We start from the raw sequence: 54,864 nt of genomic DNA, 5'->3' as shown, positions 1-54,864 counted from the left end.
AGACGCCCATGCATCTCGACGCGATACTCGTCGACGAGCCGCTGACCGGCGGCCTCGAGCCGCGACTCGGGAGCGCGCATCTGCGCACCCTCACCATCATGGGCTTTCCCTCGGCGACCTATCCCGGCGTCCTCGACGAAATCAATCGGCTCGCCTTTCCCTATCGCTGGTCCACGCGGGCGCTCACCCTCGACAAAACGGACGCCACGAAAGTCCTGACCCGCATCCGCCGGCAATGGTTCGCCAAGCGCAAATCGGTCTTCGCGATTCTCAAGGAGGTGATGACCAACGAAGCCTCGGTGCTTGTCGACACCGACGCGCATAATAAGGCGCTCGACGCCGACGCGGCGCTGCAGGATCTGGGCTCGGATCTCATCGGCGAAGCCTATGTGACGGCGACGCTGACCGTCTGGGATGACGACCCACGCCTTGCCGACGAAAAGCTCCGTTTCGCCGAGAAGGTCATACAGGGCCGCGACTTCACCTGCATGGTCGAGACCGTCAACGCCATCGAGGCCTGGCTTGGGTCGCTTCCCGGACATGTCTACGCCAATGTCCGTCAGCCGCCGGTCTCGACTATCAATCTCGCCCATATGATCCCGCTCTCGGCGGTCTGGGCGGGACAGCTCGCAGACGCGCATCTTGACGCGCCACCGCTGTTCTTCGGCAAGACAGAAGGATCGACCCCGTTTCGCTTCTCGCTCCACGTCGGCGATGTCGGCCATACGCTCATTGTCGGCCCGACCGGCGCGGGAAAGAGCGTCTTACTGGCGCTGATGGCGTTGCAGTTTCGCCGCTATGAACGCTCCCGCATCTTCATCTTCGACTTCGGCGGCTCGGCGCGCGCCGCGACGCTCTCCATGAGCGGAAGCTGGCGCGATCTCGGCGGCGCGCTGTCCGAAGACGCATTTGAGCCTGTCTCACTTCAGCCGCTTGCCAATACCGTTGATGCGGCGGAACGCAGCTGGGCGGCGGAATGGATCGCTTCGATTCTCGCCCGCGAAAATGTAAGCGTCACCCCAGAAGTGAAAGAGCATATCTGGTCGGCGCTCTCCTCTCTCGCCTCGGCGCCGGTTCAAGAGAGAACGCTGACCGGACTCTCCGTCCTTCTGCAATCGAATTCACTAAAACGTGCGCTCAAACCCTACTGTCTCGGCGGACCGCATGGGCGTCTCCTTGACGCCGAAACGGAAGATCTAAGCGACGCCGAGGTCCAATGTTTCGAGACGGAAGGGCTTATCGGCTCCGCCGCGGCGCCGACCGTTCTCTCCTATTTCTTCCACCGCATCGAAGCGGCGCTCGACGGCTCTCCCGCTTTGCTCATCATCGACGAAGGCTGGCTGGCGCTTGACGATCCGGGCTTTGCCGCGCAGCTGCGCGAGTGGCTGAAAACGCTGCGTAAGAAAAACGCCTCCGTCGTCTTCGCCACGCAGTCGCTTGCCGATATCGAAACGAGCCCCATCGCGCCGGCGATCATCGAGAGCTGTCCAACGCGGATCTTTCTTCCCAATGAACGGGCGATCGAACCGCAGATCCTCGCGATCTATCGCCGCTTCGGCCTCAACGATCGGCAGATTGAGATCATCGCGCGGGCGACGCCGAAGCGCGACTATTACTGCCAGTCGCGTCGCGGCAACCGCCTTTTCGAACTCGGCCTTGGTCCCCTAGCACTCGCGCTCTGCGCGGCATCCTCGAAGAGCGACCAGCGGGCGATTTCTCAACTCGTCGCCAAACACGGTCGCGAGGGGTTTGCGCGCGCTTGGCTGACACATCGCGGCCTTTGCTGGGCGACCGAACTTCTCCCCAATCCTGACTCTCTGGAGGCCTCGCCATGAACAGAAAGCGCTCCCTCGCGGCGTCAACGGCTGTCGTCATCCTTCTCTCTCTCAACAGTCCCTCATCGGCGCAATTGGCGGTGTTCGATCCCACCAATTATGCGCAAAACGTCATGACGGCGGCAAATACACTGCGGCAGATCAACAATCAGATCACGAGCCTCCAGAACGAGGCTCAGATGCTGATCAATGAGGGCAAAAATCTCACAAATCTCCCCTACTCCTCGCTGCAAAGCCTCCAACAATCGATCGGTGAGACCCAGCGACTGCTGATTGACGCGCAGCGCATCGCCTATGACGTGCGCCAGATCGATCAGGCTTTCTCGACCCATTATGGGCCGGCAAATGTCTCGACAAGCTCCGCTTCGCTGATCGATGGCGCAAGGCAGCGCTGGCAGAATTCTCTGGCGGCGCTCCAGGACGCGATGCGCGTTCAGGCCGGCATCGTGCAATCGATCGGCACCGCCAAATCCGAAGCCGGGACGCTGCTCTCATCGAGCCAGTCGGCCGTCGGCGCGCTGCAGGCCTCGCAAGCCGGCAATCAGCTGCTCGCCCTGCAAAGCAAGCAACTCGCCGATGTGACGGCATTGCTCGCCTCGCAGGGACGCGCGCAGTCGTTCGAACTCGCCCGTCAGGCTGAGGCGCAGGAACAGGCGCGCGAACAGATGCGCCGCTTCATCGCTCCTGGCCGAGCCTATCAGCCCGGCAATGTCGCCATGTTCCATTGATGGGGCCGACATGAAGATCGAACACTGGCTCATCCCCGAAAATTTAGGACTCATCGCCGTCGGCGTTGTCATTGGCGCCGTCTCACTGATTGGCGTTGAAGCCGCCTGCGACGCCGATGTCGCGGCAAGATTGCGGGCGTCCAAAAACTTCCAATTGATCGCGCCCTCGAAGGCTTCGCCGATCGACAGCGAAACGCTGCGCTGCGCGACGCTTCCCATTGAACAGGCCGACGATCCCAAATGCCAAGCGCTCTGGGCGGCGCAGCGGCGAAAGTTTTTGGCGCCGAAGAAGAAGGACGACGATTCGGGCGCTGCGCCGAAGATGTTTCCCTCAGTCCCGCGCGCGCTCGAAAAGCCGGCAGAGAAATCCGCGCCCGCCCAAAGCGAGTAAGCCGATGGGCGGAACTGGCGTCATCGATCGCTTCCTTGAGGTCTTCACCCGCTATATCGATAGCGGCTTCGGCCTCCTTGGCGGCGAAGCCTCTTTCCTGGCGTCGACCCTTGTCGTCATCGATGTGACGCTCGCCGCGCTCTTCTGGAGCTGGGGCCCTGACGAAGACGTCATCGCTCGCCTCGTCAAGAAAACCCTCTTCGTCGGCGTCTTCGCCTTTCTCATCGGCAATTGGAACAATCTCGCGAGGATCGTCTTCGAGAGCTTTTCTGGCCTTGGCCTCAAAGCCGCCGGCAGCAGCCTGTCGTCAGCGGATTTCCTGCGTCCAGGGCGCATCGCTCAGGTCGGGATAGATGCTGGCCGCCCGATCCTGGAATCGATCTCATCACTCCTTGGCTATGTCTCCTTCTTCGAAAATTTCGTTCAGATCGTCGTGCTGATGTTCGCCTGGACGGTCGTGCTACTCAGCTTCTTCATTCTGGCGATTCAGCTCTTCGTGACGCTGATCGAATTCAAGCTCACGACGCTTGCCGGCTTCATCCTCATTCCCTTCGGTCTCTTCGGCAAGACCGCCTTTCTCGCTGAACGCGTTCTCGGCAATGTCGTTTCGTCCGGCGTCAAGATCCTCGTTCTCGCCGTTATCGTCGGCGTCGGCTCGACGCTTTTCGCGCAATTTACGCAGAGCGCGACTGGCGCTCAACCGACCGTCGACGACGCGATGGCGCTCGTCCTCGCGGCGCTGTCGCTTCTGGGTCTCGGCATATTCGGCCCAGGCGTCGCCAATGGCATCGTCTCTGGAGGACCGCAGCTCGGCGCCGGCGCAGTGGTCGGAACCGGTCTCACTGTGGGCGGCGCAGTTCTCGCCGGGGCCGGCGCGGCGCGAATGGCGGGCGGCTTGCTGACGGGACCAGCCGGAAAGAGCGAGACGCAGGCGGCGGCGATGCTGCCGCCATCGCGCGGTCCCGATGCGCCCGGCGGTGGTTCTCTTAGCGGAACGTCGCCGCGCCCAGGCGGAGCGCCGAGCGGAGGTTCATCAGCCGCTGTTGAACCGTCCGTGGCGCAATCTTCTGGCCCTTCGCCGATCGACGGAGCGGCGGCCGCAACTTCCGCCGCTTCTCCTGCAGGCGAACCCGCCTGGGCTAAACGCCTCAAACGCAGCCAGTCCGTCGCCCATGGCGTCTCGCTCGCCGCCCATTCCATTCGCGCCGGCGACGCGCATGGCGCCGGAGCATCCATCAATCTTTCTGAAGGCCGTTAAATGTTCAAACGCTCTTCCGTTCGCTACGGGCGCACGCCAGAACCGGTCACCCCCTATCAGAAAGCCGCGCAAGTCTGGGACGAGCGCATCGGCTCGGCGCGCGTGCAGGCCAAGAACTGGCGTCTCATCGCGCTCTGCAATCTCATTCTCGCCGGGGGGCTCGCCATCGGCCTCGTCTGGCAAAGCGCGCGCGGTTCCGTCGTCCCCTGGGTTGTGCAGATCGATAAATTGGGAGAAGCGCAAGCGGTCGGCCCGGGGATCGCCGACTATCAGCCAACCGATGCGCAGATCGCCTGGCATCTCGCGCGCTTTATCGAGAACGTCCGCGCCATTCCAGCCGACCCCGTCATCGTCCGCCAGAACTGGCTTAGATCTTACGACTTTGTCACCGATAAGGGCGCTCGCGCACTCAGCGAGTACGCACGGGCCAATGATCCCTTCGCCAAGGTCGGTCAAATCCAGATCGCCGTCGATGTCGCAAGCGTCATTCGCGCTTCGACCGATTCCTTTCGCATCGCCTGGACCGAGCGCCGTTACGAGAACGCCAGCCTCGCGTCGACGGAACGCTGGACCGCCATCCTCACCATCGTCGTTCAGCCGCCGCGCGACGCTGAGCGCCTGCGCAAAAACCCGCTCGGACTTTTCATTAACGCCATCAGCTGGTCGAAGGAGCTCGGATAATGACGCCGATCCGATCCAACAAATTCATCGCCGCGGTGCTCGCTTCGACCTCGCTTTCCGCCTGCATGAGCTTCAAGCCGCCCGAGATCGCTTATGACGATATTCCCGTCCCTGCAGTAATCGAGAGCGAGCCGGAGAGCCCGGTCAAGATCGTCGAGATTCCGAAAATCCTGCCGCTGCCGGGACAGCTCAAACCCTTGTCGAAGTTCAAGGAGACGCCGGAAGCGCCCGATCCAAAAGTCAGGGTGGCGCAGGCGAACGCCGCCGCGCGGGTGCAGCCCCGCCGCGCCGGCTATATCAATGCAGTCCAGATCTATCCCTTCACCGAAGGCGCGCTCTATCAGGTCTATGCGTCGCCGGGAGAGATCACCGATATCGCACTCCAGGAGGGCGAGCAGCTTGTCGGCTCTGGTCCTGTCGCCGCCGGCGACACGGTGCGTTGGATCATCGGCGATACGGAAAGCGGCGTGGGCGCATCGAGGAAGACCCACATCATGGTCAAACCGACGCGGCCTGACCTTATGACCAATCTCGTGATCAACACGGATCGACGCACTTATCATCTGGAGCTCAGATCAACGGAAAAGACCTATATGGCTTCCGTCTCCTGGCAATATCCGCAGGACGAGCTCATTGCGCTTCGACGGCGCAACACTGCGGCCGAAGAAGCTATGCCGGTCGATACGGGCGTCGATCTCGGGAGCCTCAATTTCCGCTACGCGATCGAGGGAGACGCAGCGCCGTGGCGCCCGCTCCGCGCTTTCGATGACGGCCGCAAGGTCTATATCGAATTCCCGCGCGGCATCGCCCAGGGCGAAATGCCGCCCCTCTTCGTCATCGGCGCCTCAGGTAATAGTCAGCTCGTCAATTATCGCGTGCGCGGCCATCACATGGTGATCGATCGGCTCTTCGCCGCCGCGGAGCTGCGCTTTGGATCGGACGACCAAAGGGTGGTCCGGATCGTGCGCAGCGACGGAAGACCAGCCATATGAACCCGCCGGAGCACGAAAAGAAGCTCGCTGAACAATTGCGGCTGCGGCCCGAAAGCCCGACGGTGACGCGGCTTTCGCGCAAGGTGCTCATCACGCTCGCTGGCGTCTCGTCATCGCTCGTTCTCGGCCTGACTCTCTGGGCGCTACATGAGCGTTCCGGCGCGAAGCCGCCGCCCGAACTCTACAACACTGACGCCAAAACCACTGCAGATGGGCTCGCGGCGCTGCCCCGCGACTATACGGCGTTGCCCAAAAACGTCCCGAAGCTCGGGCCGCCTTTGCCAGGAGATCTCGGCCGGCCGATCCTTGCCGCACAGGGTCAATTGCCGCAATCGACAATCGATCCGGAAGAGCAGCGCATGGGTCAGGAGCGCGAGGCGGCGCGCACCGCAAAGCTCTTCGCGCCGACAAATACCCATGGGCGCGTCGCGACAGCGTCAGAGTCGACTCAGTCACTCGAGCACGAGTCCTTGTCTCAGCACTCGCCCTTCTCGGAAGCGGCGCCCATCGATCCTGGCGCGATCCAGAATATGCAGGATCGCAAACTCGCCTTCGTCAATGCGCCGGCTGATCGTCGCACGGCGAGCCCCGATCGGCTCGAACATCCAGCTTCCCGTTACGTCCTGCAAGCAGGCGCTGTGATTCCGGCGGCGCTCTTCACCGGCATTCGCTCTGATCTGCCGGGTCAGATCACCGCGCAGGTAACCGAAAGCATCTATGACAGCCCGACGGGGAAATTTCTGCTGATTCCGCAAGGCTCAAAACTGATCGGTCTCTATGACTCGCAGATCGCCTTTGGTCAGTCGCGCGTGCTCCTCGTCTGGAGCCGGCTCATTCTTCCTAATGGCCGCTCGATCGTTCTCGAGCGCCAGCCGGGAGCGGACGCATCCGGCTATTCCGGGCTTGAAGACGAAGTCGATCACCATTGGCTCCGTCTCACTGGCGCCGCTGCGCTCTCGACCATTCTCGGCGTCGGCACGCAACTCGGCACGACGGGCGACGAGAACGCGCTCCTGCAAGCGCTGCGTCGTGGCGGCGCGCAAAGCCTCAACCAAACCGGCCAACAAATCGTCGGCCGCAATCTCAATATCCAGCCGACGCTCACGATCCGTCCGGGGTTTCCCGTGCGGGTGATCGTCACACGCGACCTGGTGCTCGCGCCTTATCAAGAGCGCGCAACAATCGCCTCAAAGCGAGTTGATCCATGACTAAGTTGAAACTCGCCGCAATCGATGACGACAAACCCGTTAAGCTCACCGTCACGCTGCCGGCCGCGCTTCACCGAAATTTGATCGCCTATGCGGAGGTTCTCGCCAAGGAAACGGGAAAGTCGGTCGAGCCGGCAAAACTCATTGCGCCGATGTTGGAGAAATTCATCGCAAGCGATCGAGGATTTACCAAATCCCGCAACGCCGCGAAGAAGGCTAAGGCGTCAACGTCGCCTTCGTCCAAACCTTCATTCGACTTTCCTTTGCCATCGTCTGGGCAAGGCTGAGGCGGCGTTGCATTTGATGCAGTTTGCCGGCGAACGGCGCCGATGAGGCGCGCTTCGATTAGATCGACTTTCGCTTCCCAAACATTCATCAGTTTGAGCTTTGTAATCTGACTTTCGACCTGGTCCGTTCGATGCTGTCACGCATGACAACAAATTCCAAATGTTCCCGGGTCGAATTAATGTCACATCAGCCGGCTGATATCGCGGCGCTCTTCTTAGGAGACTTGCCGCCGTCCGGTGATGGTAGGCAAGCGCGCCCTTCTTTCGACGCACCCGGCTCAAGGCCGTCGAGGGTCCAGTCTCCAATGGTCCAACGAACTAGGCGCAGGGTCGGATGGCCGATGGCGGCCGTCATTCGCCTAACCTGGCGGTTGCGTCCCTCGCGGATCGTAAGCCGTAACCAGCAGTCGGCGACGCTCTTTCGGAACCGCACGGGGGCCCTATTTCGCCAGGTTCGATTTCCGCCGCGCCGGGGCGGCCGAAAGCCGCGCGCATTACGTCGGCGTGCACGATTTCCGAGACGAGCAAGGCGGAAAGCATTTGGTCTACGACTGGCGCGCGCCGGTTTCCTCTCTGTTCTATGATTATGAAATGGGTCCGGCGCGCTACGAAGCGCCTGCGGGAAGAATCGAGGGGGAGATCACCGGCAAGCGGCAGTTTCGCATCAAGAACGGCTCCTTGGAGCTGGTGATCGAATCCTCGCTCAACATCGTGGACGACGTGCTGCAGAACGAACTCGCCCGGAGTTCCGACCAGGGCATGAAGACCATTGTCGCGACCATTCAGCGCGACCAGAACGCGATCATCCGCGACGCCGATGCGCACACGCTCGTCATCCAGGGCGTTGCGGGTTCCGGCAAGACCTCGATCGCGCTCCACAGGATCGCCTTCCTGCTCTATCGGTTCAAGGATACGCTCTCGTCAGACGACATACTGATCATCTCGCCCAATCGGGTGTTTGCCGACTATATCGGCAATGTCCTGCCTGAACTCGGCGAGGAAACCGTGCCGGAAATCGGCATGGAACGGCTCGCGGCGCAATTGCTGGGCAGCGACATCCAGTTCCAGACCTTCTTCGAGCAGACCGCGCTGCTGCTCGAAAAGGGAGACGAGGCGATGATTGCGCGCCTTCGAGCGAAAGCTGCGGCCGAACTCCTCAAGCAGATCGAGGATTACGCCTGGCATCTCGAAGAGACCGCCTTCCATCCGGCGGAATGCGTGATCCGACGCCGCCCGGTTCCCGGATTTGTGTTCGAACGGGAATGGAAGAGGTGGAAGCACCTCCCGCCCAACGAGCGCCGGTCAGAAGCCGCAAAGTCCGTGATCGAGGAGGTCGAAAAGGAATACCGTATCGAACTGCGCAAGGAGGAACGCGCCGAACTCAGAAAGGCGCTTGCGGGCATGGTTCGCCGTCCCACCCTGCGCCAGGCTTACAAGAATTTCTATAATTGGATCGAGCGGCCCGAATTGCTCCGTCCAGTCGGCGGTAAGCTGGAATACGCCGATGTCTTCCCGCTGATCTATCTCAAGATGCTCACCGAAGGCGTCTCCAATCCCTGGGCCGACGTTCAGCACCTTCTGGTCGACGAGATGCAGGACTATACGCCGGTGCAATATGCCGTGCTGGCCAGACTGTTTCCTTGCGCCAAGACGATCCTTGGCGACGTCAGCCAGTCGGTCAATCCTTACAGCGCCTCGCGCTCCGAGACGATCAGGCAGGTCCTGAAGGGCGCCACCCTGGTGACGCTCAACAAGAGCTATCGCTCGACCTACGCGATCATGCAGTTCGCGCTACGGATCGCGCCGAACCCGGATATGGTCGCCATGCGGCGCCATGGTGAAGAACCCCGAGTGGTACAGTGCCGCAGTGCTAAGGACGCCGTTTCCGCGATAGCCGCCGAGGTGCAGGACTTCGCGGCCTCATCTCATTGCAGCCTGGCGATCCTGGCGAAGACTCAGCCCGAGGCGAAGAAGCTGCACCAGCAACTCGAACAGGTAGGCCTCTCCGCCCGGCTGCTCGATGCGGAAAGTACGGGCTATCCTGCTGGCGTTATCATCTGCACCCCACATCTCGCCAAAGGCCTGGAATTCGATCAAGTTATCATTGCCGATGCAAGCGCCAAGAGTTATGCCACTGAAATGGACCGCAACCTGCTCTACGTCGGCTGCACGAGGGCCATGCACCGGCTGACTCTGATTTCAGCCGGGGAGGTATCAGCGTTCGTACAGGCGACCGACGAGAGTTGAGCGGTGATCTCGCCCCGGATCTCGTTCGATAGACGATCTAAAAATCCGGACCGGAGCCGTTGGCGAGCCGCTGCCCATCGACCCCGGCGCGACCCAGTGCCTATACTGTCCGCTCAGCAACAGAGCTTACGTGGGCTCGCGAAGAGCGCGGGCGCCCGATGAAGGGCATTAGGTCACGCAAATCCACGAAGTGGTCACTTTGGCGTCGAAGCTCGGTTGAGATCATCGGAGGGTTGGATGTTAATAGCGACACCGTTGTCACGCGTACGCCTTTTCGCTGTACGGCCTTGATCAGCGCCGCAAGATTGCTGTCTCCGGAAAACAAAATCAGATGCTCCATTGTTGTCGCCATCTCAAGAGCATCGACGGTCATTTCGAGCGATACGCGGCCTTTCAGAGCGTGACGCCCATTTGCGTCTACGAACGCGCGGCCAGGCTTTTCACGAACGACATATCCGTTGTATGCCAGCCAATCCAAAAACGGACGCATACTGGAATATTCTCCGTCCGTCGTCAGCGCATAGACGAGCGCGCAGACCAACGGCATATCGCCAAAGAACAATGCGCGAAGCTTTCGATAGTCGATATCGGCGTTCAAATAGTGAAGACTCGCGTAGGTGGAACGCGCATCGACCATGAGCACGGAACGGCCGGGAAAAAAGAAATCCTGCCCGCTTCGGGAGGGATGCGAAAGGATTGGTTGAAGGTCGCGGACCATGGTTGCACCTCAAGAACGAATAACACCTTGCGAACGGAATCGTGCTCGCAAAACAAACTTCCCGGCGATTGGTGGGAAAAGGCGCCTGTTCCGAGTTTCTACGGTGGCGTGCTGGTATATTGCAGTCTCAAAATCATAATCGTTTACTCTTTGCGCGAGGCGCAGCTAACGCAGAGATGGGCAGTCGGATCGGCCCGCAAGCGACCTTCAGGAATTTCATCGCCGCACTCGACGCAGTAGCCGAACTCTCCTTCATCCATCTGGCGCAAGGCTCGCTGGATGCGGCTGATCTGCATCTTTCGTTGCCGATCGGCGGCGAGCGCCATCTGTTGCGCTTGCATTGCATCCATCCGCGATAGGCGGCCGACGCTCTGCTGGTCGAGCTGGACCGCTTCTCGGCTTTGCGCGCTCGACTCACGCAAAGAAAGAAGCTCTTCGAGCATCCGTTCGAGCGCGGGACGAAATGTCTTGATGCGCCGCTTGTCCTCGTCGGTCATCATGACTGTGTTTCTCCATATCGTTCCCTTACTTTGAGGAACTCGATATCTGGCCACTCTTCGATCGCACGATCCAACGCCCAGGCGTTCCTGGCGAGGAACACCAAGGCGGAGTCTTTATCCTCGGCGATACTGAAACGGTTTGCTTCGCAAAACAGTCGCAGACGTTCGGGCTTGTCGCTTGAAAGCCATCTCGCAGTTTCGTAAGGCGCAGGCTCCAATTTCACCGGCACGCCATATTCTTCGCTCAGCCGGGAAACCAATACGTCGAGCTGAAGCGATCCAACCGCTCCCAAAATTGGCCATGACTCGAAAATGGGACGAAAGACTTGGGCGACGCCCTCTTCAGCCATATCGTCAAGCGCCCGATTAAGCTGCTTGGCCCGCATAGCGTCCTTAAGACTGACACGCCTTAGAATTTCTGGAGCAAAGTTCGGTAGTCCCTGGAACTTGAGATTTTCGCCTTCCGTAAGCGAGTCTCCGACTCGCAACGCGCCATGACTGGGGATGCCGATGATGTCGCCAGGAAACGCCTCGTCGATCGTTTCGCGCTGCTGAGCGAAGAAAAAGATCGGCGCGCTGACCGTCATCCACCGACGTTCACGTGCGTTGAACAGTTTCATTCCGCGTCGAAAGCGGCCGGAGCATAGACGAACAAAGGCGATGCGGTTGCGGTGATTGGGGTCCATATTCGCCTGGACCTTGAAGACAAAACCGCTAACTGAGTCCTCATTCGGCGCGACGACCCGCTCCGTTGCTTTCCGCGGAAGCGCCCCAGGAGCCGATTGGGCCAGGAATTCCAGCAGCTCAGCCACGCCGAAGTCTCTAAGCGCGCTGCCAAAAATGACCGGCGAGAGATGTCCTTCTCGGAACGCTCGGATGTCGAACTTCGGAAGACTGCTCAGACATAGGGCGAGATTTTCGAGCGCCGGCCCCGCAATACGGCTCTCGATAGACGAATGGGCATAAAGCGCGTTGATGTCTGCAAGCTGCTCGGCGCGTCCGAATGCATCAGTTCGCGCTTGCCTGGGAAGCAATAGACGCGGCCCTTGGACATCGAGACAACCGCGGAAGTCGACTCCCATGCCAATCGGCCACGTCAGCACAGTGAGATCTAAAGCCAGCCCCGATGAGATCTCGTCGAGCAGCGCGAGCGGATCGAGGCCTTCCCGATCAATTTTATTAATGTAAGTGATGATTGGAATGTCACGTAGGCGACAGACCTCAAATAGCTTACGCGTTTGACTCTCGATTCCCTTGGCTGCGTCGATGACCATGACAGCCGCGTCGACGGCGCTCAGAGTTCGATAAGTGTCTTCGCTGAAATCGGCGTGACCCGGAGTATCGAGGAGATTGAATATCTTCCCACCATATTCAAAGGTCATCACCGAACTGCTGACCGAGATGCCGCGGGCCTGCTCGATTTGAAGCCAATCGGAACGCGTCCGCCGTCGTTCGCCGCGCGCCTTCACATGCCCCGCCATCTGAATGGCGTCACCGAAAAGCAGAAGCTTCTCGGTTAATGTCGTCTTGCCCGCGTCGGGATGGGAGATGATGGCGAAGGTTCGTCGACGTTCTGCTGCCGAACGCCCGCACAGTGTTGTTGTTAAATTGGAAGTGGGAACTTGAAGCATAGCGCATCCATCAATGGGGAATTAGGAAACCCAAGTGATGCAGCGGCCTATGGATCCTGCCTCAGATAAACGTGGATGTCCGAGGTATTTAACCAGTTCAAAGCCTCGCCAATTGCGGGCTCCGAAGAGTAGGAAGAGAGCGCGGATCGGACTGAATCTACGCGCCAAACGAATTCACGTAATGCGGTCAACGCTGTCCGGGCGCTCGCTCGTTCTTCCGGTGACGCCTCGATGACTTGACATGCCAATTGGAACAGTGCGCCCGTAGCGGTCAGGTGAACGCCACTTGGACCTGCAGCTCGTATGTCGGCGACTAATATTCGCAGCAATCGGACTGCATCAGCAACTTCGCGCTCGCGAATAAACTTGGTTGCCTGCAATCGATCTCGACCTGAATTGAGCACTCCACCACTCGCTTTACAATGGCGTCCGCCACCACTCCAGCTGAGGAGCAGCGCCACAACGCCCGCCCGAAATCGGCGGCGCATGGCCTCGGTTTTTGTCAGCCTAATGGCCTGACAAACAGAGCAGCGTCAGCACGGTGTGTTCGGATTGGCTCGACCAAAATTGAAGAACCACTTCTTAAATATAGGAGTTCCTAGGCATTGTGAAGGCCGAAGTGCGAATAAGATTTTCAAAGGTTGTCGCTCGGAAAGAGACCAGGCTGGCGTATCGTTCCAAAGGCGTAAGTTCGGCGCCTCAGCTCCAGTTTCGCGCCCGGATCTGCGGAGATGGAGTTTTCTCGTGCGCCGATGACCACCAATAGCCTTCTCGCTCACCGAGTCGGAACCACAATATTACCTCGGTAGTCGTAGAACCCGCGCTTCGTCTTCCGGCCGAGCCAGCCCGCCGCGACGTACTTCACCAGCAGCGGGCAGGGACGGTATTTGGTGTCCGCGAGCCCTTCGTGGAGCGCCTGCATGAGCGAGAGGCATGTGTCGAGACCAAGGAAGTCAGCGAGCTCGAGCGGCCCCATCGGATGGTTGGCTCCGAGCTGCATCGCAGTGTCGATCGCATTGACCGATCCAACACCTTCATAAAGTACATAGACCGCCTCGTTGATCATCGAAACCAGAGTGCGGTTGACGATGAAGGCCGGGAAATCGGCTGCCGCTACCGCGGTCTTGCCGAGGAGGCCGACGAACTGGTTGGCAACCGCAAAGGTTATATCTTCCGTTGCAATGCCCCGAACGAGCTCCACGAGCTGAATCGCTGGCGCAGGGTTCATGAAATGCATGCCAATAAAACGCTCTGGCCGGTCCGTTGCGGCGGCGAGACGCGTAATCGAGATCGAGGAGCTATTGGTGGCGATAATCGTATCCGGCTTAAGCGCCGGGCAAAGGGCCACGAATATTTCGCGCTTGACCGTTTCGTCCTCCGTCGCGGTCTCGATAACGAGGTCACAGGGAGCGAGATGTTCGTACGCCGTCGCGGGCGTGATGAGGCTCAGCTCTGTTCGTCTGTCCTCATCAGACAGGCTCCCCTTAGAGACCAGCTCCGTCAACATTTCGCTGATGGCGGTGAACCCGACGTTGGTCAATTCCTCGTTGAGATCGCGTAGTCGCACGTTGAGGCCCGCGCGTGCGCAGACGTGAGCAATGCCCTTGCCCATCTGGCCGATGCCGATGACGCCAACGGTTCTGATCGTGCTCGGCTCCGCTAACATTGAATCTGTCATGTCCGATCGACCTCCCTGCTCGCGGAAGCATCGCTGCGAATTCCATCGGTGTTATGAGATTTCGCAACATAGACGGTGTTCTCAGCCTCACGACCAGGGTGACGCGGATCATGAAATCCGACGACCTCGGCGCGCGCGGACGCGAAAATCTCGGCCAAGGTCGCACAGAACGCCTCATCGGGCGGCTCATTGGACCACAATGCGAAAACGCCTCCAGGAAACAGGTGCGCAGCAATACGACGCAGGCCATCGGCCTGATAAAGGGCGGCATGACTTGGGTGCAACAGGTCATCGATCGAATGGTCAATGTCGACAAGAATCGCGTGGAAACGGCGCTGGGGAGCCCGGGGATCAAATCCATCATGTGAAGCTACGAGCGCAAAGAAATCGCCTTGCAAAAATCGGCAGCGAGGTTCATCGGCGAGTCGCTTGCCCAGCGGCAATAACCCTCGCTCGTGCCATTCTATAACCGGCGCGAGGGCTTCAACCACGAGCAGGGATCGGACCCGGGCGTCCGACAATGCCGCTTGCGCCGTGCAGCCGAGACCGAGCCCGCCCACGACGACATCAAGGTCTTCCTCCGTCGTCTCTGCTAGTGCGAACTGAGCGAGCGCGATCTCGGCCACTGTGAACAGGCTCGACATAAGGAACGCCTCGCCGAGCTTAATCTCAAAAATCTCGTCACTGTTGGGCGCGGCCCTACGTCGCCGCAGGCTCAAAGAGCCGATCGAAGTGATACAGTAGTCGAGCTCTTCGAACATGACGCTCATGCCGATGCCGTCCTCTTGCTTTAGCGCGCATATAGAAGCGGCAAGCTCATGCGCATGAATTGAAGAAGGGCCAAGGCCGCCGAGCTGCAGGGGCGAGACCTCGAACAACATTTCGACGAAACAGTCGTTGTCGAAGGCGACAGATCGCTTCTCTGCGCCTCAAAAAGCGTTGAGGCGCAGAATGACAGTGGCGATTCTGATGATGAAAGTCTTCCGCGGCGCCAAAGCCGACGGACGTCGAAGGCGCTACGGCGGAGCCAAGTCTTGCGCGTAAGATGCCGTCGAGGTCCCGTGCATAATAATTATGTAGCACAAGCGCCAACGACCCTCAACAAAACTCCCAATGTGATTGAATAATGGCTGCACGAACAGGAGATTAGCGCGGCGCTGTATAAACGAAGCACCGGCTTAAGCTGTCAGTCGGCGGTCAAATTTGACCAGCGCGTCCATAGGTTCGATCCTCCCGACAAAGCTTGCCCGAATTTTGTCGTCGGCTCCTCATGGCGCCGAGCCTGTTCACTTTGTCCCCGACGCAGCCGGCCGTGATAGCCCGACCACGACACATCCAGCGCTTAGCATAGCCATGCTACCGCCAGATGCTCCGGCGCTTCGCGATGAAGGCGCGCCTCATTTCGCCTCTCGCCGAAAGAAGGCCGCGCCTTTTTGGGATCTCGCGCCCGTCCGCAGCCTGGCGACTTCGCGAAGGAGCTTCGCCATTCCTTGCGTAGTTTATGGGAGTTGCTCCGAGGATCAGAAGCGTTCTGAGTTGCGGATTGCCGCGCTTCGAGATAGATCCGAGTCGCGTCCTTGCGCTCATTCGAGCCGAAGCCGAAGCTCTGATCCTGGCTGTCGAGCGGGTGATCACATTCTATGAAGCGGGACGGTCCGTGTTTTGGCGGACCTAATTGCAGCGTCGAGACTCGCGGCATTCAAGCTTCCAGCGTTCCGTCGACGCCGGCGCGTCGAGTCAAGGCTGATGGGATTTAACGCCCCGCTCTTGCTACGGACGTTACAGACGTCTTGCTGTCCAGCGTCCGACACATCGCCGAGCGGCATCGCTTACAAGCTCAGCCACATAACGTGCTGAAAACATCGGCATACAGCAAACACTTTGATGCTGCATCGCAGCATCGCCGTGCTATAGTGCCGGGAATGATCCTTGTCGCTGCAGCGCCCCGCCTTCGCCGACTGACTCCGCCTTAGAGCGTGGCTGTCTGATCTAAGCGCGGCTCCCCCTTTAACGAGGCTGTCGAGTAAAGCCTAAACTTCACCTGCTGCCGTTACAAGCGGCAGGCAATGAAAGCTATTGTTCAGATGAACCTTGTCCATCTACGGAGCGAGTGGGCTCCCAACATAATCCGTGAGATCCTCGCCGGAACAGTTGTCGCGTTGGCTCTCATTCCTGAAGCGATCGCCTTTTCCATTATCGCCGGCGTTGATCCCAAGGTCGGCCTCTACGCCTCGTTCTGCATCGCAGTCGTCACGGCCTTTGCGGGCGGCCGGCCCGCGATGATTTCTGCCGCCACAGGCGCGATGGCGCTGTTGATGATTCCGCTCGTGAAAGATCACGGGGTCGGGTTCCTCTTCGCTGCAACAATCCTGACGGGCGTTTTCCAGATCGCGGCAGGGATGCTGAGACTGGGCAATCTGATGAGGTTTGTCTCGCGCTCGGTGGTCACCGGATTCGTCAACGCACTGGCGATTCTGATTTTCCTGGCGCAAATGCCAGAGCTGCTGGGCCAAGGCATGACCGTGTACATCATGGTCGCCGCTGGCCTCGGCATTATCTATGGGCTGCCCTATCTGACGAAAGCCGTGCCATCTCCGTTGGTCTGCATCGTGGCGATGACGGCGGTGTCTATGTATTTCGGTCTTGGCATACATAAAGTCGGCGACATGGGCGCGCTGCCAAGTGATTTGCCATGGTTCGCCCTGCCGCAGGTGCCTTTCACCCTTGAAACGATGAAAATCATTCTTCCGTATGCGTTGACGCTAGCGATGGTTGGGCTGCTAGAAAGTCTGATGACGGCGGCGATCATCGATGAGATGACCGATACAACATCGAACAAGAATCGTGAGTGCGCCGGTCAGGGCGTCGCCAACATAACCTCTGGATTTCTGGGCGGAATGGCGGGCTGCGCGATGATTGGCCAGTCCGTAATCAACGTGTCCTCCGGCGGCCGGGGACGGCTGTCTACGTTATGGGCTGGCGCGTTTCTGTTGTTCTTGATCGTGGCGCTTGGCCCCTATGTGGTTCAAATCCCGATGGCGGCTTTGGTGGCGGTGATGATCATGGTTTCGATCAACACGTTTCAGTGGCAGTCCATGCGTACGCTGCTGACCCACCCCAAGAGGTCAAGTTTTGTCATGCTAGGCACTGTCGTCGTGGTTGTCGTTACGCATGATCTGGCGAAGGGCGTAATCTTCGGCGTTATCCTGAGCGGTTTGTTTTTTGCGCACAAAGTCACCCAGTTTTTCAAGGTCTCATCCTCGCGCGACGAAACTCGCGCCGTGCGCACTTATCAAGTTACCGGCCAAATCTTCTTTGCAACCGCGGAGGCCTTTCACTCGGCTTTCGATTTCCGTGAGGAAGATTTGAAAGGCGTGGTGATTGATCTGCACGCGTCGCATTTTTGGGACATTACCAGCATCAACGCCTTGGATCGCGTCGTTCTCAAGTTCCGCCATCATGATATTCCGGTGGAGATCATCGGCATGAATGAGGCCACGGCGACCATGGTCGAGAATCTTGGGACACACCATAAGCCCGGGGCCGTTCTCGCAGGGCCGGGGCACTAAAACTGCCCCGGCATTGCCGGATGCTACTTTGTTTGAGCACGCAGGCGAAGTGGGCTCTTCGTGTTGCGCACAATAGCGCGCTTCGGCTTCGGCAGGCAAAGACTTGCAACGGCGTCTGGGTATCAACGATGACTCCGCAGTAGCCGCGATCCACGGTCTGGATGCCGAGAGCCTCGTGTGAGCGTGTGGGTAACGCCCATTGCGGCGGCTGCATTTTTCCTCGGTCACTTCGCATGCTGACTTCCCATTAGCGCGCTCGCCTCCAATGTCACGCACGGGCTTGATGGCTGTGCTGGTCCCCGCGCCGCGCGATCATCGCCGAGGTAGTTGTTATCAGGCCTCCGATGGAGCCGGCACATCGCAATGCTGCGCGTAGGACGCGCGTCGCATCAACGATTCCGGCGTCGTACATGTCAGTGAATTGGCCCGAGCGGGCATCCAAACCGACTCCGCTCTCTCGACGATCAAGCAGCTTGCCCACGATGAACGAGCCTGCCAGGCCCGCGTTGTCAGCGATCTGTCGCGTGGGCGCTTGCAAGGCGCGTCGCACAGCCTCAAACCCGATCTTTTGTTCGTGATTGAGCGGCTTCAGACCATCCAGCGCCGTGATCGATGCAATTAGACTGGCGCCTCCGCCAGGAACGATGCCGTCCGCCACGGCTGCTTTCACGGCATTGACGGCGTCTTCGATACGATCTTTTCTTTCCTTTACCTCTGCTTCGCTCATTCCCCCGATCCGTATGACCGCCACGCCTCCCGATAGGGCCGCGAGGCGTTCGAGCAGCTTCTCCCGATCGTAGTCGGAGGTCGCCAGTTCTATCTCATGCCGGATTTGAACGCATCGCTCGTCGAGCTTATCCTTTCGATGGCCAGCGCCGACCACAATCGTCTTGTCTTTGGCGATGCGAACGCGTCGAGCCCGGCCGAGACGGTCAGGGGCGAAATGTTCAAGCGTGAGACCGAGTTCGTCTCGCACAACAGTCGTATCCACGAGCGTTGCGAGATCATCGAGCATGGCCTGCCGACGATCTCCGAAACCCGGAGCCTTGACTGCCGCCACTTTTAGGTCAGCTCTGAGTTTATTGAGAACGAGCGTGGCAAGCGCTTCGCCCTCGATGTCGTCGGCTACGATCACCAAGGGGGCAGAACTCTGCGCTACGGCCTCTAATATCGGCAGGAGAGGCTGCAGAGCTGTGAGCTTTCCTTCATGCAAAAGAACGCGAGCATTTTCGAATTCGCAGATCATTCTTTCCGCGTCAGTGACGAAATGAGGAGACAAATATCCGCGATCGAACTGCATTCCTTCGACAACCTCGAGTTCGGTCTCGGTTGTCTGCCCCTCCTCTATGGCAATGGCGCCGTCCCGACCTATTCTTTCGATCGCGTCGGCTAACATTTCAGCCACTTGCGCATCGCCATTGGAAGCAACGAGCCCAACCTGGATGAGCGCATCCCTCGTTTTCACCGGTCGGCTGATCTGGACGATCCGCGAATCAACAGCGTCGATCGCCATGTCAATTCCGCGCTTGACGTCCATCGGATTGAGGCCGACCGAGACCGCCTTGACGCCTTCCTCGGCGATCGCATGAGCGAGCACAATGGCTGTCGTCGTGCCGTCGCCTGCTTCCGCGTTCACGCGTTCCGCCAGTTCACGAAGCAGCGATGCGCCCATGTTTTCAAACCGATCATCAAGCTCGATTTCCCTGGCGACGGTCGCGCCATCTTTTGTCGAGCGTGGCGGGCCGCCGGCTTTCTCCAACACGACGTTGCGGCCGCAGGGCCCCATTGTGACCTTGACCGCATCAGCGAGCACATTAATGCCGCGCAACAACCGGCGATGTGCGTCTTCCTCGAATAAAATTTCCTTCGCAGTCAATTCGGGACTCCTAATCTCGAGGAGTATTTGTCGGACGCTCTTTGCGAGCGCGACGATCACGCATGCAGACGCAAAGAAACGTCGCCCCCGTGGAACATCCGCGGGCGCATGCGGTAAGGAGAAATCTATTTGCCGGCTAAGGCGTTAAGCGCGCCATGTGTCCCCCTTTTCATCCAATTGACGCGAGGGGCGGGACGAACTCAAAATGGTTCGTTGAGCCTGAAAGGTTAGGCGAATACCCCGAAGCCAGCCGTAGGGACGAGCGCTTCCGCTCGTCGGAATCGGCGGCGCGAAGACTTCCGGGGCCTCATAGCCCAAGGATACCCAACTCTCGCGTCGAATTGGCGTTGCAGGGCGGCTCGCAACCGAACGTTCTTCGAAGCCAAGCCCAAGTGGGAGGGGCGCGAGCCGGGGGCGAGCAAGCAACTGCTTTAACACGCGAGTTATAGCACTCCCAACCGCTTTGTGTAGGGCCTATTTTTCGCCGCAACCACGCGCAAGTGATCAGCTTCTGTTTTTTAAGAGCGACTCCGACAACCGCTCCCTTCAAGCGCCGCCGAAATCGTCGCGCCAATCGCATCCGCGGCGCGTCGGATCGGATCAGCGTCGAGATGCGCATAACGCTGGGTCGTCGCCGCCTGCGTATGACCAAGGAGCTTGCCGACGACTGGCAGTCCGAGGCCAGCGCCGGCTCCTACACGGGCGAACGAGTGACGAAGGTCATGAATGCGAACGCCGGGGAAGTGAGGCAGCATCTGTCACTGCACCCCAAGCCCTCTTAAGATCTGCACGCGGGCGATCAGGATCGGCGCCTGGTATGACGCATTCTCCCATCCGCTCCAGAGACCGTAAGACGGCCACCGCTGGCGCGTTAAGCGTGATCGTCTTTCTGCCTGTCTTGGAGTCGGGTACGCGCGGATGGAGGGAGCGCGGGAGGCCAGGAACCATCATCTGAGCGAGGCGGAGGCCCAATTCATTGGCGCCCGAGATTCGTTCTACATGGCGACGGTCAGCGAAACCGGTTGGCCCTACATCCAGCATCGCGGCGGGCCGACGGGATTCGTGCGCGTGCTGGACGAGACCACGATCGGTTTCGCGGATTTCCGCGGCAACCGGCAATATATCAGTCTCGGCAATCTCGCGAACGATGATCGCGTGTCGCTGTTCTTCATGGATTATCCGAATAAGACTCGGCTGAAGCTCTTCGGGCGCGCGAAGATCATCGGTCTCGACGACGAGGCGACCTTGTCTCGACTCGAAACGTCGGATTACCGCGCCCGCGTCGAGCGCGGCTTCCTGGTCAAGGTAGAGGGATTCGACTGGAACTGTCCGCAGCACATCGTCGAGCGTTACACGCTCGATGAAGTGGGCGCGATAACGGCGCCGCTCGCCGCGCGCATCGCCGAACTCGAGGCGGAGCTAGCCCAGGCGGCCGGCGCTCCAAGCTCAATCTAGGTTCGCCTCGAAAATTGAAGATGCGGCGCCGGTTCAGGCCGCTCCAGCCCATAAACGCCGCCGAGCACCGCCCCGAAAATTATGTGAAGCACGAAAGTCATAAAGGGGGCCATGGCGCCAAAGTTGATCCCAAAGAAACCTGCGCCGGCCATTGGCATCAGCAAGACCATCATCAGGATCCACGCGCCAATCCCAAAAACGATTCCTTTAAGCCAGTGGCTGTTTCCAGGAAGGTGGGGATCGAGCCATGCAAACAGACCTCCCCACAAGATCGCGCCAATCGCAAAGTGAACGAGCCACCCCGCGATCGGCGATGGCGCGGCCATCATTCCCGTTAGTATCGCCACGATGTCGAACTCAGGCATGAGGCCCATCATCGATTTCATGACCATCAAGATCGATAGAACTACGGTCGCCACAAACCCAGCGACCATTCCCTTTGTGATGTTTCTGCCTGTCATCGCAACCTCCACAGTTCCCGGCCCGACGGACTTGACTCAGCAACACTTTCCGCAGGCCACGGTTCCACCCCCATCTTTTTCCCAACTCCTGGCCCGGCCGATCACGTCGAGGGCAGTAATCCGACGTTTTCTTTAGCTTGGGTCAGGTAGCTAAGGTTCCACCAAGTACGGGTGCGCCGTCGCATACAATTTTATCGCCAAATGTTCGCCAAGCGCGGCAGGAGCGGTAGCGGCGCGGTACACGGCATAACGCGCGAATAGCTCCGCATGCGGCGAAAAGCGATAGCGTTGGCGTCATGTGTGCGCAGCGATGGCAGGCGGATCGTACGGTCGCTCCTGGCGCCCATGTGCGAGAGATAGGACAAAAGTCAGTGATCGATGAAATGTTCTAGGAACGTGATCGCCTCGGGAGAGAGCCAGTCAACTTCACCAGTGATGTAACCTACGACCGAGCCTCTTCGATCAATCACATAGGTGATCGGCATTCCGTAAAGAGGAAACGGCGCGCCGGTTTCGTGATTGGCGCGCTCGGCGACCCGTCCGTCCGGATCCAGGTAAATGCGCAGGCGCTTGACGTTCAACCTGTCGAGAAATCGTTCGAGCGGCGGTCTGCCGGCTCTGTCAACTGAGATAGCGGCGATTTCCAGCTTCCTCGGAAAAGTCCTCTGCAATCGCTCAAGCGTCGGCAACTCTCTCCGGCACGGCGGACACCACGTCGCCCAGAAGCTCAATAAAACGACCTTCCCCTGTGACGCGCTGAGCGGAACGAGTTTGCCGTCGAGCCGGTCCAACACGATTTTAGGAGCCGGCGCCCGCGGTTGCAGCTCAATAAACTGGCTACCGTTCGTTTGTAGAGTTGGCGGCGAATCTGTTTGTGCCTGAGCAGCAAATGTCCATGCGCTCGCCAAAACGCAAACTGAGAGCGTGCGACACGCTTGCATGAAGCCGCCATTCAATGGAAAAATGCCGAATAGAAGGTTGTGGCAACTTCGATCGCCGCAGATTCTTTTTGCAGACCTGCATCGGGCGCTGGCGATCGGCCGGAAGGACGGGCTAGAGCAAGCTCTATTTTCATATCGTCGAACGATTCCGTTTAAACGGAAAGCGCGTAAGAGCAGCGGCAACGGCATCACACTCGCACAACATTGTCTGAGACCCCGTTTGGACGACCTGGCTCGCCGCGAGAATCCCAAAGCTGCAGATCGACTTCCGTCAGGCGCCGGCGTGGCCGCCACTCCTTTGGGTCCGCCTCATCCAAGTGGAGCCGCCAACCGTCCGGCGGCTCCGTTGTCAGGAGACTGCCGTCCTTGAGGTAAGGGAAAATCTGATCATATCGGCGTATGGCATCGTGACTGACTCGACGGTAAATATGTGTGCGATCCAGCTCCGAGCTATGGCGCAGACCTGCAGAGGCAATGATTTCGGTCGTAGCGTGGACAGTTCTGCGGTGATATCGGACAACTCGAAGTCGCTTGTCCGCGATCACTAGTCCCCGGTAGAGCCTGGGATCTTGGGTGGCGACGCCAGTGGGGCAACGGTTGCTGTTGCATGTGAGCGACTGCACACAACCGAGGGCCAGCATCATACCCCGGGCGCTGTTGCACAAATCCGCCCCCAAAGCCAGATTCTTGACTAGGTGAAAACCCGTCAGAATTTTGCCCGAGGCGATGATGCGGATGTCCTGGCGAAGACTAAAGCCGGTCAGGCAATCATCGACGAAAGCTATCGCCTCTCGCAAGGGCATACCGACCGAGTTGACGTATTCGAGCGGCGCTGCGCCGGTGCCGCCCTCGCCGCCGTCAACTGTGATGAAGTCGGGCAGGATGCCGCTGCGAGTTATCGCTTTACAAATGGCGACAAAATCACTTTCTCGACCTATCGACAGTTTAATTCCCACGGGCTTCCCGCCGGAAAGTTCGCGCAAGCGGCGGACATACTCAAGCAAACCGAGCGGTCCGAAAAAGGCGCTGTGGACAGGTGGCGAATCTATCTGCGTGGCCACAGGCACGCCCCGTATTACAGCGATTTCAGGCGTATTCTTTTCAGCGGGGAGAATCCCGCCGTGACCCGGCTTGGCGCCTTGCGAAAGCTTGATTTCGATCATCTTCACGCTGGGGAGTTTCGCCTTTTCAGCAAAGGCCGTGGGCGAAAACTTGCCTGATTCGTCTCGGCAGCCGAAATAGCCAGTGCCTATCTGCCACACCAGGTCGCCGCCTGGCCTCAGATGATAAGGGCTAATGCCACCCTCTCCCGTGTTATGGAAAAAATTGCCGTCTTTCGCTGCCGCGTTCAGCGCCAATATCGCGTTTCGACTCAGCGCTCCGAAGCTCATCGCGGAAATGTTGAAGATGCTTGCGGAGTACGGCTGGCGGCACTCTGGTCCACCTACCATTACGCGAATGTCAGCATTCAGCGTTTTCGTGTCGATGGCTTCGAGAGAGTGCCCCATCCACTCATAACCCGCCCGGTAGGTATCGATCTGTGTTCCGAACGGAACCGCTTCCAGCGTCCCCTTGGCGCGCTGGTAAACAATGCTACGAAACATACGATTGATGGGAGCTCCATCTGTATCAGATTCGATTAGATACTGGCGGATGAAGGGACGTATCCACTCCATCACCCAGCGACCGCGTCCGAACAATGGATAGTTGCGCCTGAGACTGTGACGAGTCTGGCGCCTATCGTAGAGCCCGATCCCGATGAGAGGCAGGATTATTGCAAATGATACGAGCGCTGGCGGCCAGAACCAGGCGAGCAGCGCCGTTAGCAATGGCGTTGCGATAGCAAAAGCGGTGAACGAACTATGCACTACATGACCTTTATTCTTTTGAGCTTCAGCGAGCTCAGATAGCGAGACCGCGAACAGGGCGCTCGCGCTCGCACGGTCGTAGCCCACATGCCTAAAAAGCTTCCCGAGCGCGATGAGGCGCTTCTTGTTCATCTTCGCCGCGACCACGCCCGGAAAGCAGCTCTCAAGACACTCGGTACGGTGGGCCAGATGATCTCGGGAGCCGACATATCTTTCGATGAAGGAGGCAAATAGGTTACGGCAGGTCCACTGTCGGGCAGTCAAACTGCGGGCGATCGACTGTTTTTGGAAAGGGGAGCGGCTTATCGCTCATTTGAGTCTTCGGCCGTTCGACGCTGTTCACACGATACGAATTCATTTTCGCTGTAAAGCGCCGCGAGGTTACATCCGAGGCACGAGTAGTTGCGCGGAGCGCCAAACGCGCGCCCCTGGCGTGTCTCGACGCATAGCTCGCGCGTTTCTGTCGCTACATTGTTGATGAACGGCCCGAAGGCGTCATGCTACAACAATCATGGATCGCCCCACTGAGGAGAGGATTTTGACGCGCTGGACATTGGGAATAATAGGTGGATCTGGCCTGTACGAATTCGAAGGCCTGATGGATCGCCGCTGGGTCAAGGTCGACAGCCCATGGGGCGAACCTTCCGATGAATTGCTCTTTGGCGTGGTAGAAGAGACTCGTTTGGTTTTTCTGCCGCGGCATGGGCGTGGTCACCGACTTCCGCCCAGCGCCATAAACTCGCGCGCCAACATCGACGCCCTAAAACGGGCTGGCTGCACAGACATCTTGTCGGTCTCGGCTGTGGGGTCGCTGCAGGAGGAGTTGGCGCCAGGCATGTTCGCCACCGTCGGTCAGTACGTCGATCGAACGGAAAATAGAGCGAGATCGTTTTTTGACGCAGGCTTCGTCGCGCATGTCTCCATGGCTGACCCAGTTTGCCCTCGCCTGTCCAGCTACGCCAAGGACGCCGCTCGCCAAGTTGGCCTGAGACTGATCGAAAGCGTGACCTATCTTGCAATGGAAGGACCGCAGTTTTCAACGCGCGCGGAAAGCCGGCTGTATCGAAGCTGGGCTTGCGATGTCATTGGGATGACCGCGATGCCGGAGGCTCGACTCGCCCGGGAGGCGGAGCTTCCTTACGCCAATCTTTGCATGATCACGGATTATGACTGTTGGCGCGAAGACAGCGCCGAGGTGGACGTTGCGAGCATTTTGGCGGTGATGCGCGCGAACGTGGGAGGCGCCCAACGTCTGATCGTCGAACTCGCGAAGCGCCTCCGCAATCCCCGGGCGCCTTCGCCGATCGACAGCTGCCTGGATTCCGTTGTCATCAGCGATCCATCGGTGTGGGATCCAAGCCTCCTATCGAAATTGGACGCCATTTGTGGTCGTCGCCTGAAGAAAGCCCGAGAGCCCACTAGCTAGCTACGAGCCGGCGCCCGATTAATTGCGTGCAACTCCAACGGATACATTCTCTGTAACTTTAGGCGCACTCCGCGCGAAACATGTTTCGTGAGGCTCGTGAGGGGTCCTCATCGCTGTTCGCCAGTTGAGCGAACCAATAGGGAGATTGACATGAAGGTCAGTATCGTTTCGGGCTCGACTCTCGCCGCCGCGGCGATTGCGCTGGCGCTTAGCGGCGCGGCCTCGACGCCAGCTGCCGCGAAAAAGGGCATGAAATCCGTTCATTGCGTGGGCCTCAACGCCTGCAAGGGCCAGGGCGCCTGTCAGACAGCGAGTAGCGGTTGCAAGGGCCAGAATGCGTGCAAAGGCCAGGGCTGGCTCCCTGCAAAATCGAAGGGCGCCTGCGAGGCGCAGGGCGGCACTGTCGGCTGATCAGTTAAGACCATCGGGCGGACATCGCGTCCGCCCGCCTTCGCTGCTGGCCAATTACGTCTGAGTCATTCGCCATGAACAAGCCTATGCCCCTGGGCTTTGGTCTCGGTCTGCGGCCCGTCTATTACCGAGAGCTTCTCGAAAGCCGGCCGAATGTGGACTGGCTAGAGATCATCACGGAAAATTATCTTGTTCCGGGAGGCCGGCCGGTCGCCATGCTCGAACGCATTCGAGCCGACTATCCGATTGTCATGCATGGCGTGTCGATGTCTCTGGCGTCCACCGATCCGCTCGATTTCGATTATCTCAAAGCCCTCAAGAAACTCGCTGATCGTATCGAGCCCCGTTGGATTTCCGATCATCTCTGCTGGACGGGCGTCCATGGCGTGAACATGCACGATCTACTTCCCGTTCCTTACACTTTCGAGGCGTTGCAACACGTTGTAGACCGGATAAGCCGCGTGCAGGATTTTCTCGGACGAAGGATCGCGATCGAGAACGCATCCACCTACGTGACGTTCCATGAATCCGAGATGGACGAATGGACCTTTGTCCGAGAGATGGCGAAGCGCGCCGACTGCTGGCTGCTTGTCGACGTAAACAATATTTACGTCTCTGCGTTCAATCATGGCTTCGATGAACGCCAATTTGTCGATTCAATTCCAGCAGAGCGTGTGGTGCAACTACACCTCGCGGGCCATTCGGACGCTGCAACGCATAAGATCGACACGCATGATCAGCCAATTTGCGCTGACGTGTGGAAGCTTTACGAACAGGTTTGCCGCCAATTCGGCGAGGTCTCGACGATGATCGAGCGCGACGACAACTTTCCGCCATTCCATGAACTGGTCGCCGAACTCGAACGTGCAAGGTCGGTATACGCCGCCGTCGTCCACTCACGAGAGGAGACGACTGCATGACGCTCGCCGAGCTGCAAGAAAGATTTCAGGCCGGGATATTGAGCGAAGAAGCGATCGCGCCGCGTTTCGTCGCGAATTCGAAAAAGACGAACGCGGAAGCGCTCTTTGCCGTCTACCATAACGCTTACCGACTTCGCCTCGCAGAGTTTCTCTCGAACGACTACCCGGTTCTGCGAAATTATCTTGAGGACGAGGAATTCGGATCTCTCGTCGAGGCGTATATTTCAGCGGCGCCGTCGCGCGTTCGAAACGCGCGCTGGTACGGAGCGCGACTCCCCGAATTCATGAGAACGCATGCGCGTTTGGAAAACGACATACAAGCGATCGACCTCGCGCGCTTCGAGCGTGCGCTCGCCGATGCGTTCGACGCAGCCGACGGTCCACGCCTCTCTATCGACGTGCTAGCCGCTGTTTCTGCGGAAGGCTGGCCATCGATTTCTTTCAAATTCCACCCCAGTTACGAACTCTTAGATCTCGCGATCGGAACGGCGACGCTATATGAGGCGGTGCGTGACGGGCAGGAGCTGCCACTCATCGATGACGGGGAAGAGCACGTCCTGTTTTGGCGTAGCAGCGATCATCAGTCGTCTTATCGTCTCGTCTCATTCGACGAGCGGCTTGCCCTGATTGAAGCTTCGGCGGGAAAGTCGGTTGCCGAGATCTGTTCGCTTCTCCAATTCCAGGGGTCGGGTGAGAACGTCGCTGCCCGAGCCGGGGAGTTCCTCACGCAGTGGTTCGCGGCAGGGATCATATCCTGTCTGGCGCTCGATGACTGATCCGCCATGTTTCGCGCCGAGCCGCTTGCGATGAGAAAGATTGTCGGTTGGTTCGGCGAAGGACTAGCGCGCTTACTGACGACCCCAACGCATGTTCATAGCTCCGGACCGGTAACGAGCCCGACGCGGCTGCTGGCGTGCCTGCGTCCAGCCGATGTTTTGCTCGTAGAAGGGAACAGCCGAGTCAGCGCAGCAGTAAAATATTTGACGCAGTCCCCGTGGTCGCATGCGGCGCTGTATGTCGGGTCGCACGTCACGCAGACCGCCACTGAAAGCGATCACTGCTTCGTCGAAGTCGACTTGGTGGACGGCGTTCGTACCGTCGGGATTAGCGAATTTGAGAATGTCCAGACCCGTATTTGCCGGCCAATAGGGCTCGACGAAGTCGAACGCCGCAAGGTGACGTCCTATGTCATTGAGCGTTTGGGCAATCACTATGATCTTCGCAACATCATCGATCTTGCGCGTTATCTGTTGCCGAACCCGCCGGTTCCGCAGCGGTTCCGTCGTCGCATGATCGCCTTGGGCAGCGGCGATCCTACGCGGGCCATTTGCTCCACGTTGATTGCGCAAGCGTTTCAGTCGATCCGCTATCCGATTCTGCCGATCGTGAATGCTCGGGATATGAGCGCGCCCGATTGTCCGGGATGCATTGAAGAGATCCTCACCATTCGCCACCACGGGCTGTTCACGCCGAGGGATTTCGATGTTTCTCCCTATTTTCAGATCGTCAAACCTCTCATCGATGGTGAATTCGACTTCCGCGCATTGCGCTGGGACGATGGCGCGTCGCCTGCGCACAACGCCGTTTTCAAGCATCCCTGACGTTAGTGTGTCGGCCAATTTCGCGTGCGCGCTTCGACCAACGATCTGATTCCAAATAAAATTCGCGGTTCTGGCTCCACATCTTGATCATGGCGCGGGTCGCGAGCGCGGGAGCAGCGTGCAGCTCACCAGAACGCCCATTCGCACCAACTCCAGAACTTTCGAAGCTTGGCGGTACGCCTGCGATTTCTTCGAGCAGGCGCGAAAAGTCGGCTGCGTCATCGACATCGTACCACATCGGAAGCTCGACGGTCGGGATATCCAATTCCCGCGCGCGGTCGCGCGTCACTCGCGCGACCTCATTCGTGCTCCAGGGGATGTCTCGAAACAGCTCCCAGTGAGCATGCTTGAGTCCGATCAAGTAATATCCGCCATCAAATGCCGGACCGAGAACGATGCAATCTTCATGGCGCCGGAGCGCATCCGACGCCATCGCTAGAATCTGCGGAGGAAGCGTCGGACTGTCAGAGTTAATGAGCATCGCGCCGCCGCGATGGCGTTCGAGGAGACTGGCGATTGCGCCATGGACGATTGACGAGAAGTCATCGCCGTGTTGCGGAACGAGACGAAATGAGCGGGGAAGCAACGCCGCGATCTCGGCGGCGGCGTCGATCGGGGCGTAAAGCCCGTAGCCCTGCAAGTTGTGGCTTGATTGGAGGGTCTCGATAATTTTCGCAACGTCGCGCAGGAAGCATTCAGAAAGCAAGGCTGCGAAATCCGCGCCGATCGTGCGACCCAGGCGAGTTTTCGCGTGACCGGGACGCGGCGCTTTGCACATAAGCCCAACAGCGATCGCCTCAGCTTGGGGCAGGGACCATATCGGCGGGGTCGCCTGAGGCATTTCAGCTCCTTCGCTCGGTTATGCGAGGCTATTCGCATTGGAGCACTCCGAAGTTACGGGGCTCTGCGCCTTCCATTTCGTCGGCTCTCGCCATGGTGAATGTAACTTTTCGTTTAGCGGCTCGAACTAGCTCTCGACTGTCCAACCGGATAAGGATGAATGGCGTCAAAGCAGGCAATCCAAAGTAGGGGGTGGCTCTGGAAATTCTCTAATTTCCTCCGGGCTCTTACGCTTGTCGGAATAGTCAGCGGCGTTACCTTTGTTGAACTTCGCTCTGTATCGATCCCAAATCCTGCATCGAAGAACGTCGCTTTGGCGGACGTAGAGCGCGCCGTTGCAGCAAAGTACAATGTTCCCAACATCGTAAGCGCTGAAGCATCTCGACTAATCGCGTCCGGGGACGCCGTTCTATTTGATGTTCGCGAGAGTCGCGAATTCGACGCGGGACACTTGCCGGGCGCGCTCCATGTTGATCCCGCCGAATCGGCAGATCGTTTCCTCGCCGAACATGCAGCGGAGCTGCGCGGGCGCGTCGCGATTTTTTATTGCTCCGTTGGCGTGCGCAGCTCAATCCTGGTGGAGCGCATCGCGCAGGCGGCCGCAGCGCGTGAATCCCTCGCGCTTTACAATCTCCGAGGAGGGATTTTCCGCTGGTTCAGCGAAGGGCGGCCTGTCGTCGATTTGACCGGGTCCGTCAATCGAATAGACCCGTACGACGAGTCATGGGGCAGATTGCTTCAGCGCGCCATGAAGGCGCGCGGTTGATGAGCATTTGGGTAGGCGCTCTGCTGGCGGCAAGCCAGATTGCGCTCGTCGTCCTGAGCCCTGGGCTAACCCATGCGGCGGCGAGGGATTTCGCCGACGTCGCGCCGCTCGTCGGGCTTCTGTCGGCGTCGGCGGCAGTCGGGCTCGTTTATATGCATAGTGTACGCGCGATACCCGCGAGGCTGAGTCGTGCGTCGCCTTTGTGGCCGATGGTTGGACTTGGCCTCGCCATGAGGCTCGTCTGGTTCGCGACGGCGCCGCCGCTCGAAGACGACTTTTACCGCTATCTTTGGGACGGAGCCTCCGTCGCCTCGGGTCGCAGCCCCTACGCGCTTTCGCCGGCACAGGCGGCGACAGGTCAGAACGTGACGCCGTCCTTCGACCAGCTGGCCGAGACCGGGCGCTCGACGCTCGAACGCATCAATTTCCCGGAATATACCTCGATCTATCCTGGCGCCGCGCAACTCGCCTTTGGCGCCGCGCACATTGTCGCGCCCTGGAGCGTCGACGGCCTTCGGCTCATTTTTGCGATCGCCGACGTTGCGACGCTCGGCGTCATGTTCCGGCTTCTGGACGAACTGAACCGACCGCGCATGCTGGCGGCGCTTTACTGGTGCAATCCTCTCGTTGTTTTTGCGGGCGCCGCGACCGTTCATGTCGATCTTCTGCTTGGCCCGCTGGTTCTCGGCGCGATGTTCGCCGCCTATCGCATGAGGTCCATTGCGTGCTCGGCGTTGCTCGCGCTGGCGGTCGGCGTCAAGATATGGCCCATACTTCTCGCGCCTCTCATCGCGCGCGCGCATCTCGATGGGCGGCGCTATCCAGTCATCGCCATTTTTGTCTTCACTATTGCCGCGGCAATTCTGCTGGCGCCGCTATTCGCCGCTTCCTTCTCGGATCGCTCGGGTCTCGCGGCCTATGCAGCGCACTGGCAAAACAACAATGCGCCCTTTACATGGCTGTGCAGGCTGTTCGACTGCGTCAGTGGCGACGATTCTCGCCGGACGGCAAAAACCTTGCGTTATCTTTCTGGCGGCTCCGCCGCGGCCGTCGCCGTCATCATCGCTATGCGTCCGATCGAGGATTTGCGTGACCTTCTCGGCCGCGCGCTCATCGTCGCCGCAACCGTTTTCTATCTGTCCCCGGCGCAATTCCCCTGGTATGCGCTGTGGTTCCTACCGCTCGCAGCCGCTGTACAGTGCTGGCCGCTGCTTCTGGCTTCCGTGACGCTTCCTGCATATTATCTGTTCTTTCCGATGGCGGCCATGGGCGAGCGCGCGCTGTTTCAGAATGGGGTCGCAATTTTGCACGCGGCGCCGGTCTGGGCTTGGCTTCTGTGGCGCCGAATTCATGACCAGAAGACGCACTGCGCGAGCCGCACATGAACAACGCCGTTGCGCCGGGCGATCTTTCCATCGGGGTCGTCATTCCGGTGAAGAACGAAGCCGCCGCTTTGCCGGTGGTGTTGTCTGCGATTCCCGATTGGGTGAAGATCGTTGTCGTCGCCGATGGCCAGTCGAGTGATGGTTCGGGCAAGATTGCGAGAGATCTGGGTGCGGTCGTCGTCACGGAGCCGCGCCACGGCTATGGACGCGCGTGTCTGACCGCGCTCTCGGTCATGCCATCCGTGGATGTGATCGTTTTCATGGACGGCGATGCAAGCGACGATCCGGCCGACATGTCGGCGCTCGTCGCGCCTATCGCCGATGGCGCTGCCGATCTTGTCCTCGGATCACGAACGCTGGGAAAAAGGCAAGCGGGCGCGTTGACGCCGCAGCAATTATTTGGAAATTGGCTTGCCTGCCTGCTGATGCGGTGGATCTGGGGCGCGCGTTATACGGATCTCGGACCTTTCCGCGCCATAAGGCGCGACGCCCTCAGCCGACTGGCGCTGACCGACGAGAATTACGGTTGGACGGTGGAGATGCAGGCGCGCGCAGCGAAACATGGCTTGCGCACGCTCGAAGTTCCGGTTCGCTATCGAAGACGCATCGGGGCGTCAAAGATTTCGGGCACGCTTAGGGGCGTCATCGGCGCCGGCGTCAAGATACTCTACGTCATCGGTCGGGAGGCCCTTCGGCAAGGGTAACTGTTTCGCTCGGCCTTCCGTAGCGCGCGCCTCAACCGCTTCGCCCGCCAACATAAGCCGCCGTCAGTTCATGGCGTGGCGAGTCAAAAATTCGCTGGCAATGATCAAATTCGATCAGCACGCCGGCGCGATCCTTCACCCAGAAGAAGCCGGCATAATTGGCGATGCGGCGCGCCTGGGCCAGATTATGAGTGGCGATGACAATCGTGTAGCTGCCTCGCAGACTCGCGATCAGATTTTCGACGATGGTCGAGGAAACGGGATCGAGCGCGCTGCACGGCTCGTCCATCAGCAGGACGTCCGGCTGCAGCGCGAGGGCGCGGGCGATACACAGACGCTGTTGTTGTCCGCCGGACAGCGCGAGCGCGGGGGCGTCGAGCCGATCCCTCACCTCCTCCCAAAGGCCAACGTCGACGAGCGACCGCCACACGGCCGCATCGAGATCGGCGCGGCGCCGAACGCCATGCTCCTTCAGCGGCATCTCAAGATTGCGTCGGATGGAGAGCGGAAACGGATTGGGCCGTTGGAAGATCATTCCCACGCGACGCCGCAGCGACCGGACATTTGCGAGCTGATCATGAATATTCTGGCCATCGAAAAGAATTCGTCCTTCGACTTCGCATCCCGGAATGAGATCGCTCAGCCGGTTGAGGCTCGACAGGAAGCTCGTCTTTCCGCAGCCTGAGGGACCAATCAGCGCTGTGACGCAACCGCGGAAGATATCGAGGCTCACCTCCTTGAGGGCCGCGCGTCCATCATACGCCAGCGTCAGATTCTCGACGCTAATCTGTGGCCTCGGCTCGCAGCAGGTAGGCCCGGCCGCCAGCGGGCCGAGGGTATAGGCGGCGCGGCCGGAGCCGGCTGTTGCGTCTTTGTCTGCAATGTACGCGATCATGCGCGGGCCACCCTTCGGCCGAATATTCTGTTTGAGAACCAAAATGCGAGACTGTTCGCGGCGATCAGGAAGGCGATCAAAACGAGCGCCGAGGCATAGGCGTTGGCGTCGCCGCCGCTGACATTCATCGTGAGATCGTAGATATGGACGGAAAGCGCTCGGCCGGAGTCGAAGAGAGATGACGGCATACGATCGACATAGCCACTTGTGAAAATGAGCGCCGCCGTTTCCGCCACCGCCCGGCCAATTCCAAGGCTCAGGCCGGTGGCGAGCGACGGCGCGGCGGCGGGCAGCAGGACATGCCAGAGAAGGGTCGCGCGTGAGAGATCAAGAGCGGCGGCGCCGAGACGCCACTCGATCGGCGAAGACCGCAGTCCTGATTCGATCGTACGGATCAGGATAGGAAGCGCCATGCACGCGAGGGTCATGCCACCCGAGAGAATCGAAAAACCGAGGCCCAGAAAGACGCAAAAGAATGTGCCGCCAAAGAGACCGAATACGATGGACGGCGTACCGGCGAGGACGTCCAGACTGAGACTCATCCAGCGCGCCAAGCGTCCGCCTGCGGGCGTGAATTCCGAAAGGAAAATTGCGGTGGCGACGCCGAGCGGCGCCGCGATCGACATCGCCACAAAGACAATCAGAAATGTCGAGACGAGGATGGGCGCAAGACCGCCATCGCGCCCCGCATTGCGCGGCGAAGTGGTGAGAAAGGTCCAGTCGAGGCGGCCCACGCCCTGCCGCGCCAGATCGGCGAGCAGCCAGAAAAATATCCCGGCGACAAGCAAGGCGGCGATGCAAATGCCGAAGCCATACAGCGCGTCACGCAGGGAGGACGTCGGCAGCATTGGCGACGCCGCCTGGGGCCTTGCAACCTCATTCATGACAGCGGTCCCCCAAAAGGCGCCAGGCTGCCGCCGCCAGTGCGATGACAAGAGCTGTGAGCATCAGTCCGGAAACGAACAGCGAGGCGCGGTGGCTTCCGGTCGCGTAAGCCATCTCCAGCGCAATATTGGCCGTCAGCGTGCGCACTGGGTCGAATAGGCTCAACGGCGCCTGCACGACATTGCCGCTGACCATGACGATCGCCATCGTTTCGCCGAGGGCGCGCGCCGCGGCAAGCAGAATGCCGGCGGCGACGCCGCCGCGCGCGGCGGGAAGCAGCACATGCGCCAGCGTCGCCTCGCGCGACAATCCCAGCGCCACAGCGCCCCGCCCATATGCATCGGGGAGGGAATCCAGCGCCGCCCCGCTCGTCAAAGCGATGGTCGGCGTAATCATCACTGTCAGGATCAGAATCCCGGCAAGCAGGCTGGCGCCGGGCGGCTCGAAGCGGCCGATTAGCGGGACGATGGCGGTCAACCCCCAAAGTCCGATGACGACAGATGGGACACCAGACAAGAGAGCCATCGACCAGCGATGAATCCATCCGATCGGGGGCGGCGCATAATGGCGGCAGAAAATCGCCGAGGCGACTCCGAGCGGCGTGGCGAGGATAACCGCGCCGACCGAAGCCGCAAGCGACGCCGACAGCATCGGGGCGAGGCCGAAGAGGCCCTCGGTCGGGCGCCACGCCGGGTCGAAGAGAAATCGCGCAGGACCAATCGTGGATAGCGCCGGCCACGATTCCTTCAGAAGGAAGCCGACGATCAACACGAATATGGCGGACGAGCCGAGTGCGGCCGTCGCCACCGCCGCGACAAGTCGCGTATCACGGCGCGACCGGGACGAAGAACTGCGATTCGACAATGTCATGAACGCTCCTCGATCGAGCGAAATCGATGAAACGTCGCGCAACCGCTCCGGGCTCTCCCTTGCTAACAAGATTGAGCGGGCGGGCGAGCGGAAAGGATCCGCTTCGAACATTCTCAATAGACGCCGCCACGCCACTCATCGGCAAGAGTCTGATGTGAGCGCCGTGATCCCCCTCATATTCCGCCGAACCGATCGACACATAGCCGATGGCGCCAGGACTGCCGGCCACCGTCTTTATGGCTTGCTGATTCTCGCCGATAATGACATGCGCTTTCACGTCGCCGCCCTTCAGCTTGAAATAGTGGAGGAACAGTTCGAGGGTCGACCGGCCCGCAGCCTTGTTGACGACCGTAATCCGTCCGGCTGCGCCGCCAGCTTTGCTCCAATCGGTGATTTTTCCCGTATAGATCGCGACAATCTGCTCGTCCGTCAGAGACCGGACCGAATTATTCGTATTCACGATGATCCCGACGCCGTCGCGCGCGATCGTAAAGAATTGCAGGTCCGTCTCGTCGGCGTTCGGCGCGCGCGACGCCATGCCGAGGTCCGCGAGGCCTGAGCGGGCGTCGGCGACGCCGCGAGAGGAACCGCCCGATTGCACGTCGACGCGGATGCTGGGGTTTTGCTCCTCGAAGCGCTTGCCGATCTCCGCCGCGAGCGGCGCCACGGTACTCGAGCCAGTCAGCACGAGCCGGTTGTCGGCCGCATGCCCGAGAGACGACGAGAAAAAAGCGATATAGACCGTGCAAACGCGGCCAATAGACGCCAACGCACGTCGGTCCTTTCCGCGAAACCAACAGACCGACATCAGCAGCAGTCGCCGAATTCGCCGCCGCGACTGGAGTCGGGGGAGAAGGGGATGTTCGTCCCACAGCCGGGAAACACGCCGTAATGATGGGAGAAATCGCCGATAAACTCGAAATGCGGCGCGAAGCGGCTTTCCTTCAGCATCCGCCAGCTATTGCCACAGACCGGGAAAATCCGCCCCTTTTCCATCGCGTGATGGCTGTCGAGCGAGAACACATGCGGCGCTTCCGGAACGCCGCCTTTGTAAATCACCGCCTGACCATAGTCCTCGCAGGCGGGCTCGAGCGCATCGATCTTAAACAGGCGATATGTCGCCGAATAGAAGCGCGCCGCGCCAATTTTTTCTTCGACTCCCGGGTCAGTGATCTCAAGTGGCCGGCTTGTCACGAGACGCGGATCGCCAAAGCCCGCGGACCTTCCCAGGGCGAGGAAATCCCCCCAATAGAGCGCTCCGCCGAGGCATTCGCCATACAGAACGGGATCCCCGCGCACCGCCTCATCAAGCCGCCGGTCGGCATAGACGTCGGCGAAATAAAATTCGCCCCCAGGCTTGAGCAGGTCGAAGACGCCCGCGAGGACCGCCGGCTTGTCGATCGACAGATTGACGACGCAATTGGATACGACGACGTCGAAGCTGCCCGGTTCCAGTCCGAGCGTATTGAGCGCCTCGATATATCCTCTGAGAAACCGCACGTTCAGCCGATCGAAGCCGAATTTCGACATATGCCAGTCGGCATGCGCCTCAGCGACCACAAGCTGCTCCGGCGTCATATCGACGCCAACGACCTCGCCCGACGGTCCGACGAGTTGGGCAAGCGCATAAACATCGCGACCCGATCCGCAACCAAGGTCCAGGACGCGGCGTCCCTGCAAAAGCTCCGGAACGACGAGGCCGCAGCCATAATATTTCGCCAGCACCTCGTCATGGACGTTCGACAGGAGCGCTTTGACGCGCTCCGGCATATTGTCCGGTGTGCAACACGCTTTGGTTTTGAGGTCCTGCGATCCCTGAAGGATCTTGCCGTAATAATCCTTAACGACCTGAATGTTCATGAGCGCGCCTTTTCAGCCGACCGTTACCCTTTCGGCGTAATCCCGTTAGCAGTGAGGTGTCGTTTGATTTTCGAGCGAACGCTTATCGACGGTTCGCCAATACAGGACATGCCGACCGAAGAGCGCAGCAAGTCCTGAGAGGACAAGGACCGAGCCGAACTGCCAGACGAGCACCATGACGCTCGATTCTTGCTGATGGAACAGGAGCATGCCGGCCGCGACCAGCGACGCCGCCGCGAGCGTCGCGAGCCCGGTCGTCAGGTAGGGCGCAATTGGCGCGCCTCGGCGAACCATAACCAGGATCAGGACTAGCGGCGCCGCGCTCGTCGCAACGATTTTCCAGAAGCAGCTAAATTCCTGCTGAATGGCGAGACCCTGAAATCCATGCAGCGTCCAATCGCGCCAGCAGCCTTCGCCAAGAGACGCTAGCCAGACGAGTAAAAACGGGAAAGGCGCCAGGCGCTCCCACAGCGGCCGGCCGGGGCAAGTCGAACAAAACGCGGCAGCAGCCGCCATCATCGACGTCAGAATGGCGGCCGAGAGCTCGATCAAGAAGCGCGGTTCCGCGATTCGAACTGAGAAGTCCCCACGCAACCCTATGACGAACACCAAACCCGCGGCATAGGCGAGAGAAAGCATAAACCACATCATTGCGCGCCACATGGGATGCGGCAAACGGCGGACAGGCTTGGCGCTTGCGGCGAGGCGACGAATAAGTTCTTCGGAATTCATTGCGTCTCTCTTTTCAACACTTCACGCATCGTCTTGAGCCCGCGATGCACGCTGACCTTCAACGACGCCACGCTCTTGCCAGTCACCGCGGAAGCCTCCAGGAGCGACAGACCTTGCACTTTCATCAGCTCCACCGCCTGGCGTTGTCCGTCTGGCAATTGCGCCAGGGCGCGCCGTATCGCCTCTTGATCATCGCTGATCTCCTGCTCGTTCTTCGCGTCGTCTCCCGAAAAGGTTTCGGGCATAATGTCGACTGTCGTTTCGTTGGCGTTGCGAGCTGTCCGGCGGCGCGCGGCGTCGATCGTCCGGCGCATCGCGATCGTCATAAGCCAGGGCATGAAAGGGCGTGCTGGGTCATAAGTGTGCCGGACCGTGTGGACCGACAGCAAAACCTCCTGGACGATGTCTTCCACGTCCGGCGCGCTTGGCCATCTGTAAGCGACGAATCTGCGAAGGACGGGAAGAATTTCAGAGAGAAGCGCAGCATAGGCGGCGTTGTCGCCGTCTTGAGCGGCGCGCATCAGTTGCCGCCAGCGTTCCTCGCGCTCCAACCTCGCGCGGTCGTCTCGGGGGGTAGACATGCCGTTTTGACCCTCGGCGCAGAAAGAAGAGCGGTGCTCAAGTGCTTGAGCGCAGGATTTTCTTTTCAGTCGAGCTTGAGGCGGGCTCCGGACTGGCCTCAGGCTGTTTTCGCTGTATGTGCGTTTGGCCCCACAGGTACAGCTCCCGCAGCAATGGCTCCAATGTCTTGCCGAGATCTGACAGGGAATATTCGACCTTGGGCGGCACCTCGGCGAAAACCTTGCGCAGGATCATGCCGTCGGCTTCGAGCTCGCGTAGCTGAAGGGTCAGCATTCTTTGCGTAACATTCGGCATAAGCCTGCGAAGTTCATTGAAGCGCCTTGTGCCGTCGAGAAGGCGAAACAGAATCGTCGCCTTCCATTTGCTTCCCATGACGTCCAGGGCGGCTTCGAGCGGGCAGCATGTGTAGGTCTCATGTCGCTGTTTTCTCATGCACGCTCCATCAGTATCAAAAATGACACTATCGATACTATTAGTGCCTACTTGTCCATTTTGCAAATACATGTGGATATCGCTCCATTCACGCTAAGCCAAAGGAGCAGCGGCATGCCACTCGTGAACATCAAGGGAATCAGCGGCTATCTGACGCCTGATCAGAAGAAGGAACTCATCTCGGGGGTGACGGAGGCCGTACTGGCCGTGGAAGGCGAGGGCCTGAGGGACGTGACGTGGGTCATCGTCGAGGACGTGGCCCCCGGCGCCTGGGGGGTCGGCGGCCAGCCCATGACGGACGCCGATCTTCGTCGTCTGGCGAATCGTTAGTCGGAGAGCGAACGCAATGAGCAACACCTATCGAATTAAAGACCTCCCCTTCCTCACCATCGAGACGGCGACGGGAAAAGCCCGGAGCCTGCTCGAATCCGCTAAGAGACAAATGGGGTTCACGCCAAAAATGTATGGCGCCATGGCCAATGAGCCGGCGCTATACGAAGCCTATTCCTCCGGCTATGCGGCCTTTCGTCAGGAATGCGGATTCACCCCCGTCGAGCAGGAGGTGATCTTTCTCGTCATCAGCCGCTGGAACGGGTGCCACTACTGCATGGCGGCGCACAGTTTCGTCGCCGACAAGATGTCGAAGGTTCCGCCCGAAGTGACGGACGCCATCCGCGACGGCCGGCCAATTCCCGACGCCAAGCTGCGGGCGCTCGCTGAGTTCACGCGGATCATGCTCGAAAAGCGCGGGCGTCCAAACGAAGCCGACGCACAGGCGTTCTTCTCCGCGGGATACAGCGAGAGAAATATTCTCGGAATCATCCTCGCCATCAGCGTCAAGACGATCAGCAATTATGCGAACCACGTCTTTCACACGCCGGTAGACGAGGCTTTCGCCACGCGCGTGTGGGAGATCGCGTAGAGGTCAGACGATTGATGTTCGCTTCGGCGTGTCTCGTCGAGTGTTCCGCCATGCGGGACACGCCGATTTGCGCCGCCTGATCTAGCCGTCATGACGCCCAACCCAACCATACTTGTGGCCGATCGGGAACGTGAGCTGCGCTGGATCGGGAAAGTCATAGCGCGCGGCTTTTTCGCTGGAGAACATTACTTCGTGCTCCAGCCGCTCGGCCACTCGGCCACGCTTCTCAGGCACTGGGAGATATTCTCCGGATTTATGGCGCCGATTCTTATGCATGGAACCATGCTACAGGCCACGAAACAGGGCTTTGCCGAAATGAACGATGCGTCGAAAAAGCGCGCGGAGTGAAAACATTGCGTTAGGAATTAGAGCAATCAGAGATTCAACTCTCAGTGACTGCTAGCGTCCGTCCACTATCGGCCCGAACAGGGCGGATGCGGGCTCATTCGTCTGATCATTGTCGTTGAACACGGCGATGAATTTCAACTCGCCTGGCTCCTTGCCGAACACGTTTCTATAGTCTGCTGCGACGTCACGCTGTTCGACGCGCATAAGACCGATGTCGGCGCTTCCGCGGAGTTGGATATAGGCGAGGCTTTGGTGTCGGTGGGAGCGGATGATCGATCCGTTGCGCATAGGCGTCGCCGTCCAAACATAGCCCAACGTCGGAACGTCGCGATTGAAAAACGACGGCTTGCCGAAAACGAACATGATCATTGCGCCGAAATCCTCAGTTGCGAGCTTGCGCAAATCTGCCGTGGCCTGGAGTTGGTCGACGCGCCATCGCCACCGAACGCGCGTCAGCTCAGCGCCGTCTCGCTCAACTGGTTGATAGAGACCGGATGCGGATTTATGAGGGATGCTACGTAGCATGGCGCCCTGCGCGCTCTCCTCGACGCTGAAATCGTTTCGGCCAACGAAGTCGATCCGCTTCGCGCTAGCCAGCGCGTTTGCAGGATCTAGCAGTAGACTTTCCGCCCGCGCGACGGACAAGGCCGTCCACGTCATCCAGAATATCAAAACAGCTCCTGCGCCAAGCTTCGCTTTTGTCAATTTCGTATCGCTCCCCGTCTTATGACGAGCCATTATTCCATGAACCAGCCATGGCTGACGACCAGCGACTGTCCGGTAAGCGCGTTGGATTTGGCGCCAGCGAAATACATGACTGCTTCCGCGACGTCTTGGACGCTTGTAAACTCGCCGTCGACCGTCTCCCTCAGCATGACATTTTGGATCACTTCGGCCTCGCCAATCCCAAGCTCCTTCGCCTGTTCGGGTATTTGTTTCTCGACGAGAGGGGTGAGCACGAAGCCAGGACAGACGACATTGGCGCGGACATTATGCTTGGCCCCCTCCTTCGCCACGACGCGCGCCAATCCGAGTAAGCCATGTTTGGCTGTCACATAGGCGGCTTTAAGCGGAGAGGCTTCTTTCGAATGGACGGAGCCGATATAAATGATCGAGCCCGAACTTGCCTCGTACATATATTTCAGACAGGCTTTCGTCGTCAGAAATGCGCCGTCGAGATGAACGGCGAGCATCGTTTTCCATTGATCGAACGGAAACTCATGGACTGGATGGACAATCTGAATTCCAGCGTTGCTGACCAGAACGTCGATGCGACCGTAAGCGGCGTATGCGGCGTCGACGCCGGCATTGACGGTCGCCTCGTCGCTTACATCCATTTCAACTCCCATTGCAACGCCGCCCGACGCTGCGATCTCTGCCGCAGCGGCTTGGGCAGCGCCCTTTTTCAGGTCCGCGATGATGACCCGAGCGCCTTGCGCCGCAAAGGCGCGCGCGATCTCCTTGCCAATGCCGCTCGCGGCGCCTGTGATGACGACGACCTGGTCCTGAAAGAGAGTCATTCTCGCCTCTTCGACGATGGGGGTTCAGACGGCGAGATAGTCATGCGCGACTTCGCCGAGTTCGAGTGTAACGTCGGCGATGAGATGGACGCCGGCGTGCGCTTCGAGGACAGGCAGATCCGCGACCGGCGCCAACGCATGCGGATGCAGTTCAAGACTTGCGGGACCGCTCCATGCGCCTTTTAGCGTGACATCCCCGAGTCGGTAGCGCACCAGTTCGCAAATGCGCGACGATCCGTCGACATGGGGAATGATTTTGAGCAGAAATCCGGGCTCGCGGAGCGAGCGCAGAGCGTCACTCGCATCCATCGTGCAATGCTTGTAGCCCATCGCGCCTGTCGCTATACGCAACGGACCGTAGTCGAGCGCGCCGACGAGGGTGTCATGTTCGACCCGCAGCGAAGGCGAGGCGAGCTTCTTGGGAAAGCCCCACAGTTCTCGTCCTCCGGCGATCGGCGGATCGTCGTCCAGATACATGGCGTGGACATAGCCGCCAGTCTCGCCCGCGAAGCGAACCGGGATAACCTGCCCTGATTCCGTGTAATCGCCGAACCCAGTGCTGTCAGGCATGCGGATGAATTCATATTTTACGATCGGCTCGATAATTTCGAGCGGCTTCGGCACGATCTTCTCGAGCGCGGCGAGATCCGTCCGATAGGAAATGACAAAATATTCGCGATTGACGAAGCGATAGGGCCCCCGCGGATAGGAGGGACTGTGCAACGGCATGGAAAAGGCTCTCCTGCGAATCTCTTGCGCTTTCATTGAGACGCTCCCTGGCGAATGTCCGTCAATCGGCGAGATAGTCGAAAACGACCTCTCCGAGTTCGAGCGTGAAATCGGCGATCACATGGACCCCTCTGATAATCTCGACAATTGGCAAGTCACTCACCGGCGCGAGAGCGTGAGGCTTCAGTTCCAGCGCGCAGGGACCGCTCCACGCGCCTTTGACAACGATGTCGCGGCGGAAATAGCGCACGAGTTCGCAGATGCGCGGCGTCCCATCGACATGAGGAATGATTTTCAGGAGAAAGCCCGGCTCCTGTAGGAAGCGCAGCGCCTCCGCATCGTCCAACGCGCGATGCTTGTAGCCCATTGTCGCGGTCGCCACGCGCGCCGGACCATAGTCAAGCGCGCCGACGAGCGTGTCATGCTCGACGGAAAGCCGAGGGCCGGCAAGTTTCTGCGGAAAGCCCCATAGCTCGCGCCCGCCGGAAATCGGCCCCTGCGCGTCGAGAAACATGTTGTGCGTGTAAGCGCCGGCTTGCCCAGCATGACTGACGGCAATTGACTGCGCAGCGCCCGAATACCGTCCAAAGCCCGTGGCGCTCTCCATCCGCATGAATTCGAAGCGAACGATCGCATCGCCGCAAAATAGCGGCTCGGGCGCGGCTGCTTGCGCTTTCGCTGGTTCGGTCCGGTAGACGACGATCATGTGTTCGCGATTCGAATAACGATGCGGCCCGCGCGTAAAGGAGGGGCTGGTCAACGGCATGGCGAAAGCCGTCCGCTTCACATACTCGAAGTCCATATACGTCGCTCCTTAGGCCGACTTCGCGCGCGACGCCGGCGATTGCGTGGCCTGGCTTCTTATCGGCGCGGCGCCTCGTGGCGGGATCCTCTCGCGCGAGTCCTCCTCCACGGCCGCGTCAAATTTCTCCGCCAAAATGTCGTGCATCACGTCGAATACGCGGACGCCGATTTCCTTCGGCATGGGCGCAAGCCACGGGGAGGCGCGCAAGGTTTCACGCGCGTCGGAAAGCCCGTGCGACCAGCGATCATTCATTAGGCTGCGGTCGAAGTCATAATCCTTCGACGCGCCTTGGGGTTCCAGCGGTCGGTAGATGAGCTGCGCAATATCCATGCGGGTGACGCAGGCGTATTCATAAAGTTGCTGTGCCTGCGGAATCTCCTTAATCGCTTCCGGCAATAGTTCATAAAGTTCGTTGATGAGGTGGCGAACCTGATGACGCTCATGAAAATTTTGCGTGCCGACGCGCGTCCTGCTGGAATAGCGAATGTCCTTCTCGCGTTCACTGATTTCCTCGAGATTGGCGGGAAGGGGCCCGAAAGCCTGGAACACGTCGACCTGAAAACACAGGCGGCTGCGTCTCGGAAAATAGTCGAGCACATATTGCAGCGGCGTATTCGAGACGAGGCCGCCGTCCCAATAGAATTCGCCATCGATCTCGATCGGCGGAAAACCCGGCGGAAGAGCGCCACTGGCCATGACATGCTCGGGCCGAATAGTAATGTTCTCGCTGTCGAAATAAGCAAATCTGCCGGTTTGAACATTAACTGCGCCGACGCTGAGCCGCATTTCCCGAGCGTCGTTGATGCGATCGAAATCGACGAGCCGCTCAAGCGTGCTTTTTAGCGCGCTCGTCGTGTAATAGCTCATGGGTGGACTGTTAACGAACCATTCGTGTGGCGCGCGCGGCGCAAAAAAACCAGGCTGCCCGAACATCAGCGCAGTGACGCCACTCGCCTTGCGCTGCCAAGCGCCGAGCGCGCCTGTAACGCCCGAAAACCATAGCGCAGTCGGAGCCGTGATTCCTTCCCAGAATTCGCGCAGCCGTGCGACACGAAGCTGTGGCGCGTTTCCTGCGATGATGGCGGCATTGACGGAACCGATCGATATGCCCGCCACCCAGTCCGGCTGATATTCCGAGCCCGACAACGCCTCGTAAACTCCCGCTTGATAGCTGCCCAGGGCGCCTCCGCCTTGCAGCACGAGCGCCACTTTCTTGTCATATGAGCCTGGCCGCACGGGCCTAAATTCAGTCATGTTCGTGGTTCCGGAGATCGATAGTGTCGCGGAAGGAAGAGGCTCCGAGCATCGCAAGCCGAAGCGCCGAAGATCAGTCTGAGCCCCGCTTCACCGCACGACATCGTTGAGCGTCCAATCGTATTGATGACTGCTAATCGATCTTACAGAGTCGAGTTTTAACCTGAGAGACGGAGTCGCATATTTGCGGAGATGTCTGAGGACGCCCACATCATCGCCGCCGAAGTCCGACTTGAACCATTCGTAAATCGACGAAACCACGAGCCGGCCGCCGGAGAAATTCGTTCCTCGCGGGTTGTTGACATAGGCTTTCGCCGCCGCGTCGAGTTGCGCGTCGAGGCGGGCGCCGGTGAAGGCGTGGGTCTGTAGATTGGGACAGCCGACCGATGCGCAATTTACGGAATAATGCGCTCGCGGATCCTTGAACAGTGGCCGCAGCACGCCGTGCTCGATGTCGTCGAGACTGAATTCGACGCCCTGCAGTGTCAGCACTTTGGCCTTCCATGGGCCGCCGGTGAACGCCGCAAAGAGCCCGCCGCCGAGCGAGACGTTTTTGATCGACGAGACAGGATAGTGATCCAGCACGATGTCGATCGTCTTTGCATTATAAAGATTAGCGAGGAAGGCGAACTGCTCCGAACGGCCGAGCGTTCGCGGGTCGACGGCGCGCAGGCTTTCGAGATACTGCTTTAACTCTGCGTGGCCATTCGCTTGAAAGCTTCCATAGTCCACCCGGTTCAGCCCGTCATCGGCCGGATGCACATAAGTTTGCAACAGACGGTCCCACGCCGAGTGATCGACAACCACGGAAGGATCATTTGCAGCTTCGCGGAAGAGATCCGCGGGCTCGGTTGTCGCCGCAGCCGCGTAAGATATAAGCGCGAGAAGTGACGCCACGCGCACACCCCCCCAAAAAGCTACGTCAATCACTTCGGCAATTCTTCGCATTCGTGGCTCCTTCTGGGCAGCAATTATGCCGTCGACTCTGGCGGCCGTTCCAGGGCATACGTTTAAGAGTCGACGTTCTCCGCGATCCGCGCGGGTATCGCGGAGATCACATCGTCGGCCCGGCGGCGAGCGCCGGGATCGCACTTGCTTGACGGCTTGCTCGACTAGAATCTTGCCAGGATCGACGCGGGCGTAAACAGATTGAAGTGATAATTCACGCCCGCGCGGACGGTGTGAAATCGTGTGTCCCCGCGATTGCCGGCAAAAAATGCGTTTCCGCCGTTGTTGCTCAGACTGGTGTAGAGATATTCGACCTTCGCCGACCATTTGGAAAAGGCTGCGGGAGCCCATTCGACGCCGCCGCCCGCTGTCCAGCCTGTCTGCGTGTCCCCGTATTCGTTGAAGAGCCCCGCCTGTTTCACTCTCCCGTACGCGAATCCACCGCCGCCATAGACGAGCAAATGCGAATTGAGCAGCGCAATGCCAGCGCGACCGCGAACCGTGCCAAACCACTCGACTTTTGTTGGCCGCACGCCCAAGAAGCTGACATTAAAGCCGCCGTTTCGCGTAGAAATATCGGCGCCCTGAAAGTCAGTTTCGAGACCAGCGACCAACAGTGGCGTCAGCTGATAATTGAACCCGACCTGACCGCCGCCGACGAAACCGTTGAAGTCTGAACGCTGGCCGAAGCCATAGCCCGCATTGAGGCCGACATAAGGACCCGTCCAGGAGAACGCCGGCGGCGGAATGTATGCGAGAGACGCTTTTCGGGAAGGAAGATCGGCCGCATTGGCCGAGCCTGTGGCGAGAACTGTGGCGAGAGCCAAAGCCGAGATTCGCTGCTTCATCTTGCCGTTCCTTCATACTGGTTTTGATCTGGAGCTCGCGGCCTTATTGCATCGACTGCATTTGCACGCCGGTCACGAAGTGACGTTAGCGGCGAACGCTCTCCATGTTTCCCAGTTCGCGCGGCGGTGAGGAAAGTTACACGTCGACAAGTTCATTGGTGCGAGAGCGGCGGCAAATCGAACGTGTCCCACAAATACTGCGACGCATGTCGTGAAGCGAAAAAACAAAAACGTGAAGCGCCTGCGTGAGAGGCGTATTGTGCGAAGGCGATCAGCGATGCAAGGCCCCAACGCTTGCGGCATTGCCTTTTCAAAGCACAGTCTTGGAAGGCAGGGAACCGAGGCGCTACTCACACTTCACGCGGTTCGTTTTTTGACGACGCATGAGTTGCGTCGATTCATCACGCGGCGAAGGCGCTCGCCGCTCCACCGGTTCAGAAGAAATTGCACGGTTGGAACGCTGGGCCGTGTGCTGCCGCGCTCGTTAAGAATGGATCAAAAGCTCTCGACCATGCGCTGCGATGGCGCTCAACCGACGGCGATGAGCGTGACGACAAGGATGACGACGGCAGCCGCAGCGTAGATCGAAAGAGCAGCCGTGATGGCGTTCATGAGCGTCCTTCTGTCTCGCGCGGCGAAACGGGCGCTTAGATCTCGCGCCTCGAAGCGTTGGCCGCATTCGACAATCGATTCTTCGAACGAACTGTCTGAAAGTTACAAATGCCGTGGAAGCGTCGCAAATGCGATGTGCGCGATCGGCGAACATTTAGTGTTCAGCAATCCCGTCACGGAATTGGGCGCGTGCGAGCCTTCGTCGCTCGCATTGTGATCATGGCGCGCGCTGTGACTCATGGCCGTCGAGCGACGGATTGGACTACGGAGAAAGCGAGCTCGCGCTCGATTGCGCCGGCGCGACGCAAAAGCCTTGAGGCGGAATATCGAGCGCCGCGTTGAATTTTGATGAAAGGTTTTGAAACGCGATTAAACCGGTCAATTCGACGATAGCGTCGTCGGGCCATCTCAGTTTTAGTTTCGCTCGCAAGTCGTCGCTTACGCCCGGCTCAGTGATCGTCATTGCTTCGGCGTATTCAAGAGCGAGCCTTTCGTCCACGGTGAAGAGCGCGCTCGCCCGCCATGCGGGGAGCGCCTCGATTTTCTGCATTGGGACGCCGCGCTTCGCCAGCGTCGCCGAATTGATGTCGACGCAAAACGCGCAATGATTGATTTGTGAGACTCGCACTGTCACGAGAGATCGTAGTGCAGGCGAGAGCGGGGACGACCGCCGATCCAGTGCGCCATAAAGCAATGCGACTGCTGCGAAAACCCAAGGTGAGCGACCCCACAGCAGGCCGGGATCGAGCACGCGGCCATAGGTTCGCCGTTGCTTCCAGAAGAAAAGGCGAATGAACCACGGATAGTCGATTATCTCTTTCGCCGGCACAACAGACATTTGCGGATTTCCATCAGTGAGAGAGATGAGGCTCAAGACGGCGCTTTGCGCAAGCGGCGCAAGGCGATCGGCAACAGCGACAAAAGACCGAGCCCAACAAGGGCGGCGATCAGGGTCGGGCTGAACACGTCTTTCAGCCGCACATCGTCTCCGGCGTCGAATACCTGCCCCAGGCTTGCGCCAAAGGCCGTGTAGACCGTAGTCCCCGGGATAATCCCGAGAGCGGTCGCTGCAACATAGGGAGCAAGGCGCATATCGAGGAGCGCCGGGACCAGATTGACGGCCCAGAACGGGAAGGCCGGCACAAGGCGCAGGAAAAGCAGATAGCTGAAGGCGTCCTGCCGAAAGCCCTCGGCCATGCGGGCGAGAAACGGCCCGGCGCGTTGACGCAGCAAATCGCCAAAGGCCGAACGCGCGATCACAAACAGCAGCGTCGCCCCCGCCGTCGCGCCAATGACGGTCAGCGTCGCGCCAAGCGTCACGCCAAAGAGGAAGCCGCCGGCCAGCGTCATGATTGTCGCGCCCGGCAGGGAAAGCGCGACAACGGCGGCATAGGCAAGAACAAAGCCGATCGCCGCCAATAACGCGTGAGACTCGACAAAGACGAGAAGTAGGGCGCGATGGTCTTTCAGAGCTTCGAGCGTGAGGTAGCGATCGAGCCGGAACGCAAAGGCGGCCGCGACGAGCGCCACCAGAACGAGGAGAGGGGCGACGCGTTTGAGATTCATCCAAAAAGTCCCAGAAAGCGCACGAGTTTGCGCGTGCGCGGAGAAAAGAGCGTCGGCGTGTAGTAGCTCCCAGCGGCCCGCTTGGAGATTTCGCTTAGCGTCGGGTAGGGAGCGATGAGATTGGCGATGGCTCCGATTTTCAGGCCTTGAGAGATCGCTAACGTCCAGGGCGCGATCAATTCGCCGGCCTTCTGGCCGACCATCGTCGCGCCGAGCACCCGCCCGTGCTTGGTCGTAACCACTTTGAGAAAACCGCGAGTCGTCCCCTCGGCGCGCGCGCGGTCGTTGTCTCGAAATTCGGCGCGCAGCACTTGCGCGCCGTCGCCATAGTGGTCCCGCGCCTGTTCTTCGTTGAGACCGACCTGAGCGAGTTCGGGGTCGGTATAAGTGACCCATGGAAAGGGCGATGGCTTGCTTTTCGCTGGCAGCCGGAAAAGTGCATTACGAATGATGATGCCGGCGTGATAGTTCGCCATATGCGTGAATTGAAGTCCGCCAATCACATCTCCGGCGGCAAAAATCCGTTTGTTCGTCGTGCGCAGGCGCGCATCAACCTCGACGCCCTTTCCGGAGAAGCGCACGCTGGCCGCCTCTAAGCCGAGATTTTCGATATTTGGCTTGCGGCCCGCAGCAAGAAGCAGATGCGAGCCATCGAGGCGTTTCTCTCCAGCCTCCGTCTCAATCACGAGCGCGACGCCGCGATTTCCGTTCTCTACCCGTGCGATTGTTGCGTTTTCCAGTATGTCGACGCCCTCTTCGGCGAGCGTCTCGCGCACTACGGCGACCGCGTCCGGATCATCCTTGGGCAAGATGGGACCAATATCGATCAAAGTCACTTTCGCGCCGAGGCGCCGATGCGCCTGCGCCATTTCACAGCCGATCGGCCCGGCGCCAACGATGAGCAAATGGTTTGGTAGGACCGAATTCTCGAAGATCGACTCGTTCGTGAAATAAGGAACGTCTTCGATTCCCGGAATGTCGGGGATCGCGGCGCGGCTTCCTGTCGCGAGCACGAAGCGCCGCGCGCGGACTGTTTTTCCGCCGGCTTCGATCGTTCGTTCATCTATAAACCGGGCGCGCGCCTGTATTACCGTGCAGCCTAACCCAACAAAGCGCTCAACCGAGTCGTGCGGCGCGATCGATGCAATCACGTCGTGCACATAGGCGTTGACAGCCGCGAAATCGACGCGGGGCTCGCCGCCATGAACGCCGAAGCGCGTCGCTCGCGAAATCGCGTTCGCGGCCTTGGCGGCCGCGAGCAGCGATTTCGACGGCACGCAGCCTGTATTCAGGCAATCTCCGCCCATGCGGTTTGCCTCGATAAGAATCGTCTGGGCGCCGATCTGCGCCGCGCCCGCGGCGACAGAGAGACCGGCGGAGCCGGCGCCGATAATGCAAATGTCGCACGTGATTTGTTCGCTCACGATCCATTGTCTCCCTTCGCGCTGCACGAAGCGCCGCCAAGAACGCAAAAACGCGAGCAGAAGACATGATTGAGACTGACCGGGCGAAATGACTCCGCGAGCGTCGTCCCCAACTCGAAACCAAGCGCGTCCGGCAAAAGCGTGCAGGACACAACAACAGGCAGCTCCGCTCCCTTGCGCTTGATCACCATCCGCGAAGTCGCGCACATCATGTCCATGGGGGAGCGGCCCAATATGCTCCAGCAGCCTTCGCTGATCTCAGGCACATCTTCGCGTGGGTCCATTTCCGGGAAGAGGACCAATCGAGCGGCATCGCCTGCGTCGACGCCCAACCCCAGCCTGTCGAACAGCGCGCGAAATCCGCCTCGCGTCTCGGCCTCGGTCTCATCCCATACGAGACGCGAAGCGATGGTCAGATCGAAATTATTGGACGCGAGCCAGCGCAAGCCGTCGATCGCAGGTTCCCAGCTGTTGGGTCCGCGAATTTTTTCATGGCCGGCCGCTTCGTAATGGTCGAGCGATACGCGTATCGTCAGCCTGCCTGGGAATCTGGCTGAGAGATCGAGCAGCTTCGCCTTCGCGCGCTGCATCGGTTTCATCCCATTCGTGAGGATAACAACCCGATGGCCCCCGATGAGACAATCTTCGAGCATTCCCGGCGTATCGGGGTTCATGAAGGGCTCGCCGCCGGTGAATCCGATTTCTAACGGTCCACCAGAGAGCCCCGCCGCTTCCATCAGGAACGCCGCCGCCTCAGCGCGCGTCAGATAGGAAAGACGGTCGTTGCGCGGCGAGGATTCGATATAGCACCCCTCGCAGGCGAGATTGCAAAGCGTCCCCGTGTTGAACCACAAGGTTTCAAGATGGTGAAACGGAACCGACGCGCGGCGCTCACCCTTGGCCGTGACGTCTGGATCAGCGAATTGGGCCGCTGCCCGGGATAGGTCTGCGCGAACGCCTTCCCCATTCAAGACACTGACCGAAGGGACTCTCATACGACGGTTCCTCGATGTTCAGTTAGGCAATTCGAATCTGCGCTACAAAAGGTTTCACCGCTGCGGCGGATATGTCGCGCCGCAGCTATATAGTCGGCCAACTGCCTTCCTCTAGGATGTTTTCTAATCTCCGGCACGGAAGTAACTTTTCCCGGGGTCGCGACGAAGGCCTCAATAGGCGGTCAGCATGAGCCTATCGATTGTCATTCCGATCTTGAACGCTTCGCAAACGCTGCCAGGAACACTGGCGGCGCTGTCTGGCGTCGACGGCGAAATTCTCGTCGTCGATGGCGGCTCAACCGATGCTAGCGCAAACATGGCGCGTGACCGGGGCGCGCGGGTCATTGTCGCGCCGAGAGGACGCGGCCCGCAATTAAGCGCCGGCGCCGAGCAAGCAGGGGGCGACTGGCTCTTGTTTCTTCACGCCGATACTTTGCTGGGGGAAGGCTGGCGGAAGGCCGTGACCCATTTTTGCAAGGACCCGGCAAATCGGACGAAGGCGGCGACCTTCCGCTTCGCTCTGGATGATCCATCACGGCAAGCGCGACGTTTGGAGCGAATGGTCGCCTGGCGCGTTAGGAGACTGGGCTTGCCCTATGGCGATCAGGGCCTGCTTATTCATCGCGACCTTTATCGCGCTGTCGGCGGCTATAAGCCGCTGGAGTTGATGGAGGATGTCGATCTCGCGCGCCGGATCGGTCGGCGCCGCGTCGTAGCGCTTCCCGTAACGGCCCGTACCTCCGCCGCGCGGTGGCGTCGGGAGGGATGGCTGCGGCGCAGCGCCCGCAACCTCCTTTGCCTCTCGCTATATTTCGCAGGCGTTCCAACGAAGTTCATCAAGCGCGTCTACGGCTGACGATGGGGCTTCGCGCGCATCTTGTCATTTTTACGCGCGCGCCGCGATACGGCGCCGGCAAGCGGCGCCTCGAAGCAGGCATAGGGCCTATGCAGGCGTTGAGGTTTCAGCGCGTTATGCTAACGCAGACACTTCGACGTCTCGGCGCCGATCCGCGCTGGACAACGTGGCTCGCGGTGACACCCGATCGCTCTGGACCTTGGCCGCCTAGTTTTGGCGTTTTGCCGCAAGGCAAGGGCGACCTCGGCCAGCGTATGGCGCGGGTCGCAAAAGCGTTGCCGGCGGGACCCGTACTCATCATGGGCTCCGATGTGCCGAGGGTCACGATTGCCGAAGTGGCGTGCGCTTTTCGGGCGTTGGGCAATCATGACACGGTTTTTGGCCCTGCAGCGGACGGTGGCTACTGGGCCGTTGGCTTTCGCCGCCGACCCCACTTCGTTGATCCCTTCCGCGACGTGCGGTGGTCTACGGAACATGCGTTATCCGACAGTCTGGCGAACTTAGCCGGCGCTTCGGTCGCGATGCTCAATATGCACGAGGACGTCGACGACGCCGCGTCGCTCGCGCGTCTTTCCGGTTGGGAGTTTCTATACGGTCGCCGCCGCCGGTAACCGAGGTCCATTTGAGGAACGCCCCGCCTCTATTAGAACCGCGAGATCCACTGGATAGTCGACGCCCGCAATTTCGCGCCCAAGACGATAGCCCCACCTTTCGGTTGATGCGTAACCTTGGGACCGAGCAAGTTCAAACGTCGCCGAATCGGTTACGGCCGTCACCCGCTCAATCTTGGAGTGCTTTTCGAGCCGGGCGCCGAAATTGACGGCGTCGCCTATAATCGTGTACTCGAGCCTTGTGCTGTCGCCAACCGCGCCAAACAAAACATCACCCGTTGAGACTGCCAAGCCAAACGAGGGCGCCACTAAGCCAGCCTCGATGCGCGTAGCGCGCCACGCCTCAAGCTCCGACGCGATTGCATCGACAGCGCGGAGTGCGTCAGCGGCATAAGTATCGTTTACGATCACAGCGCCAAAACTCGCTAGGATTCCGTCGCCGAGGAATTTGTCGATGAATCCTCCACTACGCTGAACGAGCGGTATAACCCGCCTTTGATACTCGCCGAGCAGCTGCATTACCTCCTGAGGCGTCAGGCGGCGAGAAATCCTTGTGAAATCGCGCAAGTCGATAACGAGGGCGGCAGCCGATCTCAGCTCCGCCTGACCGGGCTCGATCGGAGCCTCGGCGCGCGCGATTCTCTGCGCCAGGCCTCTTGCGACGAAGCGAGACAACTCGTTGGCCGCAGCATGATCGACGACGCAACGCAGAACAAGTTGCCGCGTTCTCCGCAACGCTAACGCCAGCACCGCCGTAACCATGAGAATCGAGACAATCTTGTCAAATTCCGCGCCGAGCAGAATGCTCGACGAATTCATGTAATGGACATAGTCGTGAGTGACCGGTGGATTGTCCGATTGCGCCACGATGGCGTAGAGTAAGAGACCGCCCCAGCCGGCGGCGCTGACCGCTCCTGCGAGCAACACCCATCGCGCCTCGAAACTCAATGTGCGCAAAGCTATAAAAATAAAGACATAAAGCAGTGTTGGCGCCTTCAAGTAAAAAGCTGGCGGCTGATCATATTGAAGATGAAAGCTCCAAATCAGCAACATCAGCACGCCTATATCGACGATGATCGAAAGCGCTACATGCCAATCTACGAGTCGGTTTTGATAAATCAGGATGAGCCTGACGATGATGAACGCGCCATAGGCCGCCAGCGTCCACGGAACGGACTCGAATGCTTGCGAGGGTAAAGCTCTTGGCGCGAGCGCATAGAGCGCGCTCCAAATCAGCAGCAATGCGCCTTGCGCCCAAGCGATAAGCAGTTCTCCCTGCTTATGTTCCTGCGCGATCACTCCTCTCAACCGTGACGGAATATGAGCCGGCGCCGGCTCGCCGAGTGGAACTGCCGTTAACGAGCGCCAGAACTGCGAAATTGCGTGTCGGAACATCGTCGTTGTGTGAGCCAAGGAGTTCATGGTGGGTGAGCGGCTTAATGTTTTTTGACGAGTTGCGGGCCTTTGCTTGCGCGGGTCTAATCTCGGCGGGCATGTACATGCATACCAGAGACATAGAGCGTTTCATCACGCAAGTACGCGTGGCGACTGCGTAAACACTGCCCGACAAACCTTAATTGTCACGCGGCGGCGATCTGATCCTTGCATCAGGATGAGCAAACAAGAATCGCCGCAACACAATGAGCAAGTCTGCCGCCCGCTTGGCCGCTCCGAGTTCCAGAAACAAACGAATATCGGCGACAATCCTATCGCGCACAACCGTCGAGCCAATCGGAAGGAGAAGCAAGTAACTCGCGTAAAGTGAAGCGCATTTGGTGGACGGGACCACGCATGGCGGTAATTCTTCCCGGGTCAGATCGGAAAACTCCAAGCAATGAGCGAGCGAAACTAAATCCGGAGCCGTGACGGAGCACGCAAAGTTTGGTTTGGACGGCAGCCATTTCATCGGAGTTTTGGCTCCTTGGCATGACCGCGGTCGGAATCCGCCAGACGCGGTCACTAAGCAGATGGACTCAGTGTGACCATCTTGGCATGCAGGGAAGACGGAACTTTTTTTCGCCCATGTAGTTCCGAACGGTTCAGTCATGCTCGGGTCACTGGCAAATTGCGTAGCCAAGGCAGGGGTCGCTGGCGCCGGACCTGAGTGAATTGACGATTTTTGCGCTACCGCCTGCGACGCCAATGAAGAGCAGGAATGCGAGCAACGCGATTTGAACTGCCTTTTTCATGTCGTCCTTCCTTGTTGGCTCCACCTTTGGGGGCATAGAACCCTTTTCGCGCTGTACCGTATTCGCTCGTCGGCGCGCCCCACAATTCTGCCTACGGGCGTGAGTGCTCCGATCGTGAAGCAGGATCAGGACCAATCGCAGCGATACGCCTCGCCCTCGCCCTCGCCCGCGCGGCGCGTGGCCACCCACCCGAGACGCAGAATCGTCCGAGCTCTGGGTCAGATTCTCGACTTCGAATCCGTTCCGCAGATGCGCCAATAAGAAGTGCTAAAAAATTCTTCGAAATCGACGGCTTCTTGGTTACGGAGCTGACTGAATTTCTTTTCGGGAGAGATTTCGAGAACTTGAGGGTTGTCACCTCTATCGACAACTTTCTCCTATCAGCCACCGACCTTCAAATCGCACTTGGGGAACGCCGCACGGATTTCGGCTGCGAGCAGCGCCTCGTCTTTTGCAACAAATACAAGTTATCGTGCATTTATAGAGCTCATAACGAGATTTCCCCAACGGGACTTATCACGGAAACCAAGAGGAGCGTCGAGAAGATCATGTCAACATCCTCCTCACCGCGTAAGGGCATGCCTGATCCAACGCTTGACGAATT

Annotated in this window: 57 protein-coding genes and 1 pseudogene (2 of these 58 cut by a window edge); 27 read left to right on the top strand and 31 right to left on the bottom strand. The window is 59.4% G+C overall.

The window, feature by feature from the left end:
- From trbE to AC0X69_RS10410, 10 genes and pseudogenes are all read left to right on the top strand, one after another.
- Positions 1–1,835, top strand: partial view of a conjugal transfer protein TrbE gene (gene trbE / locus AC0X69_RS10450; protein ID WP_482607424.1) — the 3' portion only. 601 nt of this gene lie to the left of the window's left edge; 1,835 of the gene's 2,436 nt are visible here — the last part of the coding sequence; its start codon lies beyond the left edge, outside the window; its stop codon occupies positions 1,833–1,835.
- Entirely contained in the window at positions 1,832–2,563 is a 732-nt protein-coding gene (gene trbJ, locus AC0X69_RS10445) for a P-type conjugative transfer protein TrbJ (protein WP_482607423.1), read from the top strand. The genes trbE and trbJ overlap by 4 nt, the downstream gene beginning before the upstream one ends.
- Positions 2,564–2,573: 10 nt before the next feature.
- Entirely contained in the window at positions 2,574–2,954 is a 381-nt protein-coding gene (gene trbK-alt / locus AC0X69_RS10440; protein WP_482607422.1) for a putative entry exclusion protein TrbK-alt, read from the top strand.
- Positions 2,955–2,958: 4 nt separating this feature from the next.
- Positions 2,959–4,212 (top strand): P-type conjugative transfer protein TrbL, encoded by a 1,254-nt coding sequence (trbL, locus tag AC0X69_RS10435; RefSeq protein WP_482607421.1) that lies wholly within the window; start codon positions 2,959–2,961, stop codon positions 4,210–4,212.
- Entirely contained in the window at positions 4,213–4,893 is a 681-nt protein-coding gene (trbF, locus tag AC0X69_RS10430) for a conjugal transfer protein TrbF (protein WP_482607420.1), read from the top strand.
- Positions 4,893–5,885, top strand: a complete 993-nt coding sequence (gene trbG / locus AC0X69_RS10425) for a P-type conjugative transfer protein TrbG (RefSeq protein ID WP_482607418.1) — start codon at positions 4,893–4,895, stop codon at positions 5,883–5,885. The genes trbF and trbG overlap by 1 nt, the downstream gene beginning before the upstream one ends.
- A complete protein-coding gene (locus AC0X69_RS10420; RefSeq protein WP_482607416.1) occupies positions 5,882–7,093 on the top strand; it encodes a TraB/TrbI/VirB10 family type IV secretion system protein in 1,212 nt (403 codons plus the stop codon). Before trbG ends, AC0X69_RS10420 begins: the two co-directional genes overlap by 4 nt.
- Positions 7,090–7,380 (top strand): DUF2274 domain-containing protein, encoded by a 291-nt coding sequence (locus AC0X69_RS10415; RefSeq protein ID WP_482607414.1) that lies wholly within the window; start codon positions 7,090–7,092, stop codon positions 7,378–7,380. Before AC0X69_RS10420 ends, AC0X69_RS10415 begins: the two co-directional genes overlap by 4 nt.
- A 489-nt stretch (positions 7,381–7,869) precedes the next feature.
- Positions 7,870–8,025, top strand: a pseudogene (locus AC0X69_RS23425) (hypothetical protein); the annotation flags it as partial.
- Positions 8,026–8,139: 114 nt separating this feature from the next.
- Complete coding sequence (locus AC0X69_RS10410) at positions 8,140–9,627, top strand: HelD family protein (protein ID WP_510175243.1); 1,488 nt, start codon at positions 8,140–8,142, stop codon at positions 9,625–9,627.
- A 100-nt stretch (positions 9,628–9,727) separates the two neighbouring features.
- Here the strand turns inward: AC0X69_RS10410 and AC0X69_RS10405 are convergent, their stop codons facing one another.
- The 5 genes from AC0X69_RS10405 to AC0X69_RS10385 all read right to left on the bottom strand — a co-directional run bounded on the left by AC0X69_RS10405 (position 9,728) and on the right by AC0X69_RS10385 (position 15,035).
- On the bottom strand, positions 9,728–10,345 hold the full coding sequence (locus tag AC0X69_RS10405) for a LabA-like NYN domain-containing protein (RefSeq protein ID WP_482607411.1): 618 nt from the start codon (positions 10,343–10,345) through the stop codon (positions 9,728–9,730).
- Positions 10,346–10,488: 143 nt separating this feature from the next.
- Positions 10,489–10,845 (bottom strand): TraR/DksA family transcriptional regulator, encoded by a 357-nt coding sequence (locus tag AC0X69_RS10400; protein ID WP_482607410.1) that lies wholly within the window; start codon positions 10,843–10,845, stop codon positions 10,489–10,491.
- The gene (locus AC0X69_RS10395; protein ID WP_482607409.1) at positions 10,842–12,476 is read right to left on the bottom strand and encodes a peptide chain release factor 3; all 1,635 of its coding nucleotides are present in this window, start codon (positions 12,474–12,476) and stop codon (positions 10,842–10,844) included. Before AC0X69_RS10395 ends, AC0X69_RS10400 begins: the two co-directional genes overlap by 4 nt.
- Positions 12,477–13,251: 775 nt before the next feature.
- Positions 13,252–14,154 carry a 3-hydroxybutyryl-CoA dehydrogenase gene (locus AC0X69_RS10390; RefSeq protein ID WP_482607407.1) on the bottom strand — a complete coding sequence of 301 codons (903 nt, stop codon included), beginning with the start codon at positions 14,152–14,154 and terminating at the stop codon, positions 13,252–13,254.
- Positions 14,151–15,035 carry a spermidine synthase family protein gene (locus AC0X69_RS10385; RefSeq protein ID WP_482607406.1) on the bottom strand — a complete coding sequence of 295 codons (885 nt, stop codon included), beginning with the start codon at positions 15,033–15,035 and terminating at the stop codon, positions 14,151–14,153. Before AC0X69_RS10385 ends, AC0X69_RS10390 begins: the two co-directional genes overlap by 4 nt.
- Positions 15,036–16,238: 1,203 nt before the next feature.
- On the opposite strand from AC0X69_RS10385, the gene AC0X69_RS10380 reads away from it, so the two are divergent.
- On the top strand, positions 16,239–17,723 hold the full coding sequence (locus tag AC0X69_RS10380) for a SulP family inorganic anion transporter (RefSeq protein ID WP_482613359.1): 1,485 nt from the start codon (positions 16,239–16,241) through the stop codon (positions 17,721–17,723).
- Positions 17,724–17,991: 268 nt separating this feature from the next.
- On the opposite strand, the gene groL is transcribed toward AC0X69_RS10380, so the two are convergent.
- Both groL and AC0X69_RS10370 read right to left on the bottom strand, forming a co-directional pair.
- On the bottom strand, positions 17,992–19,599 hold the full coding sequence (groL, locus tag AC0X69_RS10375; protein ID WP_482607405.1) for a chaperonin GroEL: 1,608 nt from the start codon (positions 19,597–19,599) through the stop codon (positions 17,992–17,994).
- Between the two features lie 518 nt (positions 19,600–20,117).
- Complete coding sequence (locus tag AC0X69_RS10370; RefSeq protein WP_482613358.1) at positions 20,118–20,273, bottom strand: hypothetical protein; 156 nt, start codon at positions 20,271–20,273, stop codon at positions 20,118–20,120.
- Between AC0X69_RS10370 and AC0X69_RS10365 the strand changes: the two genes are divergently transcribed.
- Complete coding sequence (locus AC0X69_RS10365; RefSeq protein WP_482613457.1) at positions 20,211–20,381, top strand: hypothetical protein; 171 nt, start codon at positions 20,211–20,213, stop codon at positions 20,379–20,381. The two genes, AC0X69_RS10370 and AC0X69_RS10365, sit on opposite strands and share 63 nt — an antisense overlap.
- 217 nt (positions 20,382–20,598) lie before the next feature.
- A complete protein-coding gene (locus tag AC0X69_RS10360; protein WP_482607403.1) occupies positions 20,599–21,054 on the top strand; it encodes a pyridoxamine 5'-phosphate oxidase family protein in 456 nt (151 codons plus the stop codon).
- Here the strand turns inward: AC0X69_RS10360 and AC0X69_RS10355 are convergent.
- From AC0X69_RS10355 to AC0X69_RS10345, 3 genes are all read right to left on the bottom strand, one after another.
- Positions 21,051–21,515 carry a DUF6789 family protein gene (locus AC0X69_RS10355; protein WP_482607402.1) on the bottom strand — a complete coding sequence of 155 codons (465 nt, stop codon included), beginning with the start codon at positions 21,513–21,515 and terminating at the stop codon, positions 21,051–21,053. The genes AC0X69_RS10360 and AC0X69_RS10355 overlap by 4 nt on opposite strands.
- Before the next feature lie 368 nt (positions 21,516–21,883).
- Entirely contained in the window at positions 21,884–22,471 is a 588-nt protein-coding gene (locus AC0X69_RS10350; RefSeq protein ID WP_482607401.1) for a TlpA family protein disulfide reductase, read from the bottom strand.
- A gap of 173 nt (positions 22,472–22,644) precedes the next feature.
- Positions 22,645–24,456 (bottom strand): FMN-binding glutamate synthase family protein, encoded by a 1,812-nt coding sequence (locus AC0X69_RS10345; protein WP_482607400.1) that lies wholly within the window; start codon positions 24,454–24,456, stop codon positions 22,645–22,647.
- Positions 24,457–24,862: 406 nt separating this feature from the next.
- Here AC0X69_RS10345 and mtnP point away from each other — a divergent pair, with 406 nt between their 5' ends.
- From mtnP to AC0X69_RS10320, 5 genes are all read left to right on the top strand, one after another.
- Positions 24,863–25,750, top strand: coding sequence for an S-methyl-5'-thioadenosine phosphorylase (gene mtnP, locus AC0X69_RS10340; RefSeq protein ID WP_482607399.1), 888 nt, complete (start codon positions 24,863–24,865; stop codon positions 25,748–25,750).
- Positions 25,751–25,900: 150 nt separating this feature from the next.
- Positions 25,901–26,161 (top strand): BufA2 family periplasmic bufferin-type metallophore, encoded by a 261-nt coding sequence (bufA2, locus tag AC0X69_RS10335; RefSeq protein ID WP_256032881.1) that lies wholly within the window; start codon positions 25,901–25,903, stop codon positions 26,159–26,161.
- Positions 26,162–26,235: 74 nt separating this feature from the next.
- On the top strand, positions 26,236–27,081 hold the full coding sequence (gene bufB, locus AC0X69_RS10330) for an MNIO family bufferin maturase (protein WP_256032882.1): 846 nt from the start codon (positions 26,236–26,238) through the stop codon (positions 27,079–27,081).
- Positions 27,078–27,857 carry an HvfC/BufC family peptide modification chaperone gene (locus AC0X69_RS10325; RefSeq protein WP_482607398.1) on the top strand — a complete coding sequence of 260 codons (780 nt, stop codon included), beginning with the start codon at positions 27,078–27,080 and terminating at the stop codon, positions 27,855–27,857. The genes bufB and AC0X69_RS10325 overlap by 4 nt, the downstream gene beginning before the upstream one ends.
- Positions 27,858–27,887: 30 nt before the next feature.
- Positions 27,888–28,682, top strand: a complete 795-nt coding sequence (locus AC0X69_RS10320) for a C40 family peptidase (RefSeq protein ID WP_482607396.1) — start codon at positions 27,888–27,890, stop codon at positions 28,680–28,682.
- Here the strand turns inward: AC0X69_RS10320 and AC0X69_RS10315 are convergent.
- Positions 28,669–29,460 (bottom strand): TIGR04282 family arsenosugar biosynthesis glycosyltransferase, encoded by a 792-nt coding sequence (locus AC0X69_RS10315; protein WP_482613357.1) that lies wholly within the window; start codon positions 29,458–29,460, stop codon positions 28,669–28,671. The genes AC0X69_RS10320 and AC0X69_RS10315 overlap by 14 nt on opposite strands.
- A gap of 222 nt (positions 29,461–29,682) precedes the next feature.
- Here AC0X69_RS10315 and AC0X69_RS10310 point away from each other — a divergent pair, with 222 nt between their 5' ends.
- From AC0X69_RS10310 to AC0X69_RS10300, 3 genes are read left to right on the top strand one after another with little or no spacing between them, the layout of a single operon-like run.
- Complete coding sequence (locus AC0X69_RS10310) at positions 29,683–30,288, top strand: rhodanese-like domain-containing protein (RefSeq protein WP_482607394.1); 606 nt, start codon at positions 29,683–29,685, stop codon at positions 30,286–30,288.
- Positions 30,288–31,673: an MptA/MptB family glycosyltransferase gene (locus AC0X69_RS10305; protein WP_482607393.1), complete on the top strand. Its 1,386-nt coding sequence runs from the start codon at positions 30,288–30,290 to the stop codon at positions 31,671–31,673. The genes AC0X69_RS10310 and AC0X69_RS10305 overlap by 1 nt, the downstream gene beginning before the upstream one ends.
- Positions 31,670–32,377, top strand: coding sequence for a glycosyltransferase family 2 protein (locus tag AC0X69_RS10300; RefSeq protein WP_482607391.1), 708 nt, complete (start codon positions 31,670–31,672; stop codon positions 32,375–32,377). Before AC0X69_RS10305 ends, AC0X69_RS10300 begins: the two co-directional genes overlap by 4 nt.
- 31 nt (positions 32,378–32,408) lie before the next feature.
- On the opposite strand, the gene AC0X69_RS10295 is transcribed toward AC0X69_RS10300, so the two are convergent.
- From AC0X69_RS10295 to AC0X69_RS10260, 8 genes are read right to left on the bottom strand one after another with little or no spacing between them, the layout of a single operon-like run.
- Positions 32,409–33,272 carry a phosphate ABC transporter ATP-binding protein gene (locus AC0X69_RS10295; RefSeq protein ID WP_482607389.1) on the bottom strand — a complete coding sequence of 288 codons (864 nt, stop codon included), beginning with the start codon at positions 33,270–33,272 and terminating at the stop codon, positions 32,409–32,411.
- Positions 33,269–34,156: a phosphate ABC transporter permease PstA gene (pstA, locus tag AC0X69_RS10290; protein WP_482607387.1), complete on the bottom strand. Its 888-nt coding sequence runs from the start codon at positions 34,154–34,156 to the stop codon at positions 33,269–33,271. The genes AC0X69_RS10295 and pstA overlap by 4 nt, the downstream gene beginning before the upstream one ends.
- The gene (gene pstC / locus AC0X69_RS10285) at positions 34,149–35,027 is read right to left on the bottom strand and encodes a phosphate ABC transporter permease subunit PstC (protein ID WP_482607385.1); all 879 of its coding nucleotides are present in this window, start codon (positions 35,025–35,027) and stop codon (positions 34,149–34,151) included. The genes pstA and pstC overlap by 8 nt, the downstream gene beginning before the upstream one ends.
- Positions 34,984–35,796: a phosphate ABC transporter substrate-binding protein gene (locus AC0X69_RS10280; RefSeq protein WP_482607383.1), complete on the bottom strand. Its 813-nt coding sequence runs from the start codon at positions 35,794–35,796 to the stop codon at positions 34,984–34,986. The genes pstC and AC0X69_RS10280 overlap by 44 nt, the downstream gene beginning before the upstream one ends.
- 38 nt (positions 35,797–35,834) lie before the next feature.
- Positions 35,835–36,887: a methyltransferase domain-containing protein gene (locus tag AC0X69_RS10275; RefSeq protein WP_482607381.1), complete on the bottom strand. Its 1,053-nt coding sequence runs from the start codon at positions 36,885–36,887 to the stop codon at positions 35,835–35,837.
- Between the two features lie 45 nt (positions 36,888–36,932).
- On the bottom strand, positions 36,933–37,619 hold the full coding sequence (locus tag AC0X69_RS10270; RefSeq protein WP_482607379.1) for an NrsF family protein: 687 nt from the start codon (positions 37,617–37,619) through the stop codon (positions 36,933–36,935).
- Positions 37,616–38,200 (bottom strand): sigma-70 family RNA polymerase sigma factor, encoded by a 585-nt coding sequence (locus tag AC0X69_RS10265; RefSeq protein ID WP_482607378.1) that lies wholly within the window; start codon positions 38,198–38,200, stop codon positions 37,616–37,618. The genes AC0X69_RS10270 and AC0X69_RS10265 overlap by 4 nt, the downstream gene beginning before the upstream one ends.
- 37 nt (positions 38,201–38,237) lie before the next feature.
- Entirely contained in the window at positions 38,238–38,633 is a 396-nt protein-coding gene (locus AC0X69_RS10260) for a winged helix-turn-helix transcriptional regulator (protein ID WP_256032907.1), read from the bottom strand.
- 114 nt (positions 38,634–38,747) lie between these two features.
- Between AC0X69_RS10260 and AC0X69_RS10255 the strand changes: the two genes are divergently transcribed.
- From AC0X69_RS10255 to AC0X69_RS10245, 3 genes are all read left to right on the top strand, one after another.
- Positions 38,748–38,963, top strand: a complete 216-nt coding sequence (locus AC0X69_RS10255; RefSeq protein WP_256032908.1) for a tautomerase family protein — start codon at positions 38,748–38,750, stop codon at positions 38,961–38,963.
- A 16-nt stretch (positions 38,964–38,979) separates the two neighbouring features.
- A complete protein-coding gene (locus tag AC0X69_RS10250) occupies positions 38,980–39,555 on the top strand; it encodes a carboxymuconolactone decarboxylase family protein (protein ID WP_482607377.1) in 576 nt (191 codons plus the stop codon).
- A gap of 90 nt (positions 39,556–39,645) precedes the next feature.
- The gene (locus AC0X69_RS10245; protein ID WP_482607376.1) at positions 39,646–39,903 is read left to right on the top strand and encodes a hypothetical protein; all 258 of its coding nucleotides are present in this window, start codon (positions 39,646–39,648) and stop codon (positions 39,901–39,903) included.
- A 51-nt stretch (positions 39,904–39,954) separates the two neighbouring features.
- Here AC0X69_RS10245 and AC0X69_RS10240 read toward each other — a convergent pair whose 3' ends face one another.
- The 11 genes from AC0X69_RS10240 to AC0X69_RS10190 form a co-directional block, all read right to left on the bottom strand.
- Complete coding sequence (locus tag AC0X69_RS10240; RefSeq protein ID WP_482607375.1) at positions 39,955–40,563, bottom strand: DUF3047 domain-containing protein; 609 nt, start codon at positions 40,561–40,563, stop codon at positions 39,955–39,957.
- A gap of 77 nt (positions 40,564–40,640) precedes the next feature.
- Positions 40,641–41,423 (bottom strand): 3-hydroxybutyrate dehydrogenase, encoded by a 783-nt coding sequence (locus tag AC0X69_RS10235; protein ID WP_482607373.1) that lies wholly within the window; start codon positions 41,421–41,423, stop codon positions 40,641–40,643.
- A 24-nt stretch (positions 41,424–41,447) separates the two neighbouring features.
- Positions 41,448–42,188 (bottom strand): acetoacetate decarboxylase, encoded by a 741-nt coding sequence (locus tag AC0X69_RS10230; protein WP_482607371.1) that lies wholly within the window; start codon positions 42,186–42,188, stop codon positions 41,448–41,450.
- Positions 42,189–42,213: 25 nt separating this feature from the next.
- Positions 42,214–42,954, bottom strand: coding sequence for an acetoacetate decarboxylase (locus AC0X69_RS10225; protein ID WP_482607369.1), 741 nt, complete (start codon positions 42,952–42,954; stop codon positions 42,214–42,216).
- Between the two features lie 12 nt (positions 42,955–42,966).
- Positions 42,967–44,211, bottom strand: a complete 1,245-nt coding sequence (locus tag AC0X69_RS10220; RefSeq protein ID WP_482607368.1) for a DUF3734 domain-containing protein — start codon at positions 44,209–44,211, stop codon at positions 42,967–42,969.
- 90 nt (positions 44,212–44,301) lie between these two features.
- Positions 44,302–45,159: a DUF547 domain-containing protein gene (locus AC0X69_RS10215; RefSeq protein WP_482607366.1), complete on the bottom strand. Its 858-nt coding sequence runs from the start codon at positions 45,157–45,159 to the stop codon at positions 44,302–44,304.
- A 164-nt stretch (positions 45,160–45,323) separates the two neighbouring features.
- On the bottom strand, positions 45,324–46,007 hold the full coding sequence (locus tag AC0X69_RS10210) for an outer membrane protein (RefSeq protein ID WP_482607364.1): 684 nt from the start codon (positions 46,005–46,007) through the stop codon (positions 45,324–45,326).
- Between the two features lie 874 nt (positions 46,008–46,881).
- On the bottom strand, positions 46,882–47,457 hold the full coding sequence (locus AC0X69_RS10205) for a carboxymuconolactone decarboxylase family protein (protein ID WP_482607362.1): 576 nt from the start codon (positions 47,455–47,457) through the stop codon (positions 46,882–46,884).
- Positions 47,458–47,489: 32 nt separating this feature from the next.
- The gene (locus AC0X69_RS10200; RefSeq protein WP_482607361.1) at positions 47,490–48,185 is read right to left on the bottom strand and encodes a TVP38/TMEM64 family protein; all 696 of its coding nucleotides are present in this window, start codon (positions 48,183–48,185) and stop codon (positions 47,490–47,492) included.
- Entirely contained in the window at positions 48,182–49,609 is a 1,428-nt protein-coding gene (locus AC0X69_RS10195; RefSeq protein ID WP_482607360.1) for a dihydrolipoyl dehydrogenase family protein, read from the bottom strand. Before AC0X69_RS10195 ends, AC0X69_RS10200 begins: the two co-directional genes overlap by 4 nt.
- The gene (locus AC0X69_RS10190; RefSeq protein ID WP_482607358.1) at positions 49,606–50,604 is read right to left on the bottom strand and encodes a radical SAM protein; all 999 of its coding nucleotides are present in this window, start codon (positions 50,602–50,604) and stop codon (positions 49,606–49,608) included. The genes AC0X69_RS10195 and AC0X69_RS10190 overlap by 4 nt, the downstream gene beginning before the upstream one ends.
- Positions 50,605–50,791: 187 nt before the next feature.
- On the opposite strand from AC0X69_RS10190, the gene AC0X69_RS10185 reads away from it, so the two are divergent.
- Positions 50,792–51,460, top strand: coding sequence for a TIGR04283 family arsenosugar biosynthesis glycosyltransferase (locus AC0X69_RS10185; protein WP_482607357.1), 669 nt, complete (start codon positions 50,792–50,794; stop codon positions 51,458–51,460).
- Positions 51,370–52,071 carry a TIGR04282 family arsenosugar biosynthesis glycosyltransferase gene (locus AC0X69_RS10180; RefSeq protein WP_482607355.1) on the top strand — a complete coding sequence of 234 codons (702 nt, stop codon included), beginning with the start codon at positions 51,370–51,372 and terminating at the stop codon, positions 52,069–52,071. Before AC0X69_RS10185 ends, AC0X69_RS10180 begins: the two co-directional genes overlap by 91 nt.
- On the opposite strand, the gene AC0X69_RS10175 is transcribed toward AC0X69_RS10180, so the two are convergent.
- Positions 52,048–53,313 (bottom strand): adenylate/guanylate cyclase domain-containing protein, encoded by a 1,266-nt coding sequence (locus AC0X69_RS10175; RefSeq protein ID WP_482607353.1) that lies wholly within the window; start codon positions 53,311–53,313, stop codon positions 52,048–52,050. The genes AC0X69_RS10180 and AC0X69_RS10175 overlap by 24 nt on opposite strands.
- 1,495 nt (positions 53,314–54,808) lie before the next feature.
- Between AC0X69_RS10175 and AC0X69_RS10170 the strand changes: the two genes are divergently transcribed.
- A protein-coding gene (locus AC0X69_RS10170) for a flavodoxin family protein (RefSeq protein WP_482613355.1) crosses the window boundary here: on the top strand, positions 54,809–54,864 show its 5' end (the start). It continues 1,018 nt past the right edge of the window; the window shows 56 of its 1,074 coding nt (coding positions 1–56); its start codon is at positions 54,809–54,811; its stop codon lies off the right edge, out of view.

The organism is Methylocystis sp. Uni0008 (assembly GCF_056838045.1).
The sequence above is the reverse complement of the archived record's forward strand: the minus strand, read 5'-3'. Positions and strand labels throughout refer to the sequence as shown.

Excerpts from the sequence above, each read along its gene's own strand:
- trbJ (WP_482607423.1), top strand. The coding sequence starts at position 1,832 with ATGAACAGAAAGCGCTCCCTCGCGGCGTCAACGGCTGTCGTCATCCTT.
- trbK-alt (WP_482607422.1), top strand. The coding sequence starts at position 2,574 with ATGAAGATCGAACACTGGCTCATCCCCGAAAATTTAGGACTCATCGCC.
- trbL (WP_482607421.1), top strand. The coding sequence starts at position 2,959 with ATGGGCGGAACTGGCGTCATCGATCGCTTCCTTGAGGTCTTCACCCGC.
- trbF (WP_482607420.1), top strand. The coding sequence starts at position 4,213 with ATGTTCAAACGCTCTTCCGTTCGCTACGGGCGCACGCCAGAACCGGTC.
- trbG (WP_482607418.1), top strand. The coding sequence starts at position 4,893 with ATGACGCCGATCCGATCCAACAAATTCATCGCCGCGGTGCTCGCTTCG.
- AC0X69_RS10420 (WP_482607416.1), top strand. The coding sequence starts at position 5,882 with ATGAACCCGCCGGAGCACGAAAAGAAGCTCGCTGAACAATTGCGGCTG.
- AC0X69_RS10415 (WP_482607414.1), top strand. The coding sequence starts at position 7,090 with ATGACTAAGTTGAAACTCGCCGCAATCGATGACGACAAACCCGTTAAG.
- AC0X69_RS10410 (WP_510175243.1), top strand. The coding sequence starts at position 8,140 with ATGAAGACCATTGTCGCGACCATTCAGCGCGACCAGAACGCGATCATC.
- AC0X69_RS10405 (WP_482607411.1), bottom strand. The coding sequence starts at position 10,345 with ATGGTCCGCGACCTTCAACCAATCCTTTCGCATCCCTCCCGAAGCGGG.
- AC0X69_RS10400 (WP_482607410.1), bottom strand. The coding sequence starts at position 10,845 with ATGATGACCGACGAGGACAAGCGGCGCATCAAGACATTTCGTCCCGCG.
- AC0X69_RS10395 (WP_482607409.1), bottom strand. The coding sequence starts at position 12,476 with ATGCTTCAAGTTCCCACTTCCAATTTAACAACAACACTGTGCGGGCGT.
- AC0X69_RS10390 (WP_482607407.1), bottom strand. The coding sequence starts at position 14,154 with ATGACAGATTCAATGTTAGCGGAGCCGAGCACGATCAGAACCGTTGGC.
- AC0X69_RS10385 (WP_482607406.1), bottom strand. The coding sequence starts at position 15,035 with ATGTTGTTCGAGGTCTCGCCCCTGCAGCTCGGCGGCCTTGGCCCTTCT.
- AC0X69_RS10380 (WP_482613359.1), top strand. The coding sequence starts at position 16,239 with ATGAACCTTGTCCATCTACGGAGCGAGTGGGCTCCCAACATAATCCGT.
- AC0X69_RS10365 (WP_482613457.1), top strand. The coding sequence starts at position 20,211 with ATGCGCATAACGCTGGGTCGTCGCCGCCTGCGTATGACCAAGGAGCTT.
- AC0X69_RS10360 (WP_482607403.1), top strand. The coding sequence starts at position 20,599 with ATGGCGACGGTCAGCGAAACCGGTTGGCCCTACATCCAGCATCGCGGC.
- AC0X69_RS10355 (WP_482607402.1), bottom strand. The coding sequence starts at position 21,515 with ATGACAGGCAGAAACATCACAAAGGGAATGGTCGCTGGGTTTGTGGCG.
- AC0X69_RS10345 (WP_482607400.1), bottom strand. The coding sequence starts at position 24,456 with ATGAACAAGAAGCGCCTCATCGCGCTCGGGAAGCTTTTTAGGCATGTG.
- bufA2 (WP_256032881.1), top strand. The coding sequence starts at position 25,901 with ATGAAGGTCAGTATCGTTTCGGGCTCGACTCTCGCCGCCGCGGCGATT.
- bufB (WP_256032882.1), top strand. The coding sequence starts at position 26,236 with ATGAACAAGCCTATGCCCCTGGGCTTTGGTCTCGGTCTGCGGCCCGTC.
- AC0X69_RS10325 (WP_482607398.1), top strand. The coding sequence starts at position 27,078 with ATGACGCTCGCCGAGCTGCAAGAAAGATTTCAGGCCGGGATATTGAGC.
- AC0X69_RS10320 (WP_482607396.1), top strand. The coding sequence starts at position 27,888 with ATGAGAAAGATTGTCGGTTGGTTCGGCGAAGGACTAGCGCGCTTACTG.
- AC0X69_RS10315 (WP_482613357.1), bottom strand. The coding sequence starts at position 29,460 with ATGTGCAAAGCGCCGCGTCCCGGTCACGCGAAAACTCGCCTGGGTCGC.
- AC0X69_RS10310 (WP_482607394.1), top strand. The coding sequence starts at position 29,683 with ATGGCGTCAAAGCAGGCAATCCAAAGTAGGGGGTGGCTCTGGAAATTC.
- AC0X69_RS10305 (WP_482607393.1), top strand. The coding sequence starts at position 30,288 with ATGAGCATTTGGGTAGGCGCTCTGCTGGCGGCAAGCCAGATTGCGCTC.
- AC0X69_RS10300 (WP_482607391.1), top strand. The coding sequence starts at position 31,670 with ATGAACAACGCCGTTGCGCCGGGCGATCTTTCCATCGGGGTCGTCATT.
- AC0X69_RS10295 (WP_482607389.1), bottom strand. The coding sequence starts at position 33,272 with ATGATCGCGTACATTGCAGACAAAGACGCAACAGCCGGCTCCGGCCGC.
- pstA (WP_482607387.1), bottom strand. The coding sequence starts at position 34,156 with ATGAATGAGGTTGCAAGGCCCCAGGCGGCGTCGCCAATGCTGCCGACG.
- pstC (WP_482607385.1), bottom strand. The coding sequence starts at position 35,027 with ATGACATTGTCGAATCGCAGTTCTTCGTCCCGGTCGCGCCGTGATACG.
- AC0X69_RS10275 (WP_482607381.1), bottom strand. The coding sequence starts at position 36,887 with ATGAACATTCAGGTCGTTAAGGATTATTACGGCAAGATCCTTCAGGGA.
- AC0X69_RS10270 (WP_482607379.1), bottom strand. The coding sequence starts at position 37,619 with ATGAATTCCGAAGAACTTATTCGTCGCCTCGCCGCAAGCGCCAAGCCT.
- AC0X69_RS10265 (WP_482607378.1), bottom strand. The coding sequence starts at position 38,200 with ATGTCTACCCCCCGAGACGACCGCGCGAGGTTGGAGCGCGAGGAACGC.
- AC0X69_RS10260 (WP_256032907.1), bottom strand. The coding sequence starts at position 38,633 with ATGAGAAAACAGCGACATGAGACCTACACATGCTGCCCGCTCGAAGCC.
- AC0X69_RS10255 (WP_256032908.1), top strand. The coding sequence starts at position 38,748 with ATGCCACTCGTGAACATCAAGGGAATCAGCGGCTATCTGACGCCTGAT.
- AC0X69_RS10250 (WP_482607377.1), top strand. The coding sequence starts at position 38,980 with ATGAGCAACACCTATCGAATTAAAGACCTCCCCTTCCTCACCATCGAG.
- AC0X69_RS10245 (WP_482607376.1), top strand. The coding sequence starts at position 39,646 with ATGACGCCCAACCCAACCATACTTGTGGCCGATCGGGAACGTGAGCTG.
- AC0X69_RS10240 (WP_482607375.1), bottom strand. The coding sequence starts at position 40,563 with ATGACGTGGACGGCCTTGTCCGTCGCGCGGGCGGAAAGTCTACTGCTA.
- AC0X69_RS10235 (WP_482607373.1), bottom strand. The coding sequence starts at position 41,423 with ATGACTCTCTTTCAGGACCAGGTCGTCGTCATCACAGGCGCCGCGAGC.
- AC0X69_RS10230 (WP_482607371.1), bottom strand. The coding sequence starts at position 42,188 with ATGAAAGCGCAAGAGATTCGCAGGAGAGCCTTTTCCATGCCGTTGCAC.
- AC0X69_RS10225 (WP_482607369.1), bottom strand. The coding sequence starts at position 42,954 with ATGGACTTCGAGTATGTGAAGCGGACGGCTTTCGCCATGCCGTTGACC.
- AC0X69_RS10220 (WP_482607368.1), bottom strand. The coding sequence starts at position 44,211 with ATGACTGAATTTAGGCCCGTGCGGCCAGGCTCATATGACAAGAAAGTG.
- AC0X69_RS10215 (WP_482607366.1), bottom strand. The coding sequence starts at position 45,159 with ATGCGAAGAATTGCCGAAGTGATTGACGTAGCTTTTTGGGGGGGTGTG.
- AC0X69_RS10210 (WP_482607364.1), bottom strand. The coding sequence starts at position 46,007 with ATGAAGCAGCGAATCTCGGCTTTGGCTCTCGCCACAGTTCTCGCCACA.
- AC0X69_RS10205 (WP_482607362.1), bottom strand. The coding sequence starts at position 47,457 with ATGTCTGTTGTGCCGGCGAAAGAGATAATCGACTATCCGTGGTTCATT.
- AC0X69_RS10200 (WP_482607361.1), bottom strand. The coding sequence starts at position 48,185 with ATGAATCTCAAACGCGTCGCCCCTCTCCTCGTTCTGGTGGCGCTCGTC.
- AC0X69_RS10190 (WP_482607358.1), bottom strand. The coding sequence starts at position 50,604 with ATGAGAGTCCCTTCGGTCAGTGTCTTGAATGGGGAAGGCGTTCGCGCA.
- AC0X69_RS10185 (WP_482607357.1), top strand. The coding sequence starts at position 50,792 with ATGAGCCTATCGATTGTCATTCCGATCTTGAACGCTTCGCAAACGCTG.
- AC0X69_RS10180 (WP_482607355.1), top strand. The coding sequence starts at position 51,370 with ATGGCTGCGGCGCAGCGCCCGCAACCTCCTTTGCCTCTCGCTATATTT.